The organism is Ezakiella coagulans (assembly GCF_003096635.1).
Classification (GTDB): domain Bacteria; phylum Bacillota; class Clostridia; order Tissierellales; family Peptoniphilaceae; genus Ezakiella; species Ezakiella coagulans.
This window is the reverse complement of sequence record NZ_QEKV01000011.1, coordinates 1-50,455: the sequence shown is the minus strand read 5'-3', so window position 1 is coordinate 50,455 and position 50,455 is coordinate 1. Positions and strand designations below refer to the sequence as shown.

Sequence of the window (50,455 nt, the reverse complement as noted above, 5' to 3'; positions counted from 1 at the left end):
GTAGAAGACGTCTTCACAATCACAGGACGTGGAACAGTAGCAACAGGAAGAGTTGAAAGAGGCCAAGTAAAAGTTGGAGACACAGTAGAAATCGTTGGACTTCAAGAAAAACCAAGAAGCGTAGTTGTAACAGGCGTAGAAATGTTCAAAAAACTCCTTGACGTCGCTGAAGCAGGAGACAACATCGGAGTACTACTAAGAGGTGTACAAAGAGAAGAAATCGAAAGAGGACAAGTACTTGCAGCACCAGGAACAATACACCCACACACAAAATTCAAAGCAGAAGTATACGTACTAACCAAAGAAGAAGGCGGAAGACACACCCCATTCTTCAACGGATATAGACCACAATTCTACTTCAGAACAACAGACGTAACAGGAAACATCGAACTTGAAGAAGGCGTAGAAATGGTAATGCCGGGAGATAACGCAAGATTCACAATCGAACTTATCACACCGATTGCTATAGAAAAAGGACTTAAATTCGCTATTCGTGAAGGTGGCCGTACTGTAGGCGCTGGAGTTGTAACTGAAATTATCGAATAATAAACAATCAAAGCAATTGCAAAGGCAATTGCTTTTCTTGTATTTTTCTATGGCCGACAGATTCTGCTAATCGGCGTTCGTTAACACTCCGCCTCTTAGGAATCTTTGGCACAAGACCTGCCGCTGCATTCACTTCGCTTTCAGCTCGTGACTTGCAGGGCTAGGGCTTCGAAAAAGGACTTAAATTCGCTATCAGAGAAGGCGGAAGAACAGTTGGCGCTGGAGTTGTAACAGAAATTATCGAATAATTTTAATTTTTGTCTAAATCGCGTCTAACGCTTGTTTCGTTTTATTCGCTCGTTGCGGTGTGCACTAGCACACCTCATTCGCGAAAAAACTGTACTGCGCGTTATACATCGATTTATCCTAAAAATTAAGAAGTATAGAGGGGAGGTTCTACCTCCTCTTTTTTGTTTAAAATACAAATTTTTGCTAAAATTGCGACTAACACTCGTTCGAATTTTTCAACCCTCGACGTACTTGCCAGTACGCCTCGGGCAGTAAAAATTCTGCACTTCGTGTTATTCATCAATTTTATCGAAAAATTAAAAATATAGGGAAGTTATAAATATAGAGGAGTTATAAATATCTCCTCTTTTTTGTTCAAAATACAAACTTTTGGTAATATTATAAATATAGAGGAGGTATAAATATCTCCTCTTTTTTATATGGTAATATATTTTTATGATTCGAGTATTTTTACAATATTAATAACAAGAATATTAACCGCTAATTTTTATATTATTCATACTTTAATCTAATAATTATTTCCAACGCTCTTCAATTTTTTCTTTTTATAAGTTATAATATTTATTGAGGTGGAATATGGATTACGAAAGAGTTATTTTTAATATAAAGCTCCAACTTCATAAGGAAAGCGACAAGCTTGCCAATTTGTGTAACTCCATAGCTTTTATAAAGGAGCTTCCCGATGTAAGTTGGGCCGGAGTTTATTTAGAAAAAGATGGAGAACTTGTTTTGGGACCGTTTCAAGGTAAGGCAGCATGTAATAGGATAAAAGTTGGAAGCGGAGTTTGCGGAACTGCATTTAAAGAGGGAAGGACCTTTGTGGTTTCGGATGTAGAAAAGTTTCCGGGGCATATTGCGTGCGATTCAATGTCTCGGTCTGAAATTGTAGTTCCAATAATATGTAATGACAAAAAAATAGGAGTGCTTGATTTGGACTCCTATAGTTTAAATCGTTTTAATGAATTTGACAAAGAAAATTTGGAAGAGATAGTTAGACTTTTAATAGAATCAAATGTATTTTAAAAGACCCCATAAGGGGCCTTTTTTAGTCGTTCAATACTATGTCTTCCAACATTTCGTATGATTTTTCAAGTTTATCATATTCAGGAATGTAGCAGACAGCAATAAGTTCGTCAGGTTGGTATCTTTCCTTCATTTCTCTCCATTGTCTGGAAGCTTCATCCTTATCTCCACCTATGTGAAGTCCGCGCATTGTTCTCAGTGCAAATTTTTGCATTGATGTCAGTTCAGGAGCTTCGTCAGGATTGATTTTTTCGAATTCCTTTCTATTCTTCACGTCGAGTATTTGTAGGAATACTTGAATTGCGTGGAATTCCAGTTCGTCGGCGTCGGTTTTATTATCAGCAATATTTGCTGAAAGTCCAAGCATTGTGTATGGTTTATCAAGATATTTGCTTGGCTTAAAGTTTCTTCTATATAGTCTAAAAGCTGCTTCAACTGTGTTAGGGGCAAAGTGACCTGCGAATGAATAAGGTAGTCCTAGTTCTGCGGCAACTGTTGCTGAGTCAAGTGAGCTTCCTAAAATTGTAACAGGAACATTTGTACCGACTCCAGGATATGGTGCAACTTTGAAATCGCGTGCTTCTTTTGAAAAGTAGTCGAGTAGTTCTTCAATTGCTTTTTGGAAACTTTCTAATTGGTAGGTATTTCTATAAATAAGTTTTGCGGTTTCTATGTCGGTTCCAGGAGCTCTTCCGACTCCAAGGTCAATTCTTCCCGGAAATAATGCTTCAAGAGTACCGTATTTTTCAGCAACTTGAAAAACTGTGTGGTTTGGAAGCATTACTCCACCTGCTCCTATTCTAATTCTATTTGTATGATCGGCAATATGTGCGAGAATAATTTCAGTTGCGGAGCTGAGCACCCCTGGGCTGTTGTGATGTTCTGCAACCCAGTATCTTAAGAAATCGTGTTTGTCTGCAAATTCTGCCAATGCGACTGCTCTTTTGAAAGCATCTGTCATAGTCTCGTCGTTGTATTTTGGCACCAAATTAAGCACAGATATTTTTGTCATATAATCACCTCTTTATAATGATATACCCAATTATAAGAATTATTAACACTATTGACTTTTAAAGCTATTTAAACATATAATTAGATGGGGGTGTTTACATGACTGATATTCTTATTGGAAAGGGTGAAAGTCAAGTTTTTCTTAAAACGGAGATGTTAAACAGACATGGACTTATTGCAGGAGCAACAGGAACCGGTAAAACAACAACTTTAAAAGTTATAGCGGAAAGAGCATCTATGCTCGGTATTCCGGTTTTTATTCCGGATGTAAAGGGCGATTTGTATGGACTACATATTGCCGGAGAAGAAAATGAAAAGATAAATGAAAGATTAAATTTTATAGGCGATAATAGTTTTAATTTTCAAAGTTTTCCGGTTCAATCTTGGGATATTTTGGAGGATTTAGGCGTTCCAATAAGAGCGACTGTTTCTGATTTAGGACCTATTCTTCTATCGAATTTACTAGAACTTAACGATGTCCAAATGGGAATTTTAAATATTGCATTTAAAGTTGCAGATGAAAGAGGACTTTTAATTTTGGATTTTAAGGATTTGAAATCAGTTTTGAATTATATTTCTGAAAACAGCAATGAACTTCGTGCAGAATATGGGAATATTTCTCCGCAATCTGTCGGGGCAATCAACAGAGCACTTTTAGTTCTGGAAAATGAAGGTGCAGAAAAATTCTTTGGTGAGCCTGCTCTTGATGTGAACGATTTGATAAAGAAAACTACTGATGGGAAAGGCGTTATAAATATATTAAATTCAAAAGTTTTATTCCAACGTCCAAAACTTTATACCACATTTCTTCTTTGGTTTTTGTCGGAGATTTATGAAATTCTTCCGGAAGTTGGAGATTTGGAAATTCCTAAGATGTTATTTTTCTTTGATGAAGCGCACCTGATTTTCAGCCAAGGAAGTAAAGTATTAAAAGATAAACTTCTTCAAGTCATTAAACTTATTCGCTCAAAAGGAGTGGGCGTGTTTTTCGTTACGCAAAGTCCTGGGGATATACCGGAGGACGTGCTTTCTCAACTTGGAAATAAAATTCAACACGCATTAAGGGCATTCACCCCGAAGGATAGAAAGATGATAAAGGATACGGCGATGAATTTCAGAGAAAATCCGAATCTTGATATAGAATCTGCCCTCACAAATATGAAGAGCGGGGAGGCACTTGTTTCATGTCTTGATGAAAAGGGACTTCCTCAAGTAACTGAAAAGGCTCTTATTATGCCGCCAATGAGTTCGTTTGGAACTATGAGTGAAGAAGATATAAGGGATTTTTCGAATTCTTCAATTTTGATGTCCAAGTACAAGGATGTGATTGATAGAGAGTCCGCATACGAGGTGCTTCTTGCAGAAAAGAAGAGAATAGATGCTGAAAAGGAAAAACTCGAACAGGAAAAAGAAAGAATAAAAGCAGAAGAACTTTCTAGAAAAGAACAGGAGAGATTAAAAAAAGAAGAAGAACGTCTTGAAAGAGAGAGGAAAAAGAATAGAAGCGAGCTTGAGAAATTTGGCGGCAGAGTTATCAATTCGATGATAGGAACAGCAAGCCGAAAGATTGGAAATGAGCTTGTAAGAGGTATTTTTGGGACTCTTCTCGGGAAAAAATAAATTTGTTTAAATTGTTTTTTTGGGGGTATATATATTAATGGAATGGTTGTTATAACCATAATTAATATTAAGGAGGAAAAAATGTTATCAGATTTATTTATTGAAAATATGATTGGGCAAGAAATTGGTGATTTCACCGTTACTGCATATAAAGATGGTGAGTTCTTTGAAGTTTCAAAGGATGATTTAAAAGGAAAATGGAGTGTATTTTTCTTCTATCCAGGAGATTTTACATTCGTTTGCCCTACAGAACTTGAAGACTTGGCTGAAAACTATGAAAAATTCCAAAAGATTGGATGCGACATTTACTCAGTTTCAACAGACTCTGAATTTGTTCACAAAGCATGGGCAGATGCAAGTCCTTCAATCGGTAAAATCAAGTACACAATGCTTTCAGACAGAACAAGACAACTCGGCGAAATGTTCGGAGTTTATGTTCCTGAAGAAGGACAAAATTTAAGAGGAACATTCATTATTAATCCTGATTTAAAGGTTTCCGCATATGAAATTCATGACATGGGAATTGGCCGTGATGCTTTAAGCCTTTTGAGAAAGGTTGAAGCTAGCCAATTTGTTTTCGAACATGGCGATAAGGTTTGCCCTGCAAAATGGCAACCAGGCGATGATACCTTAACACCGGGCATTGATTTGGTTGGAAAACTATAGGTTTTAATTTTTAAGCGTCCCTTATGGGACGCTTTTATTTTTTAAGGAGGGGAAATATGAAAAACAAAGAAATTGAAAAGGAACAAGAACTTGATTTCACTGATATTGAAAAAGACGATTGCATAGTTAATGTAATGGATATGGACAACAAGACCAGAAGATACATACCGAGCGTGGAAACAAATTTGAGACGTCATGTACAAATGATGCCGGAAGCGGCTTATAGATGTTCCGGTATAAATATTATGGGCAGAAGGATAAAGAGTCTGATGTTTACTACAGATGTAGCAATTATTAGAAACAACAATGCAGAGGCTGTTATGGCGGTTTATCCTTTTACGCCTGAACTTTCGATAACGAAAGCGATTCTTGATGTCGCACCGGTTCCGGTTTTTGTTGGAGTCGGTGGAGGCATCACGTCAGGGCCGCGAGCTATAGAAATTGCATTTCAGGCGGAACTTCATGGGGCTTTCGGTGTTGTTGTAAATGCACCGATGCAAAATGAGGTTATAAAAGCTATGGCTGAATATGTGGATATTCCAATTGTCACAACTATTGCAAGCATAAATGATGATATATTGGGTAAAATTGAGGCAGGTGCTAGAATTTTAAATGTAGCCGGTGGGAAGAACACTCCTGAGCTTGTGATGGAAGTGAGGAAGATAGTTGGAAATGAGTTTCCAATAATTGCAACGAGCGGACATACAGATGAACATATTATGGCAACGATAAATGCCGGAGCAAACGCCCTATCATACACTCCGAAGACCAGTCCTGAAATTTTGGAAGAGATTATGGCGGGTTATAGGAAAAAATAAGAGGGAAGACAAAAAAATATTAAAAAACGCCATAAACTTGCTTGACAAAGTGATTTTTTTATGATATCATAAGAAGATGAATATAAAAGTGGATTATTCTCACTATTTTTTAAGATTCCGCTATGTATTGAAAGGAGCCGACAAAAGATAAATTTTGCTGTAGCACTTGACCGGAGCGGTTTTTTGGCGACTTGTCAGTTATGACGGTTAAGCAATTATTTCGGTCTTTTGGTTGGTTTCATATATTTTTGTGAGGGGTGAATATAATACATGGTACATCCTGTACAGTATGGTAAAAGAACAAGAATGAGTTATTCCAGAATCGACGAAGCTCTAGATATGCCAAATCTTTTGGAAGTCCAAACAGAGTCCTACGAATGGTTCATAAAATATGGAATAAAGGAAGTTTTTGACGATGTTAGTCCGGTTGAAGATTACGCAGGAAATCTTATACTGGAATTTGTCGATTATAAACTTGATGACAAGCTTAAGTATACCGAATCTGAAGCAAGAATGCGTGATGCAAACTATTCCGCAGGGCTTCGTGCTAAGGTTAGACTTATAAATAAGGAAACGGGTGAAGTCAAGGAACAAGAAGTTTTCATGGGAGATTTACCTCTTATGACAAAGACGGGGACTTTTATTATTAATGGTGCTGAAAGAGTTATTGTCAGCCAACTTGTAAGAAGTCCTGGTGCTTACTACACTTCAAGTTATGATAAAAACGGTAATTTGCAAGTCAATGCACAAGTTATTCCTAATAGAGGGGCATGGCTTGAATATGAAACGGATACAACGGGAAGCTTGAGTGTTCGTGTCGACAGAACCAGAAAGGTTCCATTGACGACGCTTCTTCGTGCTTTTGAAATAGAATCGAATGAGGATATTATAGAAGCGGTTGGAGATTTTGAAGTTCTACAAAAAACATTTGAAAAGGATCCTTCAAAGAACAAGAGCGAAGCTGTTATTGAAATTTATAAAAGACTGAGACCTGGAGAACCTGCAACAGAGGAATCAGCAACAAGTCTTTTGTACAATATGTTTTTTGACTACAAAAGATATGATTTAGCAAAAGTCGGAAGATATAAGCTCAATAAAAAGTTGGGCTTAGCAAATAGAATAAAAAATTTAACCCTTGCAGAAGATGTTGTCGATCCGAATACAGGAGAAGTTTTGTATGAGGAAGGACAAGTTTTGACACCGGAAGATGCGAAGAGAATTGAAGACGCAGGAATAAATTCTGTGTTTATTTTGCATGCCGGAAAAAAACTTAAAGTTGTCGGAAACTGGTGTGTTGACACAGCAGTATTTAAAGACAAAATAGATCTTGAAAAATACGGAATAAAAGAAAAAGTATATTATCCTGCAATGATGGATATTTTGGAAGAAGAAGATTTGGAAAAAGCTGTAGTACAAAATTATAGAAAGCTTTACCCAAAACATATTCTTATTTCAGATGTTGTGGCAAGTGTAAACTACGAACTGTTATTGTTTGATGGAGTGGGAAATACTGATGATATTGACCATTTGGCAAATCGTAGAATCAGATGCGTCGGGGAACTTTTACAAAACCAATTCAGAATTGGACTTTCAAGAATGGAGAGAGTTGTAAGAGAAAGAATGACGATTCAAGATATGGACTACGCAACTCCTCAAGCGCTTATTAACATCAGACCTCTAGTTGCAAGCATTAAGGAATTTTTCGGTTCATCGCAACTTTCACAATTCATGGACCAAACAAATCCTTTGTCAGAACTTACTCACAAAAGAAAGATGTCAGCTCTTGGACCTGGCGGACTTTCAAGAGATAGAGCAGGCTTTGAAGTAAGAGACGTTCACAACTCTCACTACGGCAGAATGTGTCCTATTGAAACGCCTGAAGGCCCGAACATCGGTCTTATGACTTCGCTTACAACATATGCAAGGATAAATGAATATGGTTTTATTGAAGCACCATACAGAAAGGTTAGAAAGCCGGAAGGCCTTGTAACCGATGAAATAGATTATTTGATGGCGGATGAAGAAGACGAAATGGTCATCGCACAATCAAATGAAAAACTTGATGAAAATGGCAGATTTATTGAAGATAGAGTTGTTGCACGTGGACACAAGGGGATAATCGACGTATTTAAGAGAGAAGATGTCGATTATATGGACGTTTCACCTAAACAAATCGTATCGGTTGGTACAGCTCTTATACCGTTCCTTGAAAAAGACGACGCAAAACGTGCACTTATGGGTGCAAACATGCAACGTCAAGCGGTTCCTCTTATCACAACAGAGGCACCTATTGTTGGAACGGGTATTGAATACAAAGCTGCAGTTGACTCGGGTGTGGTTATTATTGCGAAAAACGCCGGAGTTGTCGAATCTGTTGACTCAACAGGAATTGTTATTGCAACAGACGACGGAAAGAAAGATTCATATTCTATAAGCAAGTTTATCCGTTCAAACCAAGGTACAACTTTGAATCAACGTCCTATCGTTCATGAGGGTGAAAGAGTTGAAAAGGGAGATGTTATTGCCGACGGTCCGTCAACAAACGGCGGAGAAATGGCAATCGGTAAAAACGTGCTTATCGGATTTATGACTTGGGAAGGCTACAACTACGAAGACGCTATTTTGATTAATGAAAAGCTTGTAGTTGACGACGTTCTCACCTCAGTTCATATTGAAGAATACGAACTCGATTCGAGAGATACAAAACTAGGACCTGAAGAAATTACGAGAGACATTCCGAATGTCGGCGAAGATATGCTCAAAGATTTGGATGAAGAAGGCATTATTAGAATCGGTGCCGAAGTAACATCCGGAGATTTCCTTGTTGGAAAGGTTACGCCTAAGGGCGAAACAGAACTTGCACCTGAAGAAAGACTTTTAAGAGCAATTTTCGGTGAAAAAGCAAGAGAAGTAAGAGACACTTCTTTAAAAGTTCCACACGGCGAAACAGGAATTGTTGTCGATGTTAGAAATTATACAAGAGAAGCCGGAGACGAATTGCCACCGGGAGTAAATAGAAGTGTAAGAGTTTATGTTGCAACAAAGAGAAAGATTATGGTCGGAGACAAGATGTGCGGACGCCACGGAAACAAGGGTGTTATTTCAAGGATTCTTCCTGAAGAAGATATGCCATATTTACCGGACGGCACACCACTTCAAATTTGCTTGAATCCTCAAGGTATTCCGTCACGTATGAACCTTGGACAAGTTTTGGAAGTTCACTTGGGACTTGCTGCAAAGAAACTCGGCATCTATGTTGAAACACCTGTTTTTGACGGGGCAAATGAAAATGACATAATCGAATCGCTCGAAGAAGCGGGCTATCCGAAGACGGGTATGATTGAAGTTAGAGATGGAAGGACAGGTCTTCCTTTTGACAGACCTGCAACGGTCGGATACATGTATATGGTTAAACTCCACCACATGGTCGACGAAAAGATTCACGCTCGTTCAACAGGACCATACTCACTTGTTACACAACAACCACTCGGAGGTAAAGCGCAATTCGGTGGTCAAAGATTCGGGGAAATGGAAGTTTGGGCTCTTGAAGGTTACGGTGCAAGCCACGTGCTTCAAGAAATGTTAACTGTAAAATCCGACGATATTGTTGGACGTGTTAAGACTTATGAAGCAATTGTAAAGGGTGAAAATATTCCTGAACCGGGAATTCCTGAAAGTTTCAAGGTTTTAATCAAAGAACTTCAATCCCTCGCACTTGATGTTAAAGTTTTGGATGAAAATAAAAATGAAATAGAATTAAAAGAGTATTTGGACGATGAACCGACTGACTTAAATGAAATTACAAATGAAATGAGTTCAATTAGCTCTTATTCAGATTACGGACTTGAAGATTCCGATGAAGATGAAAAAGAAGTAAGTCTAGATGATTTGAAGGAACAAGAAGACGATAGCGACGAAAGCTATGACTACGAAGTCGATGATGACTTGGAATATTTTGATGAAGATGAATCAGAATAAAAGGGAGGGCATAATTTGTTCGAAACAGAAAATTTTGAATCAATAAAAATTGGACTCGCATCTCCGGAAAAAATCCGTTCATGGTCTTATGGCGAGGTAAAAAAGCCGGAGACCATAAATTACAGGACACTTAAACCTGAAAAAGAGGGCCTTTTCTGCGAAAGAATTTTCGGACCTACTAAAGACTGGGAATGTCATTGTGGTAAGTATAAGAGAATTCGTTACAAGGGGGTAGTCTGCGATAGATGCGGAGTGGAAGTAACAAAGGCAAAAGTTCGTCGTGAAAGAATGGGACACATAGAACTTGCTTCTCCGTGTTCACATATATGGTATTTCAAAGGTATTCCTTCAAGAATGGGACTTATTTTGGATATGAGTCCGAGAAATCTTGAGAAGGTTCTATATTTTGCGAACTATGTCGTACTTGATCCAGGCGAAACAAATCTTGTAAAACAAGAGCTTTTGACAGAACAGGAATATGACGAATATTCAAAGAAGTTCCCGGGAGGATTCAGAGCCGGAATGGGCGCTGAAGCAATCAAAGAACTTTTGATGGAAGTTGACCCTGAAAAAATATCAAAGGAATTAAAAGAAGAACTTGTCGGAGCAACCGGACAAAAGAGAGTAAGAATTACAAGACGTCTTGAAGTTGTTGAAGCATTCAGATTAAGTGGAAACAGACCGGAATGGATGATACTTGACGCACTTCCTGTTATACCGCCTGATTTAAGACCTATGGTAGAACTTGACGGGGGACGTTTTGCAACTTCGGACTTAAATGATTTATATAGACGTGTAATTAATAGAAATAATAGATTAAAAAGACTCTTGGAACTTGGAGCACCTGAAATTATCGTAAGGAACGAAAAGAGAATGCTACAAGAAGCTGTTGACGCTTTGATAGACAACGGTAGACGCGGAAGACCTGTCACAGGTCCTGGAAACAGACCGCTTAAGAGTTTGAATGATATGTTAAAGGGTAAACAAGGACGTTTCCGTCAAAACCTTCTTGGAAAACGTGTAGACTATTCAGGACGTTCCGTAATTGTTGTAGGACCTGAACTCAAGTTCTATCAATGCGGACTTCCGAAGACAATGGCACTTGAACTCTTCAAACCTTTTGTAATGCATGAACTTGTGAAGTCTAAGAAGGCTCACAATATTAAAAATGCAAAACGTATGATTGAAAGAATGGACAGTGAAGTTTGGGATGAACTTGAAAAGGTTATCAAGGATCACCCGGTACTATTGAACCGTGCCCCGACACTTCACAGACTTGGTATTCAAGCATTTGAACCGGTGCTCGTTGAAGGAAAGGCTATAAAGCTTCATCCGCTCGTATGTACACCGTTTAACGCTGACTTCGACGGAGACCAAATGGCTGTTCACCTTCCGCTTTCTGTTGAAGCACAAGCGGAAGCAAGACTTATGATGCTTTCAACAAACAATATTTTAGCACCGAAGGACGGTAAGCCGATCACAGCTCCATCACAAGACATGGTTCTTGGCTGCTTCTATCTCACAATGGATAGATTTACACCACAAGATGAAATTCACTCATTCAAAGACTACGATGAAATGATTGTCGCTCTATTTAATAGAAAGATAACGCTTCAAGACAGAGTTAGAGTTAGAGTTTATCTTGAAGATGGCAGATTTAAAACGGTCGAATCAACATGCGGAAGATTTATTTTCAACCAAAGAATTCCGCAAGACTTAGGATTTGTCGACAGAGAAAAAGATCCGTTCAGTTTGGAAGTAGACAAGGTTGTAAATAAGAAAGGTCTTGTTTCAATCATTGATGCATGCTTCAATAAACATGGAAACAATATAACTGCTGAAGTTCTTGACTATATCAAGGCTACAGGTTATAAATATTCAACACTATCAGCTATATCGGTTTCTATGAGTGACGTTACAGTTCCTGAAACAAAGCAAAGCATTATAGATGAAGCACAAAAAGAAGTTGATAAAGTTCAAAAATTATATAGACGTGGTAGAATGTCTGAAGAAGAAAGATATTCTCAAGTAATCGATATTTGGAACGATGCAACTGATAAGGTTACAGACGAACTTATGAATGTTTTGCCACACGACAACAACATCTATTTGATGGCAACATCCGGAGCTCGTGGTTCTAAGAACCAAATCAGACAGCTCGGAGGTATGCGTGGACTTATGGCATCTTCAACAGGTAAGACTGTTGAAATCCCAATCAAGTCAAACTTCCGTGAAGGACTTTCGGTTATGGAATTCTTTATTTCATCACACGGTACTAGAAAAGGACTTTCCGATACGGCTCTAAAGACTGCTGACGCAGGATATTTGACACGTCGTTTGGTAGACGTTTCTCAAGATGTTATCGTTCGTGAAGACGACTGTCACACAGACGGTTATATCGAAATCACAACCTTTAAAGACGGAAATGAAGTCATTGAAGAATTGAAAGACAGACTTGAAGGAAGATATCCTTTTGAAGATATTGTGGACCCTAATACCGGTGAAGTCATCTGTACAACAGATGAACTAATAACTGAAAAAATGGCAAAACATATCCAAGATATTGGAATCGAAAGCGTTAAAGTCAGATCTGTTCTTCAATGTAATGCAAAACATGGTGTATGTTCTAAATGTTATGGTAAAAACCTTGCAAATGGAAACAGAGTTGACATCGGAGAAGCAGTCGGTATTGTTGCAGCACAATCAATCGGGGAACCTGGAACTCAGCTTACTATGAGAACTATTCACTCCGGCGGTGTTGCTAAGGCTGACGACATCACTCAAGGTTTGCCGAGAGTTGAAGAACTTTTCGAAGCAAGAAAACCTAAAGGGGTTGCTGTTATAACTGAAATCTCAGGAAAAGTTACACTTGCGGGCGACGAAAAGAAACGTGAAGTTATAGTTGAAAATGAAGAAGAATCCAAAGTATATCAAATTGCTTTCGGTTCGACTCTAAAGGTTCACGAAGGTGACGTTGTGAATGCGGGAGATCCGCTCACAGAAGGTTCTATTAACCCGCACGATATATTTAAAATCGAAGGCGTCAAAGGCGTTGAAAGATATATTGTTAAGGAAGTTCAAAGAACATATAGAATGTCAGGGGTTGATATCAACGACAAGCACGTTGAAATCATCATTAGACAAATGCTATCACGTGTGAGAATTGATGATGCCGGAGACAGCACATTCATTCCGGGCACACTTGTTTCGCTCTATGAATTCAGAGAACAAAACAAGGAACTTCAAGCTGAAGGAAAGATTCCTGCAACAGGTGAAAGAGCACTCCTCGGAATTACAAAAGCATCTCTTGCAACTGACTCGTTCTTATCCGCAGCATCATTCCAAGAAACTACAAGAATCTTGGCGGATGCAGCAATAAAAGGTAAGGAAGACCACCTCGTAGGACTCAAGGAAAATGTTATTATCGGTATGACAATCCCTGCAGGAACAGGTATGAAGAGATATATGAATGTAAAAGTTCCACTTGCGGAAGATGATCCTCTATATATAAAAGAACATGAAGAACCTGAAGAAAGAATCGAAGAACCTGAAATTTTAGGTGACCTTTCAATGACTGAAATATTGAGAGAACTAAGAAGACAGGACAAAGAAGATAAAGGTATGTAGTAAAAAAGACTCTTTTAATTGATTTTAAAAGAGTCTTTTTTTTAAGTTTTTAAGAAAATAAAATTAGAATGATGTAAATTTGATTATATATTTTTAGTGGAGTATAATAAAGTTAAATAGATTTTACATATGGAGGGGGAAAAATGTTTAAATACGAATTTGTAGAAGTACCTATAAAAGGTGGCTTGAGAGCCGGTCGAACAGATACTTTTGAAGAATGCAAGAAAATCATCGCAGAAAAAGCTGAAGAAGGTTATGAATTGGTTCAAATAGTTCCGGTCGGAAATGAGAAAACTGGAATTGGAACTCTTCTTAATTATACGATTGTTTTTAAGATAAATAAGTAATTTAAAAACATTTAGATAGGTCTTTTATTTTTTAAGAAAAGAATAGTTGCAGTTATGTTAACAACAATTAATATAGTGGAGGATGTTTATTATGAAAAAGAATAATTTACTTTTAATGCTTATTATCGTGAGTCTTATTATAACGTCGTGCGGAAAATCAGACGGTATATTTGGAAAAGAGACGGAGCTTTCAGTGGATAATTTTGAAAACAATCCGCATTTTGCGGTAGTTGATTTTGATTTAAACACAGGGTTTAGATTGCTTGGCGAAAACGAAAAGTATTTCGTTGAAACAAAAGAAGGATATGTATTTTTAAAAAGTCCGCACGAGTTTGTGAAAAGTTTGAAACTAAATTCCGGAGATGAATTTTGGTGGAAGCCGGAAGTTGATATTTCTGACACTTGTTATATAGAGATATATAAAGGGGAAGAGAAGAGTGTCAAGAGCATTGCACTCGTAAAAATCAGTAAAGATAAGGATGGTTCCTACAAGGTAGAAGACATAAAAGAAAGAGAAGCACTAAAATCAAATGTATCGATTGACGAAATACAGTCACGTGAAAAAAATATATATTCAAAATTCTTTGGTGATAAGTAGAAAATTTTTGATATATATAAAGGCGGAAATTGTAACTTGTGGAACATAGTTAGGAGTAATTTTCGTAATGAGTAAAAAATAAAAGCATGATGATTTACATTTTGTAAATTCAATCATGCTTTTTGTTATTCTATAGGTCTAAAGCCTTCTCCGTGAACTTCAGATGAATTCTTTATCCATGTAAATATTTTTTGGTCGGAGGACTTTAAGAAATCTTTTAGTTGTACATAACTTCTTCTATCCAGTATAGTCACTATAACTTGTTTCGGTTTGCCGCTATAAGCACCGTGAGCATCGTAAAGTGTACAAGTTTTAATTAATTCGTTGTGTATGAAATGAACAATTGGAGTAGGATCATCAGCAACAATAGTTACTTCTTTCGCTATATTCATGCCGTCAATTACATAGTCAATAATTAGACCGTTTATAACTACGCCGAATAGGGAATAAAGTCCGGTTTTTGGTCCGTATGCCAAGGTTGCTCCAAGTGTAATTAAAAAGTCGCAATATAGAACGGCTTTACCGATGTCGATTCCGGTAAATTTGTTTACAATTTTACCGAGAATATCTGTTCCACCGGTTGAAGCGCCTTGATTAAAGACTATTCCAATTCCGATTGCGGACAAAATTACACCACAAATCAAATCAAGCATTATATCGCCGGATAAACTTTGCGGATTTGGAGCGATAAATTCCAATACTTTAACTATACCGGAAGTACCAAGACTTGCTAGTATAGTTTTTATACCGAATGATGCGCCGATAAGTAAAAATGCGAGAACAAATAAAACACCATTTACAATTAGCATTATGTCTCCCGGTTGGAGACCGGTAAATTCAGAAAATACAATACCAATACCATATGCTCCGCCGACTGCCAAGTGAAACGGTGAGTGGAAGAAATGGACGCCACAAGCAACCATTGTAATACCGATTAAAATAAGTAGATAACTCTTTATTGAGTCTTTTGTCATATATTTCTTCAAATGAATCACCTCTTCAACTATTATAGCATAAAAAAGTAGTATTTGGAATATATTTTTTATCTAAAATTTTATGCTTTGTGCTAAAACGTGTGAAAATTAATGTCAATAGGGTATATATAAATGAGAGGAAGATTCTGATGATAGATAGAATTTATTTTTTTGGAAATAAATATGTTAATGAGAATGATATAGAAATAATTAATGAAGAAGCGGTTTTATATACGCCTCACGAAGGTGGCAGTATTATGCTTAAGGACGCTTCTACTTTAGTTGGAAAAGAGATTTTGAAATTATTTGAATTTTATGATATAGTATATTTGGATGTGAGATTTCTTAATATAACTGATGTAGGAATGGGATTTCTTTCGGAGTTCGGATTCAAATTTTTAGACAATAATGGTAATGAATTGAAACCGTTGGGCTTAAATGTTTATTATATCGACAAAGTTGAGGTCCCGGAAATCGTAAGCGATAAAAAGAAAAAGTTAAGGTTGATTTTGGATAGGCCTTTAAACAATCCCTACAAAGCCAAAAAATGTGCAAGATGCAAGGTAGGGGCTTTCGAGTATGAGCTTATGAAAAGAAGTTTTCTGAATTTGCAAAATAGACTTAAAAATTCCGGATTAAATGTTAAAGCTGATTTGGAAGCGGCCGACGGAGGAGGATTTTCTACGATAATTTCAACACTTCTCGCAACTCGTAAAATAGAATATTTTACGATACTCGATGAAGATTATGAGGAATTTTACACACAAAATATAAATGTAAATAGAGTTTCTATTGAGGAGGTTTTTGAGAGAATGAGCGAAACACATGATTACAAGGAAAAGGCACTAAAGTTACACGAAGATTATAAGGGCAAAATTGAGGTTGAATCCAAATATCCGCTAACTAAAAAAGACGATTTAGCACTATTATACACACCGGGTGTAGCTGAACCGTGTAAAAAGATTGCGGAAAACAAAGAAGATGTATACAAATACACCGCAAAGGGTAATCTCGTTGCTGTTGTTACAGACGGCTCCGCAGTTTTGGGTCTTGGAAATATAGGTCCTGAAGCCGGCATGCCTGTTATGGAAGGTAAAGCAATTTTGTTCAAACATTTTGGAAATGTAGACGCTTTTCCTATTTTGGTGGATTCGCAAGACACCGAAAAAATCATTGAAACTGTTAAAATGATTGCACCGACATTTGGAGGTATAAATCTTGAAGATATTGCTGCTCCGAGATGTTTTGAAATCGAAAGAAGACTTGTTGAAGAACTTGACATTCCTGTTTTCCACGATGACCAACACGGAACGGCTATCGTTGTTACCGCAGGTATTATAAATGCACTTAAAGTTGTAGGCAAAAAAGCCGAAGATGTAAAAGTTGTCATAAACGGATGCGGTGCAGCGGGTGTTGCAATTCTTAAAATGATGAGAGATTTGGGTGTAAAGCACATTTTAATTCTCGATTCAAAGGGAATTGTTTACAGAGGAAACGAAAGAAACAACTGGATTAAAAATGAAGTTGCAGAAATTACAAATGAAAACAACGAAAAAGGAACTCTTGAAGATGCAATGAAAGGCGCCGATATATTTATCGGTGTAAGCGTTGCGGGCGCTGTAACAAAGGAAATGGTGAAGAGCATGAACAAGGATGCAATCATTTTCGCAATGGCAAACCCTGTTCCTGAAATTTATCCTGACGAAGCAAAAGAAGCGGGCGCAAAGGTTGTTGGAACCGGTCGTTCCGATTTCCCTAACCAAATCAACAATGTATTGTGTTTCCCGGGACTCTTTAGAGGGGCTCTCGATGCACGTGCAAAGAGAATTACTCCTGAAATGAATATGGCAGCTGCACACGCAATTGCAGACATCGTTGGAGACGAACTCGACGCCGACCACGTTATTCCGGATCCGATGGATATGACAATCCCTGAAAAAGTTGCAGAAGCAGTAAAGAAAATTGCAAATAAAAACAAATAAAATATAAATGGTGTAATTAATACAACAACACGAAAACTCTTATTGGGGCGACTCCGATAAGAGTTTTTTGAATTATATATTTATTTTAGAAGACGTTTGGATTTCATTATTAAATAATGTATAATAAAAATAGATGAATATTTTATAGATTGAAAGTGATCGCTCATTGACAAGTAATGTTACATAAATGACCTAAGCGGGATATTTCGTTTGGTTTTATCATAATAAGTTATATAATAATATCATTTAAAAAAGTTTTAGAAATTTGTTATACTGCATGTTTTTGGAGAAAGTTATGAACTATGTTGAATTAAAAAATGTTTCGAAGATTTATAAAGGCGGAGATGGAGTCAGAGATATTAGTTTTTCGATATCTAAAGGAAAGATTGCTGGACTTATCGGACCGAACGGTGCAGGGAAAAGCACAATAATTAAGATGATTGCCGGAATTTTATTGCCGGACAGCGGAGAAATAAATGTCATAGGCTTTAATCCGGGCAAGGATATAAAAACAATTTCGAAGAAATATGGAATAATGTTTGGAAATCGTTCCTCGCTTTGGTACAATCTTGCCGCAAAGGAATCTCTTTTGTTGATGAAAGATATTTATAATATTTCGGATGAAGATTACGAGAAAACTATAAACAAATATGCGAAGATTATAGATGCCACAAATCTTGTCGACAAAAAGGTGAGAAATATGAGTTTGGGCGAAAGAATAAAAATTGAGATATTGGTAAGTCTTATAAATGAGCCGGAACTCTTGATTTACGATGAGCCGACTTTGGGACTCGACATAACTTCAAAATTGGCATTCAGAAAAATTCTAAACGATATTAGAGCTGAGGGGAAGACTATTCTAATCACGACACATGATTTGGTAGATGTCGAAAAGTTGTGTGACAACATCATTTTGATTAACAAAGGGCGGAAGCTTCTCGATATAACGCACGAAGATTTTAGAAAAATGCAGGATGAAAATTTGGTTTTAATTTCAAAAATGGATTTAGAAATTGATACAAAGTTTTTTGTGGAAGAAAATCACGGAGAGTATAAATATATTATTCCTCAAAAAGAAGCTATAATGATTAAAAGTCAAAGTTTAGACAAAATACCGCCGAATGAATTCTATTTCAGAAGTCCGAATCTTGAGGAGCTGTTATATGTATTCTATAAGTAAAAATTTCAAATTGCTCAAAAGATATTTGACACTTTATACAAAAAACAAGCTTGAATTCAAGTTTGAATCTTTTTCTACAGTTTTTGGAGTGCTCATAACAATTTTTAATAATTTTATATTTTGGATTGCTTTGAAAAACGTCGGAGTGAAATTTCAAAACTGGGATTTTAATAAAATATTATTGCTGATCGGTTTTAATTTTTTGTTCATTTCAATAAACTCAATATTTTTCGGATTTCGCGATTTGGAGTATAAGATAATAAGCGGTGAATTTGATATGTTTATGGTGCGCGGACAAAATCCATTCAAACTTGTATTGCTTGAGAGAATGAATTTTTTGTATATTTTTTTGAATTTAATATTTTTTATTGTTTGCATATTTATATCACAAAATAGTTTTAAATTTGAGATTATAAATGTTCTCCTTGCGGTAATTGTGTCAATATTTGCAAGTTTAAATTTCAGCTTGCTTTACGGAATATTCAGCTTGCTTGCGTTTTGTTTCGGCAAAATATTTTATGTACGGGAATTGTTTTTTTCGATTAAGGATTCAAAAAATTATCCTATGGATATCTTTCCGAAAGTTATCTATAATCTTTTTGTTTACACGATACCAATAACTCTTATTAGTACAGTTCCGACGAAAATTGCGTTCGGTGAAAATCGTGCCGGCAAGTATATCTTGATATCAATAGCCGGATTTATATTACTTTGTACTATTTTTAAATTATTCTCAAAGAAAGCACTGAAACACTATGTTTCGACGGGAAATTAAGATGAAAAAATATATAAGACTTTTTAAAACCGGAATTCTAAACAGCAGTGCATTCAAAATGGACTTTTATTTCGGATTCATAACCATACCGATACAAGTTATCATAAGTTGGTACTTTTGGAAATATGCAAATCTGGAAAATGTCGGTAGAGGATTTACGCTAAACTCGATTGTACTTTATTTTTTGATAGTAAATATTTTATCGATAATCTATTCACCCGCAATGTATGTGTGCTATGAAAGCATGGAGCTTATAAACAGCGGAAACATAATAACTTGGATGACAAGACCGATAGACATCAGACTTTTAAAATTATTCGAAAAGGTCGGTAATTTTTTTGTGATTTCAATTGTGCCAATCGCTCTATATATAGTTTTGGCAATTTTTACAAAAAGTATAAGTTTGTCTGTGGCACTTCTCGGAATAGTATCCACATTTTTAGGGTTTACAATTTTATTTTTTGTGCAACTTATAATTGGATTTCTAAGCTTTTGGTTCAATCAGGTGCTCACTTTCAGAGATATGATTTTTGACATAATGTGGATGCTCGGAGGGATTGTTTTACCGATTGATTTCTTCCCGGAACTTTTAAGAAATATTTCACTTTGGTCACCGCTTTCGTATTCATATTATATTCCTGCGAAAATTATGGCTGGAATAATGCCGACAGAGGATATATTAAAGTTTCTGATTTTGCAAATTGTTTGGATTTTAGGACTTTATTTGCTATCCGGTTTGATTTATAAGAAAGGAAAAAATAAAACGGTGCAGGGAGGATAGAAATAATACACAATAAATAATAGATTTTAAAAAATAGCTATAGAAAAATTCTATAGCTATTTTTTTGTGATTTAAATCTCTGTTAGATACAGGCTTACAGGACTTTTTTGACTAAAAATAGCCGTTTATAGACTGTTGCAATATACAATATATTGGGGTATAATGATAAATGAAACGAGATTATATACTAAATACCTGAGTTTGGTATCTAGATTTAGATAAGAGGAGGATTTATGGACGTTATTAAGAGAGATGGAAGGAGAGTTCCATTTGACAAGTCGAAGATTTCAATTGCGATTTTAAAAGCTATGAATTCTTCGTCGGGAATTTATGAAGAAGGTCTTGCGGAAAAGATTGCAGATGAGATCGAGTCGTTTGCAAAAGTTGTGAGCGAGCCGATGACAATTCACGGCATTGAAGAACAGGTGTATTATAAACTTATAACATACGGAAATGTTCAAACGGCAAAGGCATATGAAAGCTACAGGTCAGTTCAGGAGTACAAGAGACAAATAAACACGATTGACGAAGATGTTGTCGGAATTTTGAATCGTTCAAACACAAATGTTCTAAATGAAAATTCAAACAAGGATGCAAAGATTGTTTCAACGCAACGCGATTTGATTGCAGGCGAAGTTTCAAAGGATATCGCAAGAAGAATTTTGATGCCGACGGATATCGTTATGGCGCACGACAGCGGCGCAATTCATTTCCACGATATGGACTATATAATGCAACCGATGTTTAACTGCTGCCTTATAAATCTTGAAGATATGCTTAAAAACGGCACATGTATCAACGGCAAAAAGATTGATTCGCCAAAGAGTTTTCAAGTTGCTTGCACAGTTACCACACAAATTATTGCACAAGTTGCATCCGGACAATATGGTGGGCAATCAATAAATGGAATTGATAGAATTTTGGCTCCTTATGTAAGGAAGAGTTTTGACAAGTATTTTAAAGATGCACTCGATGATCAAAAGAATATCTACAAGATTGAACCTAACGAAGAAATGGCACGAGAAGTGGCATTAAAAAGGACCAAAAAAGAGGTTAAAGACGGCATTCAAACAATGCAATATCAAATAAATACTCTCATGACTACAAACGGTCAAGCACCTTTTGTAACGCTTTTCATGTATTTTAAGCCGGGCTATGAATACGAAAAAGAAGCGGCAATGATTACTGAAGAGATTTTAAAACAAAGACTCGAAGGTATTAAAAATGAAGCCGATGTTTATGTTACTCCGGCGTTCCCGAAACTTATTTATGTTTTGGATGAGCACAATGTGCACAAGGATGGCAAGTATTATTATTTGACCGAGCTTGCAGCAAAGTGTACAGCAAAGAGAATGTATCCTGATTATATTTCAGCTAAAAAAATGAGAGAAATTTATGACGGTAATGTTTTTGCACCGATGGGCTGCAGAAGTTTTCTTTCGCCTTGGAAAAATGAAAACGGAGACTTTGTGTTTGACGGAAGATTTAACATGGGCGTTGTCAGTTTAAATCTACCGCAAATCGGTATTATTTCAGGTCGAGATGAAAAGAAATATTTTGAAATCTTGGAAAAGAGGCTTGAACTTGCAAAGAAAGCACTAATGTTTAGATATGAGCTTTTGGAAAATATCACGAGCGATGTTTCGCCGATTCACTGGCAATACGGTGCAATCGCACGTTTAAAACCGCATGAAAAGGTGACGAAACTTCTCAAAGGCGGATATGCTACAATTTCACTAGGGTATATAGGTCTCTATGAAGCGTCGATTTTAGTGACCGGAGAAACGCATACAAAGGGCGGTCATGATTTCGCTGTAAAAGTTATTAGAAGACTAAGACAAGCGGTTGATGATTGGAAGAAAGAAACAAATATAGGATTTGCTCTCTACGGTACTCCGGCGGAAAGTCTTACTAATAGATTTGCAAAGATTGACCTCGCAAGGTTTGGCTCAATTAAAGATGTCACCGACAAGGGTTATTACACAAACAGCTATCACGTAGATGTTAGAGAAAATATAAATGTTTTCGACAAGTTTGATTTTGAAAGCGAATTCCAAGATCAATCCACAGGCGGTATGATTTCATATGCTGAAATTCCAAATATGACAAATAATATTGATGCTGTTCTTACTATGGTCAAATACATTTATGACCATATAACATATGCTGAATTTAACACAAAGAGCGATTATTGTCATGAATGCGGATTTGACGGAGAAATTGTTGTTAACGACGACAATGAATGGGAATGTCCGCAATGTCACAACAAGGACAAGTCGAGACTCACCGTTATAAGACGTACTTGTGGATATCTCGGTGAAAACTTTTGGAATGAAGGAAGAACAAAAGAAATTAAATCGAGGGTTCTTCATATATAATGAATTATGCTCAAATAAGAAAATATGATGTTGCAAACGGCACGGGTATTCGAACAGTAATATTCGTGACCGGTTGCACACACAATTGCAGGAATTGTTTCAATAAGGATTACCAAGATTTTAAATACGGAGAGATTTGGACAGATGATGAAACCGAAAAGGTGATTGAATATTTAAAAGACGACAATGTATCAGGGCTCACACTTCTTGGCGGAGAACCGATGCAAAATTTGGATTTGATTGAAGTTTTAAAATCTGTTAAAGCGAGTGTCAATAAACCGATTTGGATTTATTCGGGCTATACTTATGAAGAAATCTTAGAAAATGAAAAAAGAACAGAGCTATTGAAACTATGTGATGTACTTGTCGACGGAAGATTTGTCGAGGAGCTCAAAGATTTAAAATTAAGATTTAGGGGTAGTTCGAACCAAAGAATTATAGATATAAAAAAGAGCATGGAACAAGAAAAAGTTATTTTATTTATGGAATAGAAAGAAACGGCCGATTCATTTGTCAGTCGTTTATTTTAGTAGAAAGTTCGATATAATAGATTTTAATACTAAAGAATAATAGAATTTGCAAAATAAATAGATGATATAATTTGCTTGTCATTTTTTTTAAATTTTCATTTATAGAAAAATTACAATAAATAAAAAATTTCAGAAAAAGATGACAAATGGCTACCGTTTGTAGTATAATGTAGTTGAGGTGAGCTCATGGATAAAAAAGAGTTAAGAAAAAATATTTTAAAAATGAGAGACTCTATGGACGAAGCTGATAGATTTAGTGCTGACGAAACTGTTCTTTTAAAGCTGCTTGCATTGAAAGAATATAGAGATGCAAATACTATATTTACATTTGTTAGCTACAGAAGCGAAGTCGATACAAAACAACTCATTTCCGAGTCTTTAAGACGCGGTAAAAGAGTATTGGTTCCTGTTGTCGATAATGACAAAAAGGAAATGATTCTTTCGGAGCTTAAGAGCGCTGAAGAATTGCAAACTTCAGACATGGGAATTTTGGAGCCGAGTGGAGAAAACATAAGACCGGTAGAACCGAAAATTGTAGACATTTGTATTACACCGGGTGCTGTTTTTGACAGAAGAGGTTACAGAATCGGATATGGCGGAGGTTTTTATGACAAAATGATGCCTAGATTTAGAAGCGATGCAAAAAAAATAGGTGTCGGCTACGACTTTCAATTGGTTGATGAAGTTCCAAAAGAAGAACACGATCAAAAAATTGATATGTTGATTACAGATAAGGAAATTTATAAATTTTAATGGAGGGAATATGTCAAGATTTATTGGAACTGTTTCACGCGGAATTAGAACAAAAATTATTAAAAAAGGCGACAACCTTGCTGAGATTGTTGTAAACTCAGTAATGGATGCTGTTGCAAGTGAAAATATACCTATACATGATAGAGACGTTATCGGTGTTACAGAAGCTGTACTTGCAAGAAGTCAAGGTAACTATGCAAACACTGATGAAATCGGTGAGGATATTAGAAAGAAATTCGGCGGAGACCACATTGGACTTATCTTCCCGATTTTAAGTAGAAATAGATTTTCTGTTTGTCTAAAAGGTATTGCAAAAGGAGCCAAGAAAATAACTCTTATGCTCTCATATCCTGCTGACGAAGTTGGAAACCATCTTTTAACTTTGGAACAATTAGACGAAGCCGGAATGAAAGATTTAAGTCAACTTATGACAGAAAAAGAATACAGAGATAAGTTTGGAAAGAATTATCACCCGTTTACACATGTAGATTATGTTGAATTTTACAGAGATTTGATTGAATCTGAAGGTGCTGAATGCGAAATTATTTTCTCAAACGATCCTCTTCATATTTTAAAATACACAAATAAGGTTTTAACAGCTGACATCCACTCAAGAAAGCGTACTAAAAAGATTTTGAAAGATGCAGGAGCACTTGTTTATAACATAGAAGATGTTTTAAACGAACCTGTTGGAGAAAGCGGATACAACAAAGAATATGGTATTCTTGGTGCAAACAAATCAACAGAGGATAGTGTAAAATTGTTCCCGCGTGATTCATTTAAATTTGCAAATGATTTACAAAGTAGATTTAAAGAAGCAACAGGAAAAAATATTGAAGTACTTGTTTATGGTGACGGTGCGTTCAAAGACTCTGTAGGACAAATTTGGGAACTTGCAGACCCTGTAGTAAGCCCTGGCTATACAAAAGGTTTGGAAGGTGTTCCAAATGAACTTAAATTAAAATACTTGGCTGATAATGATTTCAAGGATTTAAAAGGTGAAGAATTGAACAACGCAATCCTCGAAAAGATTAAACATAAGTATGATGAGGATGTGGTCCACAATGAAAATGAAAAGCTTGGAACAACTCCAAGAAAATTGACCGACTTGATTGGAAGCTTGTGCGACCTTACAAGTGGTTCAGGGGACAAAGGAACACCAATCATTTTGATTCAAGGATACTTTGACAACCTTGCAACTGAATAAAAATTTAAACGGAAGATTTATCTTCCGTTTTTTTGTATTATAAATTATGGAATATGAGAGAATATTATGAATACATACGCTAAAAATTTTTTTTAAACTTATTAGATAAGATTTAGTTTATATAAAATAAAAATTAAAAAGGCAATTATAAAATATTGGGTTAAAACTTTTTATATTGATATAAATAAATTGAGGATATAATTAAAAGACTCTTTTTATAAACTTTATTTAGAAATGAGATAGAAAGAAATTTATATATAAAGTCAATAAGCGATTCTTAAATATTTTTTTTATTATATTATATATAGATATGTGAATGGAAAAGTTTAAATTAATAAAAATACATAAGTATTAAGAAATACTTTATAGTAGATTTTAAAATTTGAATATTATTAAAATATAAAAAAATATTATGGATTACTATTACATTAAAAATAAGAATAGTATAATTATATGTATTAAAAACAGATGCATATGAAATGAACAAATTATATATTATATTTTATGGTAAAAAATAAAATTTAATTATATGATAAAAAATTTCTAAAAAACTTATTGCTAGCTTGTTTATAGAAAACAAAATAAGTATATTGAAAGAATGAAAAATAAGAAATTAAAATTTATGTAAAAAAACTTTGCTATTAAGAATAAATCTAGAACAGGAAAAATAGATATTATAATTAAGTAAAAAAACAGAATCAATATATTTTTTAGTAAAGTATATAATGTTATTATATTTAATAAAGTATTTTAGGCATATTATAATATAAGTATACAAAAAACATATTTTTAATAAGAATAAAAAAGTGAAAGCTTTAAATAATAAAGAATAATTAAATAATATTCCTTATTATTTAATATAAAAAGCTCTTTATATAAATAAAAAAGATGCACAGTGAACAGTCTGTGCATCTTTTTTATTTATATAAATTTACTAACGAAAGGAGAATGCTATAAGTTTTTTAGTGCGTAGCTCTTATTACTGAATCCGGCAATAGATGTTTGTGGGTATAAGTTTTGATCCCACTTATGATTTTTTGCAATTTCAGTTGCACCGATCATCAAGTAACCGTAATTTCCGTTGTTTGCTACGTCGTTCCATGTGGTGTCAACGTGGTACCATTCGTCATTTACTTTAACGATGTTCCATGCGTGTGAACCCCAATTGTTATATGAGTATGAAGTTCCAACAACGACTTTCGATTCCAATCCGGATTCTTTTGCCATCATTTGGAATAGTGCGGAATATGCTCCGCATACGCCCTTACCGCTTTCGAGGATTGCATATGGCGAGTTGATGTCGAGGCCGTTTGCAAGAGTATTAACTCCGGCATTTACTTCGTTATATGCATATTGGGCATGCTCAACGATATATTTATTTATCAATTCTACTTTTTTATCATCTGTAATATTTTTGGGGAAAGTAGAAACTATATTCTTAACAAGTTGTTTGTAGTGGTTTTCTTTTTCGAGACTTACAGTATAGTCGAAGTTAAATTTAACTTTTACATTTCTATAGTATCCGCTTTGAAGTGGACCTTCTGCTGTAACCGTTCTAAAAATAATGCTTTTTGGAACGGCTTCGTCTGATCTTAACGCACTCCAAATTTCATTTATAAATGAACTATAATATTCTTTTTTTATTTCCGATAATTGGAAAATATAACTTTTTTCGTGTCTTTGTGTTGCTTTAACAAGTTCCTTATATTGAGATAAGTATTTTGGATTAATCTTATTCTCTGTGTTTGTAGTTTTTGTACTATTAATTTTAATCCCATTATATGTGTCACTAAAAATTCCATTTATTTGAATTTCTGGCTTATTTGTATCGTTGGCTATGTAATCAAATTTGCGAGGGTTTTGATTTAAATCATAGCTACCGAGGGGTGGTCCTATAATATCATACATTATATTTGTATGAGTATTTTTAAAACTGTCTTTGGTATTAGATTTAGCAACTATAATCGCCTGCATAGTTGGCATTATTAGCAACGCTGTTAATATTATCATTATGTTTTTTAAAAAATTATTCCTGTATAACATATTTCTTTCCTTTCTTTGGTATTTATCAAACAAATACTATAAAATATAGTTATCATATTTATTAAAATTACAAGAAACTGAAATATTTTTATGTATTTCTTTATCTGTATTTATTATATACCCACAAATTTATAAATTAATTACAAAATATTAAATTTAATACAATGAATATTTCTGATTTAATTATAAAATCTAAAGAAAATAAAAATAATTAACTACAATATATAATAAAAATTTTATTATGACTATCAAAATACAAATAAAAGAAAATAATTAATATGAATATATAAAAACATACGAGAAAAGTAATAATTAAAAAAATAAAATGATTAAGAATAATTAAGATATTACTAAAAATTAACAAATAATTTTGCTTAAGAATTTTTTAAGATGAAAGTGTTTAAAATGGCATAATACGGGTATATATTTGATAGGTCAAAGATGGTCAAACAAATTGGACGAAAAAATAAATTTTTTATTTTGAGGTGGATTTATGCAATATAAAGATTATTATAAAATTTTAGGCGTTGAAAAAGGCGCGACAAAAGAAGAAATAAAGAAAAAATTTCGACAATTGGCGAAACAATATCACCCGGATTTGCATCCGGGTGATGAGGAAGCTGAAAAGAAATTTAAAGAGATTAATGAAGCTTATGAAGTTTTGAGTGATGATAAAAAGAGAAGCACATACGATAACTTCGGCTCCAACTACAATTTCCAAGGTGGGCAAAACTTCGATCCTAATTCATACGGGTTCAGTCATTTCAGTAGTGGCGGTGCCGGCGACTTTTCAGATTTCTTCAATTTGATTTTCGGAGGCAATTTTAATGGCAGCAACTTTAGTGCTGAAAGCAGTAGTAGTTCAAACTCAGGTTTTGGTGGATTCTCGGATTTGTTCGGAAGCAGAAGACGCACACAAAGAAGAGAACCATATGAGTCAAATTTGGATTTATCTATAGAAGAACTTCAAAATGGTACCACAAAAAAACTTACTCTTAATATAAATGGAACAAATCATAATATAGATGTAAAAGTTCCTAGAGGTATGACACCGAACAAAAGAATTAAGGTGAGAGGTTCCAAATGGGGACTTGACAGAGATATTTTGTTTTCAATAAATGTTATTGGAAATGGTGAAAAACTAGAGGGTCTTGATATTATTCGTGATCTTGAAGTGTATCCTTGGGAAGCTTATTTTGGTGGTGAAAAAGTTGCTGAAGTTGAAGGCAAAAAGATTAAATTAAAACTACCGAAAAATATTGAGTCAGGAAAGAAGATAAGGATAAAATCAAAAGGATTCCAAGATATGAAAGGCAACAAAGGAGATTTATTTTTCAAAGTGAAACTAAAAAATCCGGATACCTTAAATGAAGAGCAGGAGAACTTGTATAAGTCTTTATATGAAAGTTTTAATAAATAGTTTTTTAAAGGGAGTGATTTAAATGAGTGATAAAAATTATACTGTTAAAACAGCGGAAGCATTAAACGGTGCGGTACGCTTGAGAGAAGAGTACAGAAATGCGACAGTAACACCGGTGCATCTTTTTTGTTCTGCACTTAGTATAGAAAGTGTTATGAGTCTGTTGATTTCAAAAATGGGAATCAGCGTGCCAGAGATTTTAGGCGATGCTAAGTCGTTATTAGAAAATATGCCTAAAACTTCAGGTGGACAAAATTATATGTCCCGTGATTTAGAAGATATTATTAATTTGGCTGACAAGAAGCGCGCGGATATGAAAGATGAGTACCTTTCATTGGAACATGTGCTCCTTGCTATGCTAGACAATCCGGGAGATTTAAAAAATATTTTTAATAAGTATGGTATAGAAAAAAATAAAGTTATGGAGGTGCTTATGAATATTAGAGGTAATCAAAATATAAATACGGATAATCCTGAATCAACCCTTGATGCTTTAAACCGTTTCGGTAGAGATTTGGTTGGACTTGCAAAAGAGGGCAAGATGGATCCGGTCATTGGTAGAGATGAAGAAATTAGAGATGTAATAAGAATATTATCAAGACGTACAAAGAACAATCCGGTTCTAATAGGTGAGCCGGGTGTCGGAAAGACGGCAATTGTTGAGGGGCTTGCACAAAGAATAGTAAAAAATGATGTGCCGACCGGGCTTAGAGATAAGATTATTTATGAACTTGATATGGGTGCACTTATTGCCGGTGCAAAGTATAGAGGAGAATTTGAAGAAAGACTCAAGAGTGTTTTGAATGAAGTGCAAAAGTCGAACGGAGAGATTATCCTCTTTATAGATGAGATTCACAATATTGTCGGTGCCGGTAAAACGGAAGGTGCTATGGACGCAGGAAATCTTTTGAAACCTATGCTTGCAAGGGGAGATATACATTGTATAGGTGCAACGACGCTAGATGAATATCGCCAATATATCGAAAAGGACGCTGCACTTGAGAGAAGATTCCAAAAAGTTTATGTAGGAGAACCTTCTGTTGAAGATACTATTTCTATATTGCGTGGGCTCAAGGAAAAATATGAAGTTCATCATGGAATAAGAATTTCTGATAGTGCAGTTATAGCGGCTGCCACAATGAGCGACAGATATATCACTGATAGATTTTTACCGGATAAGGCTATTGACTTGATGGACGAAGCTTCGGCACTTGTTAGAACGCAAATTGATTCAAGTCCGGTTGAGATTGATGAATACGAAAGAAAAATTCTTCAACTTGAAATCGAACGCGAGGCATTAAAAAAAGAAACGGACGATGCATCTAAAAAGAGACTTGAAAATATTGAAACTGAGATAGCTGAATTAAAGAAAAAATATGAAGTTTTGAGAGAAAAGTGGGAAGAAGAAAAAAGTAGTATTGAAAAGATAAAAAATCTTAAAAAAGAAATAGATGATGTCAAGACAGAGATTGAACTTTCAGAAAGAAACTACGATCTTGAAAAAACTTCGGAGCTAAAGTTCGGCAAGTTGCCTAAACTTATGGAAGAGCTTAAGAATTTAAATGAAGAATCAGGAGAAGACAAAATTTTAACAACGGAAGTAACTGAAGAGACAATCGCACAAGTTGTTAACGGTTGGACAGGTATTCCTGTTGCAAAATTAACTTCTACAGACAGAGAAAAGTTGCTAGGTCTTGACGATGAACTTCATAAGAGGGTTGTGGGACAAGACAAAGCGGTCGAAGAAATTGTTGATGCAATTTTAAGGAGCCGCGCTGGTCTACAAAACAAAAACCGTCCGATTGGTAGCTTTATTTTCCTCGGCCCTACAGGGGTAGGTAAAACAGAGCTTTCCAAAGCTCTTTCAGAATATCTTTTTGATGACGAAAAAAATATGGTTCGAATTGATATGAGCGAGTATATGGAAAAGTTCTCAGTATCTCGTTTAATCGGTGCTCCTCCGGGATATGTAGGCTATGAAGAAGGTGGACAACTCACTGAAGCTGTAAGGAGAAGACCTTATTCAGTAGTACTTTTCGACGAAATTGAAAAAGCTCATCCAGATGTTTTCAATCTGCTATTACAAGTACTTGATGACGGGCGTTTGACGGATAACCGTGGTCGTGTGGTTGATTTCACAAATACAATATTGATTATGACTTCAAATATAGGTTCTCCTATATTACTTGACGGAATTGATGATAAAGGAGAGATTGTTCCTGAAGCGGAAAAAAATGTTATGGAAAGTTTGAGGAATTCATTCAGGCCAGAATTTTTAAACAGAGTAGATGGAATTGTTATGTTTAAACCGCTTACAAAGGAAAATATGAAGAAGATTATTGACATATCAGTCGCTTCGTTAAATGAAAGACTCGAGGAAAGAGGAATCACGGTTGTATTTACAGATGAAGCAAAAGAATATGTTATTGACAGAAGTTATACTCCTGAATATGGAGCAAGACCTCTTAAGAGATACATTTCTTCATCGGTTGAAACAGCACTCGCTAAACAAATAATAAAAGGAAAAATTTCAGAAGGAGACGAAGTTGTTGTTCGGGTGAAAGATGATGAGCTTTCTTATGAAGTAGAAAAATAGATAACAAAAGGGTTACTTGAGTGACCCTTTTGTTTTTTTTATTGAATTTTGGGTAAAAATGAAACGAGGTGGTAAATTTGAATATTAAATTGACAGAAAATGCAAAAGAACGTTTTAACGAACTTGATGCAAATAATGTTAGAATATATATACAAAGCTATTCATGATGTGGAGTGAGTCTTGGCGTGCTCCCGGACATAGAAAGAGAGAACGATGAAAAAATTGCTATTGGACAATTGACATTTTTAGTTGAAAAAAGTCTTTTGGAAATCGTGAAAGGTGAAGTTAAGGTTGACTTTATTAAAAGTGGTTTGAAACGAGGTTTTAAAGTTTATCAATAAGGAGGTTATATGGCTACATTTAATCTAAATAAAGACGATACATTATTTTTGTTTATAGATTTTCAGGAAAAACTTATGCCTGCTATGTTTGAAAATTCAAGAGTTATCGATATTTCGAGAAAGGCGTATGACTTTTCAAAAATTGTAGATGTTGAAAAGCTCTTTACAACACAGTATAGGAAGGGGTTAGGAGGGCTTATTGAAGAATTTAGAGATGAAGATCATGATGCGCTCGATAAATCTGAGTTTTCGTGCTATTTAAATCCCGAAATAAAAGAGAAGATAGACAAACTGAATAAGAAAAATATTGTTTTATTTGGACAGGAAGCACATATCTGCGCATTTCAAACAGGACGCGATTTGCTTGAAGCGGGTTATAATGTTTTTGTAGTTGAAGAGGCGATGACATCAAGGACTTTGGAAAACAAAAAAAACGGCATAGAGCTTTTGCGAAATATTGGTGCATATATTATAAATTTTGAACTTTTGATATTTGACATTCTTAAGAGTGCAAAGAATCCTTCTTTTAAAGAGGCACAAGCACTTATAAAATAATTGATAGGACGGACCTTTTATGGTCCGTATTTTTATGCGACAATTTTAACTCCATCAAACAATTTAAATAAAGCGTTTTCGGATGAAAATTTGCCGCATTTATGTTATAATTAATATTAATGGAGGCGGGATTAATGCAAAGCGATGAACGTAATTTAACACTGCTTGCTGATTTTTATGAATTCACAATGTCAAATGGATATGTAAAACTCGGACGCGGTGACAAAATTGGATATTTTGATTATTTTTTCAGGTCTGTACCGGACGATGGAGGTTATGCCCTTTTCGCCGGACTGACTCAGTTGATAGAGTATTTGGAAAATCTAAGATTTAGCGATGATGATATAGAATTTTTTAGAAGGAAAGGAATATTTTCAGAAGAGTTCTTAGAAAAACTCAAAGAATTTAAATTTGAATGCGACGTTTGGGCAATCGAAGAAGGCTCTGTAATTTTTCCACACGAACCGATTGTAACTGTAAGAGGTCCGCTTTACCAAGTTCAAATGATTGAAACAATGCTTCTTTTAATTTTGAACCATCAATCTCTTGTTGCAACAAAAACTTCTAGAATGGTTAGAGTTGCAAAGGGAAGGGCAATAAGCGAATTTGGAAGCAGACGTGCTCACGGTGCTGATGCTGCAAACTATGGGGCGAGAGCTGCGTATATTGGCGGAGCTGCCGGCAGTGCGAACACATATACCGATAGACACTTAGGAATCCCTGCAACGGGAACAATGGCACATTCATGGGTTCAAAGTTTTGACAGCGAACTTGAGAGCTTCAGAGCATATGCGGAAGTTTATCCGAGTGCATGCCTTCTTTTGGTAGACACATATGATGTTTTAAGGTCTGGTATTCCGAATGCTATAAAAGTATTTAATGAACTAAAGGGAAAAGGATATAAGCCGCTTGGAATAAGAATTGACTCCGGTGACATTGCATATTTAACAAAAGAAACGAGAAAAATGCTTGATGCAGCAGGGTTTGAGGATGCGAAAATTGTTGTATCCAATAGCATGGACGAGTTTAAGATTAGAGATCTTTTAAACCAAGGTGCACAAATCGATAGCTTTGGAGTTGGTGAAAGGCTAATAACTGCAAAAAGTGACCCGGTTTTTGGAGGGGTTTATAAACTAGTTGCGATGGAAGAAGATGGGAAAATCATTCCAAAGATAAAAGTATCAGAAGATGTTGTAAAGATTACAACTCCGGGTTTCAAACAAATTTATAGAATTTATAATAAAGACACAGGATTTATGGAAGCGGATTTGGTTTGTCTTCACGATGAACCGGCTCCAAATGGGGAACCGCTTGAAATTTTTCACCCGCTATATACATGGAAAAGAACGATTCTTGAAAATTATTACACAGAACCTTTGATGAAAAAGATTTTTGAAGGTGGAAAATTGATTTATAAGAAGCCTGATATAGAAGAGATAAGAAATAAAGCAAAATCCGAACAGGCAAAACTTTGGGATGAAATTAAAAGGCTTGACGATCCACATTCATATTATGTGGACCTTTCACCTAAACTCTATCAAATTAGATATGACTTGTTGAAAGAAGGAAAAAGATTATGACAAAGGCCCTTTATCGGGTGCTTCGTCCTAAAAAATGGAGTGAAGTAGTCGACAAAGATTTAATTGTTGAGGTTTTAAGAAATCAGGTTAAAAATGATTCCGTTTCGCATGGTTATCTTTTTTGTGGACTAAGAGGAACGGGTAAGACGAGCTGTGCAAAGATTTTGGCAAGGGCGGTAAATTGTTTAAATCCTCACGATGGTGAGCCTTGTAACGAGTGTGAAAATTGCAAGGCGATTCTTGAGGACAGAGCAGTGGATGTTTTGGAGCTTGACGCGGCTTCGAACAACGGAGTTGACAATATAAGAGAGTTAAAAGAGCTTGGTGTTTATCCGCCTACAACTTTAAAAAAGAAGGTTTATATTATAGATGAAGCACACATGCTTTCAAACTCGGCGTTTAATGCTCTTCTAAAAATTTTGGAAGAACCTCCAAAGCATCTCATATTTATACTTGCAACGACAGAGCCTGAAAAATTGCCGGATACTGTAAAATCACGGCTTCAACGTTTTGATTTTCACGGGATTTCAAAAGATAAACTTGAGGAGTCTTTAAAAACGGCAGCTAATGGATTGAACGAGGAAGTTTCGGAAGAAGTTTTTGGAATTATTGCCGACAATGCTGGCGGTTCAATGAGAGATGCTTTGTCGATGCTCGATCAACTTTTGTCGATTCCAATAAGACCTATAACTCCGGAAATTATCTCTACTCTTCTTGGTTTTACGGGGATAGATGAAATAGCTCCGCTTCTTACGGATATTTTGAATCATGATGTTTTGGGAGTTATGAGCGAAACAACTTATATAATGAAAAGGGGCAGATCAGGAGAGAAGACCTTATATGCGCTAATGAAAGCGTGCCGCGATTTGTATCTTGTGAAGATGGGGGAATCGGACGGGCTGTCGACTAAAAGAAAAGATATCCTTTCTAAGATTAGTGATTATGTAGATGAAAACAGGATACTTGATTTGATTGAATCATTCAGAAAACTTATTGACGGCATAAATTATGCATACGATGAGGCGCTTATGTTTCAAATGGGCCTTGTTGAGATTGCAAGAAACAGAGTCGTCACGACTTCGGTTTCAAATGCGAAAGATGTAAAAATTCCAAAATTTGTAAAAGATAAAAAAGAGACGGATTTCAATGAGCTTTTTTCTAAAAATCTCGCAAAAAAACAAGATAAAGATGAAATAAAAAAAGAAACTGTCGAGTCTTTAGATGTGGAGCAAAAAAAATCTGAAGAGGCAAGCAAAACGGAAAATATAAGCGAATATAAGACAGAGGTACCAATAGGTGAGGATACAAGCAATATAAAAAAAGAAGTACCTCAATCGGGTTCGGATTTTGAAGAAAGACCTTTTTTTGAACCAGAAGAGTCGGATTATATGAATATAGATGAAGAATTTTCACCTGATGTTTCGGGATTGAAAAGTAAAACAGATCCAACTCCTAAAAAAAGCACCAAAGAAGACAAAATTAAAACAGTGGAAAAGCACGACGAATATATAGAAGAAAAGAAAGATTTAAAAGGACCCATCGAAGCAGAGAAATCGGAATCGAAAGAACAAGACAAGGTTGAAAAAAATGAACCGGTTGATGACGGTACACTTCAAAATGAAGAGGGTGAAAAGATGTTTGATAAAATTGTCGAAGGGAATCCTCTTTTGCAATTCTCAAAAGACAATTTTTATATAAAATTTATAAATAAGAAAATGATTTTTACTCCGAAAAATTCGGAAGAAGATTTTATCTTTAACAGTTCAAAAAAAGAACTTACAGAAAAATTGAACGAAATCGTTGGTGGTGGAGCATCTATTGAGATAAGGTCATCAAACGAAGGAATGCAAAAAGTAATTGATTTATTCGGCGATAAGCTCGAAATTAGAGAATAAAAAAGAAAGGAAGTTAATTAATTATGAGAAATTTTAATGGCGGCGGAAATATGAAAAATATGATGAAGCAAGTTCAAAAGCTTCAAAAGGATATGGAAGCAAAGAGAGAAGAAGTTGCAAATCAAGAGTTTGAGGTTTCAAGCGGTGGGGGAGTTTGCACAGTTACAATTAATGGAAATAAGGAAATCACAAAAATCGTTCTCGACCCTGAAGTTGTTGATCCGGATGACGTAGAAACACTTTGTGACCTTATTATGGCAGCTGCAAATGAAGCAATCAAAAAAGCTGACGATGAAATGGAAAATGCAATGGGACAATTTACTAAAGGTCTCAATATGCCGGGATTGTTTTAATGAGTCTTAACGCACTTGAAAATTTGGTAGACAGACTTGCGGCACTTCCGGGAATTGGAAGGAAAAGTGCAAAAAGGCTTGCATATTATATTATAAATATGCCGCAAGCGGATTCTGACAATTTGATTTATGCGATAAGTCTTGCAAAAAAATCCATTCAAAAGTGCAAAATTTGCGGAAATTATTCTGAGAAAGAAGTTTGTAATATATGTTCTTCGGAGATGAGGGACCATTCAAAACTTATGATTGTTCAAAATCCTAAGGATGTAGACTCTTTTGAAAATTCGAACTGTTATGATGGACTTTATTTTGTGCTCGACGAAGAACACTTAGATCCGTTAAAGGGAATCGGCCCTGAAGAAATGGGGTTTGGAAGATTGAAGAACAGACTCGTTCAAGATGATGGAATCAATGAAGTTATTCTTGCACTAAACAGCAATGTTGAGAGTGAACAGACGGGACTTCTTTTGAAAGCACTTGTCGAAGAATCGGGCAAGAAAGTTACTAAGATTTCGCAGGGCATCCCTGCGGGTGGAGTTTTGGAATATTTTGACTCCGCAACCATAAGACAAGCTTTTGAAAATAGACGAGAAGCATAAACCACAAAATAAAAGGAGAATATATGGATAAATTTAAACTAATAAAAAAAGAACATATCAACGAACTTAACAGCGATGCATTTTTATATGAACACGAAAAAACAAAGGCGAGAGTTTTAAAAGTCGAAAATAACGATGAAAACAAAGCTTTTGGAATCGGTTTTAGAACAGTTCAAAATGACGACACCGGAGTTTGCCACATTTTGGAACACTCGGTTCTTTCAGGTTCCAGAAAATACAAGACCAAGGAACCATTTATGGACCTTGTTAAATCGAGTCTTCAAACATTTTTGAATGCGATGACATTTGACGACAAGACAATCTATCCGATAAGCTCGAGAAATGAAAAAGACTTTTTTAATCTCATGGATGTGTACATGGATGCTGTTCTTTTCCCAGATATTTACAACAACGAAAAGATTTTTATGCAAGAAGGTTGGCACTATGAACTTGAAAACAAAGATGCACCGCTCACAATAAACGGCGTTGTTTATAATGAAATGAAGGGTGCCATGAGCTCCGATATTTCGCAAGTCATGGACAAGATTGCAAGATATTTGTATCCGAATTCAACATACAACACAAATTCAGGCGGTGACCCGGAGTTCATTCCGACTCTCTCAAGAGAGGCGCTTTTGGATTATCACAGAGAAAAATATCATCCGTCAAACTCATATATTTTCTTGTATGGAAACGGTGACACAAATAAGGAACTCGAATTTTTGGACGGTTATTTGAGCGAGTTTGAATTTAAGGATGTTAAAAATCCTATGAAATATATAAAACCACTCGAAAAGAATATCGATGTTGAAACCACATATTTCGGGGAAGCAAAGCCGAAAAACGATTTCTTTGTTGTCTCATATCTTGCGGGCGATTCGACCGACAACTTGAACAATTTGTGCCACGAAGTGATAACACGTGCACTTGTTACGGAAGACGGTGCGCCGATTAAGGACAGAATTCTTTCGGAAGGTCTCGCAACCGACGTTGAAACTATGTACAGCGTTGGAACTGTAAACAATTTATCTATTATCGCTAAAGGCATGAACGCCGAAGATAAGGATAAAATTTTAAAGATTATAGACGAAGAAATTGGAAGCCTAATAAAGTCCGGACTCGATGAAAAATTATTTAAATCGATTCTTCATCAACTTAAATATGAAATAAAGACATACGGCGACACGCCGCATCTTGGAATTATGACATATATAAGAGCATTCCAAACGTGGTTATATGACAAGGACCCGATTGATGCGCTAAAATTTGACGATGCGTTTGAAAAGCTTGAAAACGATTCTGAGCTCGTACAAAAATACGCAAAAGATTATTTTGACGGCTACAGAATGACCATGCTCGTAAAGCCGGATCCGGAGCTTGGAAAGAAAAGAGAAGAAGAACTCAAAAAGAAACTTGCAGAACACAAGAAGAGCTTGAGCGATGAAGAACTCGAAGAAATTATCAAAAAAACAAAGGAACTTCATGAATTCCAATTGAGCGAAGACAGCGAAGAAGCAAAGAAAACTCTTCCAAGGCTCAATGTTAAAGATTTGAGCGACAAGCTGCAAAAAGAAAATGAAAAAATTGATGGAAACATTTCTTCGTGCGAAGCTTTTACGGGCGGAGTGACATATATGGATGCTCTCGTTCCAATTGATGATATGGACGATGAAAAGCTCCAAGCAATCACGCTTTTGTCGGACTTGATTGATAGAATCGACACCGAAAAGTACAACTACAAAGATTTAAATACAGAAATAAATCTCATTTCATATGATTTTAACGTCAATATTATGACGAGCAAATATTATGAAAAGAACGAAGCTTCAATCTTTTTATCAAAGAAGCTGAGCTCGGACGGTTACGATTTTGAAAAGGCATATGATCTTTTTGAAGAAGTTCATAAGACTACTGTTTTTGACAACACAAAGAAAATCAAAGAAATTTTAAATACAATGATTTCCGATTTGAAACTCAAAGCAGTTATGACAGGTATTGCCATAACGAGAACTGAAGCGATGAAAAATGTGAACAGAAGATTTGCAATCGATGCAAAAATTTCTGGAGCAGATTATATCAAATATATTGAAAAAGTCGCATCGATGGATGATGTTGAGATGAAAAAATATCTCGAAGATATGTATGAAATTTATAAAAACATTTTCGATGAAAAGGGATTCTATCACATCACATCGGACAGCGAAGGCATCAAAAAGGCGGTAGCGGTTCTTGAGAAAAAGGGTTTAAAAGTTGACGGAGAAATCGACAAAAAGAAATTTGCTCTTAAAAACAACCCGGGAACAACCACTGCACTTGTTGCAATAACAGATGTAAACTACTGCATCGACGCAGGAATTTTACCGAAAACTTCAGGAAGCGATTCAGTTGTGAGAAATATGCTTTCAAACAGTTTCCTACACGACAATATTCGCGCAAAGGGTGGAGCATACGGCGATGGAATAAATCAAAGCGATGATTGTGTTGTATTCTATTCATACAGAGACCCGAACCTTCAAAACACATTTGACGTTTTTGAAAAGTCGATGGATTGGCTTAGAGGACGCGACCTTAAAAAAGAACAAATTGATGACCTTATTATTGGCTCGTACAACTCGTTTGACCCGAACCTCACACCGAGAATGAGATCGCTTAGAGATTTCTCATACAGAATAAACGAAACTTCTGTTGAAGATTTGGAAAAGAAATTAAAAGAAGCGCTTGAAACAAAGAAGGAAGACTTCGCAGATTTTGCAGACAGACTTGAAGCTGCAATGAAAAATAAAGGAAGAACCGTTTTTACAAATGAAGACGGATACGAAAAATCAAAAGATATGTGGCAAGAAAAGAAGGATTTGAAATAAAAAAATAAATGGATGCGGACCTATATGAAGTAGGTGGCATCCATTTTTTGTATTAATATATTTATAAACTGTGAGCACACAAATTTAATTGATAATTTATTAAATGAGTAAAAATATCTAAATTCAAGTGGGTTAAATATTATTGCATGAAGTTTTACTGTAATTTTGATTAAAAAACTCCCTCTTTTATCGACTTGCACGACAAGAGGGCGCAAAATTAATAATCTATTTTTTCTTTTATAAAATCGCCGTTTCTAAGGTCGATATATGCTTGCTGAATTTCTTTCGGGGTGTTCATTACAATAGGACCCGCCCATGCAACCGGCTCATTGAGCTTTTTCGAACTTATATACAAGACTTGTGCTCCGTCGGTTAAACTTTTTATACGAATGCTGTCGCCTTCGCTCAGTTTTGCGGCTGTTTTTTCTTTTACAACTTCGCCTGCAACTTCGATGTCACCAACAAGAGTAAAGAGCATTATCGACTCGTCGTTTGCCGTACTATTTTCAAACACAGCTCCTTTATCAAGGTGTATATCGTAGTAATTAAATGGCAAGTGCTCGCCCTTGTAGCCGTGGTGTTCACCATATTGACCGGCAAGAAGCCGAAGCTTTCCTCCTTCAATATCAAGTTCTTTTATATCCTCAAAATTAATTCTGTGATAACTCGGCTTGCTCATCTTCTCAGAACTTGGGAGGTTTAGCCAAAGTTGCACTCCGAGAAGTCTGTCGGACGAAGGAATCATCTCTTCGTGTTCAATCCCCGAGCCGGAATTCATCCACTGAACTTCGCCCGATGTGATTGCATCTTCATTTCCGAGAGTGTCCCTGTGAATCATCTTGCCTTTGTATAAATAACTGATAGTTTCTATACCTCTGTGCGGATGCATTGGAAAACCTTTAATGTAATCTTCGGGATTAGTGCTGTCAAACGAATCAAGCATTAAAATCGGGTCGAAATCCTCGATAGTGTCCTTCCCGAGCACACGCACCAGGCTGACACCTGCACCGTCTCTTGTTCTATAACCTTGAACCATTTTTATGATTTTTCTTTCCATATATACCTCCGTTTTATTTAAATATTTTGATTATATCTATTCATACCCGAACATTTTCCAAAAATTCTATAATAAGTTTTTGGGAATAGTTTCCTCGCTGTATGCTAAATATTGTTGATTTATAATTCTTAGCTGAAAACAAATATGTATATTATTGCTATTTTATAAAAGTTATGTTATAATTACTTTGTTATTCGTTTGGGGCATTGGCGCAGTTGGGAGCGCGCCACACTGGCAGTGTGGAGGTCAGGAGTTCGAGCCTCCTATGCTCCACCAAACAAAAAAACCTGCAAGTGCAGGCTTTTTTTATTTTAAAATCTTAGATTTCTTCAGTTGTTTCAGTTTCCGATGTACTTTCGGATTCAACTTGTGAATTAATCAATTCATTGTAAACTTTGTATATTGCTGTTTCAATTTTTGTTCTCATATCGTTGTTGATAGGGTGACAGATGTCTTTGAATTCTCCGTCTTTAGCACGTCTTGAAGGCATTGCAATGAAAAGACCATTTACACCTTCAACAATTTTCAAATCGTGTACAACAAATTCGTCGTCAAACGACACACTTGCTACAGCTTTGAGCTTACCGCTATCGTTTAAGAGTCTAACTCTAACATCAGTAATTTGCATGATTTTCACCTCGTGTTTTAAATACTTTTCTTTTTGAAAAGATTACCTTATTATACACCATATGATAAAGAAAGTCAACTATGTAAACTTATCATGTTAGAGATTAAAAAATGAACATTTATTGTATGCGTCACGAAAAAACTCTGACTTGATATTTATAATAAAAATTGATATAATAATTAATAATGATTTTATGAAATTAGAATAAAAAGGATAAATTATGAGTATAAATTTTAAAAATATAAAAGAAATACATTTCATCGGCATCGGCGGAATCGGAATGAGTGCGATTGCTGAAGTTCTTTTGTCGAGGGGCTATAAAGTTACAGGCTCCGACAGAAAGATTACCCCTATGTGCGAAAAGCTTATTTCTAAAGGTTCAGAAGTTTTTGCTCCGCAAAAAAGAGAAAATATAAAAAAACCGGATCTTGTTGTTTATACAGATGCAATAAGCGAAGACAATGAGGAGCTTCAAAGAGCTCGAGAAATTGGAGTTCCGGTTCTTGACAGAGCGACGGTTCTCGGGGAACTTATGAAACTTTATAAAAAATCGATTGCAATTACGGGTACGCATGGGAAGACTACAACTACATCGATGCTTGCAACAATTTTTCACCATACAACCCTTAAACCGACAATATTGGTTGGAGGAAATTTGGATGAAATTGGTGGCAACGTTTTGGTTGGCGAACATGATATAATGTTGTCGGAGTCATGTGAATACAAGGGCAATATTTTAAAATATTTTCCGACAACAGCGGTTGTTTTAAATATAGACGAGGACCATCTCGATTACTATAAGTCTATTTATGAAATCGAACAAACTTTTATTAAATTTATGGGAAACTTGAAAAGTGATTCAACCCTTATTATTAATGCTGATGAGCCGAATTTGATTCAAATTAAAAACTCGGCTCCGGGCAAAGTTATCACTTTCGGAGTATATCAAGACGCTGACTTTAGAGGGGGCGACGTAACTTATGATGAATCCGGTTTTGCTCACTACAAAGTTCAATACAATGGTGAGAGCTATCCGGTCAACCTTCCGGTTATGGGCCTTCACAATGTATTAAATTCACTCGCAGCGATTGCTACAAGTGTTAATGCGGGACTCGATATAAAAGAAGTAGTTTCAGCTATTGAGCACTATAGACCCGTTCATCAAAGACTTGAAATGCTCGGCCAAAGAGAAGGCGTAACAGTTATGGATGACTATGCTCACCACCCGACAGAAATTATGGCAAGTTTAAATGCACTTAAAAATGCACATTATAAAAGAATTTTCTGTGTATTTCAACCACATACTTACACGAGGACAAAAATTTTGTTAAATGGATTTGCAGATTCATTTAAATTGGCAGATGAAGTTGTCGTCATAGATATTTATGCGGCAAGAGAAGTTGACAGAAAAGAAGTTCACTCGAAGGATTTGGTGAAAGCTATGCAGGAAAGGGGAATTCATTGTAAATATTTCCCGGGTTTCGACGATGCACTAGTATTTTTAAATGAAAATCTAAAGTCGGGAGATCTTTTTATAACTATGGGTGCGGGCGACGTAAATACGCTAGCTCATATGTATCTGGAACAATAAAAGTGATTTAAATCATAAATTTTTTGTAAAAAGCATTGCAATATTATTCACTTTGTGGTAAAATATAGTTAGTGAATAATTGTGAAGGAGATTTTTATGAAAAAACATGATATTCACAATAGAATCAAAGAATTTTAACCGTGGTCTAGGCCACGGTTGTTTTTTTGACTTTAGCACGATGAAATATAAACTATATCAAGGAGGTAAAAATGGACAAGATTGTATTAAACGGCAGTGATTTGACATTGGACCAATTGGTTGCAGTAACAAGATGTGGAGCAACAGTTGAGTTGAGCGATGACGCAAAAGAAAGAATCAAAGCATCAAGAAGAATTGTAGACAAATTTGTCGAAGAAGAAAGGGTTGTATATGGTGTTACAACAGGATTTGGAAAGTTTGCGGAAGTAATGATTCCGGAAGACGAAACGAAGGAACTCCAAAAGAACCTTATCATGAGCCACTCATGTGGTGTTGGCAATCCGCTTCCTGAAGATATTGCAAGAGGAATTATGGTTCTTCGTGCAAACAACCTTGCAAAAGGTTTCTCAGGAATCAGACTCGAAACAACAGAAACAATTTTAAAAATGTTAAATGCAGGAATCACACCTATTATTCCTGAAAAAGGTTCACTCGGAGCTTCAGGCGACTTGGCACCACTTTCACACATGGTTCAACCGATGCTTGGACTTGGTGAATGTTATTACAAGGGCGAAGTCAGAAAATCTGTTGACGCTATGAAAGAAGCAGGCATTGAAACTATCGACCTCACAAGTAAAGAAGGTCTCGCTTTAATAAACGGAACACAAGTTATGACATCAGTCGGCGCTCTCACACTTTACGACGGAATGAACATTTCAAAAGTAAGTGACATTGCAGCTGCGATGACAATGGAAGCACTCGGCGGAATTATTGACGCATACGACCAAAGAATTGCTGATGTTCGTAAACACAACGGACTTGCAGCAACGTCAAAGAATGTTAGAACGCTCCTTGAAGGTTCAAAGAACACAACAAGACAAGGCGAAGTTCGTGTTCAAGACGCATACAGCTTACGTTGCGTTCCACAAGTACACGCAGGATGTAAGGATGCTATAAATTATGTAAAACAAAAAGTTGATATTGAAATGAACTCGGTTACAGACAACCCGATTATTTTCCCGGACGATGAAATGTCAATTTCAGCAGGAAACTTCCACGGCGAACCGATGGCACTTCCATTCGACTTTTTAGGAATTGCACTTTCAGAACTTGCAAATATTTCTGAAAGACGTCTTGAAAAGATGGTAAACCCGGCTCTAAGCCACGGACTACCGGCATTCTTATGTGTAAAAGGTGGAGTTAACTCCGGATTTATGATTGTCCAATACAGTGCAGCTTCACTTGTAAGTGAAAATAAAGTTTTAGCTCATCCGGCAAGTGTTGACTCAATTCCATCATCTGCTAACCAAGAAGACCATGTTTCAATGGGAACAATTGCAGCTAGAAAAGCAAGAGATATTGCATTTAATACAAGAAAAGTTTTAGCTATGGAAATTCTTGCAGCATGTCAAGCAATTGATTTGAACAAATCAAGCGATAAACTTGCAAAAGCTACAAAAGCTGTCTACGATGAAGTAAGAAAAGTTGTTACATTCAATGAAAAAGACAGAATTATGAGTGTTGATATAGAAGCTGTTGACAAATTGATTGTTGACGGAAATATTATAAAAGCAGCTGAATCAGCTGTCGGAACATTAGAAGTATAAGGAGGATATTATGGATATCAGAAACATTGACATTTCAGAAGCTATGACAATTAAGCTTCCTGAAACTTTACCGCCGAAGCTCGAATTTGACCCTAAAATCAGAAGAGCGCCAAAGCGTGAACTAACTCTTTCAGAACATGAAATGAAGCTTGCTTTAAAGAATGCTTTGAGATATATTCCTGAAAGTCTTCACGAAACTCTTGCACCTGAATTTATGGAAGAACTCATGACAAGAGGAAGAATTTACGGTTACAGATACAGACCGGCAGGAAACATCAAGGCTAAACCTATCGATGAATACGAAGGAAAGACAATGGAAGGCAAGGCTTTCCAACTCATGATGGATAACAACCTCGACTTCGACGTTGCACTCTATCCATATGAACTCGTAACATACGGTGAAACCGGACAAGTTGTTCAAAACTGGATGCAATACAGATTGACACAAGAATATTTAAAGGTTATGACCGACGAACAAACTCTTGTAATGATGTCAGGCCACCCGATGGGACTCTTTAAATCAAACAAACAAGCTCCGAGAGTAATTATCACGAATGCTCTTATGGTAGGTATGTTTGACGACCAAGACCACTGGACAAAAGCAATCGCAATGGGCAACGCAAACTATGGACAAATGACTGCAGGCGGATGGATGTACATCGGACCTCAAGGAATTGTTCACGGAACATTCAATACAATTTTGAATGCGGGAAGATTAAAACTCGGTGTTCCTGAACACGGCGATTTGGCTGGACACATGTTCATTTCATCAGGTCTCGGCGGAATGAGCGGTGCACAAGGAAAAGCTGCAAAGATTGCTAAAGCTGTTGGACTTATCGCTGAAGTTGACTTGTCAAGAATTGAAACAAGACTTGAACAAGGTTGGATTGATGAGTACAGCGACAGTTGTGAAGAAGTATTCAAGATGGCTCAAAAAGCTGTTGACAATAAAGAAGCAAGATCAATTGCATACTATGGAAATATTGTAGACTTGCTCGAATATGCTGTGGACAACGACATTCATATAGAACTTCTTTCCGACCAAACCTCATGTCACGTTCCATATGACGGAGGATATTGTCCACAAGGCATGACTTTCGAAGAAAGAACAAGGATGCTTGCAACAGACCACGAAGGATTCAAGAGAGAAGTAGATAAATCTCTTCGCCATCACTATGAATTGATTAAAGCGTTGGTTGCAAAGGGAACTTATTTCTTCGACTATGGCAACTCATTTATGAAGGCTGTATTTGATGCAGGTGCAAAGGATATTGCTAAAAATGGAGTTGACGAAAGTGAAGGATTTGTATTCCCGTCATATGTTGAAGATATTATGGGACCTATGCTATTTGACTACGGTTACGGACCTTTCAGATGGGTATGTCTCTCAGGTAAACACGAAGACTTGGTAAAAACAGACCATGCTGCAATGGAATGTATTGACCCGGACAGACGTGGACAAGACAGAGACAATTATATTTGGATTAAAGATGCTGAAAAGAATCAACTCGTTGTCGGTTCTCAAGCAAGAATTTTATATCAAGATGCAGGCGGAAGACTCAAAATTGCTCTTAAGTTCAACGAACTTGTAAGAAATGGAGAAATCGGACCTGTTATGCTCGGACGTGACCACCACGACACAGGTGGAACAGACTCACCATTTAGAGAAACATCAAATATCAAAGACGGTTCAAACATTATGGCTGACATGGCTACACAATGTTTCGCAGGAAACTGTGCAAGAGGAATGAGCTTGGTTGCACTTCACAATGGTGGCGGTGTTGGAATCGGTAAATCCATCAATGGTGGATTTGGTATGGTTCTTGACGGATCTGAAAGAGTTGACAACATTTTGAAGAGTGCAATGCTCTGGGATACAATGGTCGGAGTTTCAAGAAGAAGTTGGGCAAGAAATGAACACTCAATTGAAACAACAATTGCATACAACAAAGATAAAAACAACAATTCACACATCACAATTCCATACATTGCTGATGATGAATTGGTAAACAGATTGGTTGAAGAAAATTTGAAAAAATGTTAATTTGGTGGCAGATGGGCTCACCTGTCTATCATTAAGGCCGCTATATAATGCGGCCTTATTTTTCACTTTAGTCAAAATTTTGTTCTTAATCAATGATTAATGGGTAAAATATAAATGCAAAAATATGATTTATAATTGAAAGGAGAATTATAATGGCAAGAATTTTGGAATGCGTTCCTAACTTTTCGGAAGGCAGAGACAAGGAAAAAGTCGAACAAATAGTTGAAGAAGTTAGAAAGGTTAAGGGAGTAACACTACTTGACTATTCATCAGATGAAACACACAACAGAAGCGTTGTAACATTTGTTGGAGAACCTGAAGCTGTAATCGAAGCTGCATTTAATGCTGCAAAAAAAGCTTCTGAAGTAATCGATATGACTACACATCAAGGTGGACACCCGAGAATGGGAGCAATGGATGTTTGTCCTTTAATTCCTATTAAAGAAGTCACAATGGAAGAAGCTATTGAACTTTCTAAAAAACTTGGAAAGAGAATTGGAGACGAACTTGGAATAAGTGTATATCTTTATGAAAAGAGCGCTTCAAAACCAGAACGTGAAAATTTGGCTGTAGTAAGAAAAGGCCAATACGAAGGAATGGAAGAAAAACTTAAATCAGAAGGTTGGGAACCTGACTTCGGACCGATTGAACTCAACAAAAAATCAGGCGTTTCAGCTGTTGGAGCAAGAATGCCGCTTGTAGCATTTAACGTAAATTTAAGTACAGATAATGTTGAAATTGCAAAAGCTATTGCGAAAAAAATTCGTGCAAAAGGCGGTGGATTCGCATACTGTAAAGCTATGGGTCTTCTACTTGAAGACAAGAATCTTGCACAAGTATCAATGAACTTGGTTGACTATACTCACACAAGTGTATATCACGCATTTGAATTTATAAAACGTGAAGCTTTAAGATACGGTGTAAACGTTGTAAACTCAGAAGTTATAGGACTTGTTCCTATGGATGCACTTTTGGATGCTGCAAAATGGTACTTGCAAATTGATGAATTCGATCATTCGCAAGTATTGGAGACGAGACTCCATGACTAAGGTAACTCTAGCGATTGAAAACATTTCAGAGCTTATTACCGTTGCGGGCGAAAATGCTCCAAGAATGGGAAAAGCTCAAGGAGAAATTGAAAAGATAAAAGACGGAGTAGTACTTGTTTCGGGCGATAAAATTTTATATGCGGGAAACAAGGAAAATGCACCGAAATACGAAAAAAGTGATGATTTTGTATTGATTGACGGAACAGGAAAAACTGTAACTCCGGGTCTTATAGATTCACATACTCACTTGGTTCACGGCGGCTCAAGAGAAAATGAACTCGATATGAAACTTAACGGAGTGACATATCTTGAAATTCTCGAAAGAGGCGGCGGAATTATGTCGACACTTAGACAAACAAAGGAAATGAGCGAAGATGAATTATTCGAACAAGCAAAAAAATCTGTTGAAAGATTGATTTCCTACGGTGTAACGACAATCGAAGCAAAAACAGGATACGGAATTGACGACTTCGACACGGAAATGAAGCAATTAAATGTTGCCGACAGACTCGGAAAAGAACTTCCTGTAGAGATTGTAAAAACATTTATGGCAGCTCATGCAATTCCTGAAAAATATAAATCAAATCCGGGAGAATTCATTGACATCGTTATAAATGACTATCTTCCGAAAATAGAAGCGGACGGAAGATGCAAGTTCTGCGACGTGTTTTGTGAAAAAGGCGTATTTAATGCAGAAGACAGCAAAAGACTTTTGGAAGCTGCAAAAAAACACGGACTAACTCCGAAAATTCACGCAGATGAAATCGAAGAAATCGGCGGGACAAAAACTGCTGCTGACGTTCGTGCAATAAGTGCAGAACACCTTATTAAATGTTCAGAAAAAGGTGTGGATGAACTAAAAGAAGGTGGAGTAATCGCAAATCTTCTTCCGGGAACAAGCTTTAACATGGGAGATGGAATTTTTGCACCGGCAAGACTCATGATTGAAAAGGGAGTGCCTGTTGCAATTTCAACAGACTACAATCCTGGAAGCTGCCCTACGGAAAATATTCAACTTTGTATGTATCTTGCATGCCTTAATATGAAAATGACACCCGCTGAAGCGTTGGTCGGAGTTACTATAAATGCAGCATGTGCTATAGACGAACAAGATAAAAAGGGAAGTCTAATGGAAGGCAAACTTGCAGATATAACAATTTTCGATGCACCGAACATTAACTATGTTCTATATCACTTTGGTGTAAATCACACTGATAAGGTGATAAAAAATGGAAAAGCCGTTTACGAATCGAAATAGTAAAAAAGCTATTGTCGTAACGAATGCAAACCTAATACTTGACGGTATAAAAAACATTCTTATTCAAACGGGTTATAATGCAATCGAGAAGGAAATTAAAAGCATAAATAAAAGAGATTTTAAATCAAGGCTCATAATAATAATTTCTTATGATTTAAGGAAAGAAGAGCTTGAACTAATAAAATCTATTAAAGAAAATTCATTTTACGCAAATATAATTCTTGTGACGGGAGTTGACGAAAGTATAATAAATCGTTCTGTTTTCAGAATTGGTGTTGATGCCGTCGTCAATGCCTTTGATTCAAAACAAATCTTAATTAAAGCAATTCAAGAAATTGAAAATGATAATAAATACATTTCACCATTTTATGTAAAAGCCAAAGAAGAAAATGAAGAAAAGCTGGATAACCTTACAAAAAGGCAGTACCAAATATATGTTTTGGCAAAAGACGGGAAAAATAAAGATGAAATAGCAAAAATTCTTGGAATTGCTCCAAAAACGGTTGGAAACCACCTAAGTAAAATAAGAAATACAATAAAATAGAGGGTCTTGATGACCCTCTTTACATATAAAATTCAATTAAACTAAAAAATCGTAAAAAGCTTCAGCACCTGGCGAGAGCTTTTTATTTTTGTGTCTAACAAGATAGAAAGAACGCTTGATAGGAGTTCCCTTTAAACGAAGCTTCAAAATATCATTTTTATTATCGGTAAACCATGAGCTAATAAAAGAACCTCCATAGCCTTTTTTGACCAAATTTATAATCAACTCATTACTGTCAAACACAGAATAATTATTTTTGATAATATCAGGATATGACTTTGTAACAGCATTAGCAAACGTTTTGAAAGTTCCACTACCGGGTTCTCTTAACATAAGAGGAATATCTTTGATATCATCATAATCAATGGAATCAAAATTTGAATAACCCGGAAATTTGTCCTTTTTAATCACATAGCAAATTTCATCGGAAAAAATATTTGTATATAATAATGTAGGGTCAGGAAATTTAAAACCCACAATTCCGAAATCGCATTTGCCATTCTTTACATTATTTACAACATTCATAGAATCCAAACCGGAAATATTAAAAGTAATTCCAGGATGAGTATCCGCAAATTTTGAAATCTTATCAGGTAAATAGAAGAGCTTAGGCACACTTGAAGAAAGAATACTAACATTACCTTCAATATTAGAATTAGAAACAGAGATTTCAAGTTTAGCACTTCCAAGTGTATAAACGACATCTTTAGCATATCTATAGAAAATTTCACCAGCATTAGTCAAAGTAACAGTGTGTCCAAGTCTATTTAATAAAGCACAGTCAAGTTCCTTTTCAAGATTTTGAATATGCGCAGTAATAGTAGGTTGTGAAACAAAAAGCTTATCAGCAGCTTTTGAAAAGCTGTGTAAATCAGCTACATATATAAATGATTCTAAATGTTTTAAGTCCATAATAACCTCCTATAAAGATTATAGCAAAATTAAATATAAAAATCAAATAAAATATTTGCAAAAAATATAAAAATGTTATATAATAACAATACAACAATTATGTATAAAATACAAGAAAATGCAAAGAAAAAGTTTTTTAAAAAATTTTAAAAAAACTTAAAAAAATGCTTGACAAACCAAAATGTATTTGATATACTAATTATTGTCAGCTCGAGAGAGCGAAGAACCTAAACAAAAAAATATGTGAAAAGTAGACAAGAATCTAACTACAAAGTTAATTCAAAAGTGGAAGCAAAAACCACTAAAAAAAGCAAATAATAAAGAGCTTGGCTCAAACTTTC

Annotated in this window: 38 protein-coding genes, 1 tRNA gene and 1 pseudogene; 34 read left to right on the top strand and 6 right to left on the bottom strand. The window is 35.7% G+C overall.

Translation table 11 applies throughout. The features are described 5' to 3' along the window. From C7381_RS07760 to C7381_RS07750, 3 genes and pseudogenes are all read left to right on the top strand, one after another. Positions 1-546, top strand: a 546-nt coding sequence (locus C7381_RS07760) for an EF-Tu C-terminal domain-related protein (protein WP_245893823.1), incomplete at its 5' end; no start/stop codon positions are given. 176 nt (positions 547-722) lie between these two features. Then, a pseudogene (locus C7381_RS08875) lies at positions 723-794 on the top strand (EF-Tu C-terminal domain-related protein); the annotation flags it as partial. Positions 795-1,371: 577 nt separating this feature from the next. Beyond that, entirely contained in the window at positions 1,372-1,818 is a 447-nt protein-coding gene (locus tag C7381_RS07750; RefSeq protein ID WP_116480528.1) for a GAF domain-containing protein, read from the top strand. Positions 1,819-1,840: 22 nt separating this feature from the next. Here the strand turns inward: C7381_RS07750 and C7381_RS07745 are convergent, their stop codons facing one another. Continuing rightward, complete coding sequence (locus C7381_RS07745) at positions 1,841-2,830, bottom strand: LLM class flavin-dependent oxidoreductase (protein WP_116480527.1); 990 nt, start codon at positions 2,828-2,830, stop codon at positions 1,841-1,843. A gap of 98 nt (positions 2,831-2,928) precedes the next feature. Between C7381_RS07745 and C7381_RS07740 the strand changes: the two genes are divergently transcribed. From C7381_RS07740 to C7381_RS07710, 7 genes are all read left to right on the top strand, one after another. Further along, a complete protein-coding gene (locus C7381_RS07740) occupies positions 2,929-4,449 on the top strand; it encodes a helicase HerA-like domain-containing protein (protein ID WP_116480526.1) in 1,521 nt (506 codons plus the stop codon). An 81-nt stretch (positions 4,450-4,530) separates the two neighbouring features. After that, the gene (gene ahpC, locus C7381_RS07735) at positions 4,531-5,115 is read left to right on the top strand and encodes an alkyl hydroperoxide reductase subunit C (RefSeq protein WP_034547596.1); all 585 of its coding nucleotides are present in this window, start codon (positions 4,531-4,533) and stop codon (positions 5,113-5,115) included. 134 nt (positions 5,116-5,249) lie between these two features. Beyond that, complete coding sequence (locus C7381_RS07730; protein ID WP_116480531.1) at positions 5,250-5,933, top strand: beta/alpha barrel domain-containing protein; 684 nt, start codon at positions 5,250-5,252, stop codon at positions 5,931-5,933. Positions 5,934-6,203: 270 nt separating this feature from the next. After that, positions 6,204-9,911 (top strand): DNA-directed RNA polymerase subunit beta, encoded by a 3,708-nt coding sequence (gene rpoB / locus C7381_RS07725; protein WP_116480525.1) that lies wholly within the window; start codon positions 6,204-6,206, stop codon positions 9,909-9,911. 15 nt (positions 9,912-9,926) lie between these two features. Further along, entirely contained in the window at positions 9,927-13,538 is a 3,612-nt protein-coding gene (gene rpoC, locus C7381_RS07720; protein ID WP_116480524.1) for a DNA-directed RNA polymerase subunit beta', read from the top strand. Positions 13,539-13,681: 143 nt separating this feature from the next. Next, positions 13,682-13,885, top strand: coding sequence for a DUF4177 domain-containing protein (locus C7381_RS07715; protein WP_116480523.1), 204 nt, complete (start codon positions 13,682-13,684; stop codon positions 13,883-13,885). 91 nt (positions 13,886-13,976) lie between these two features. Continuing rightward, a complete protein-coding gene (locus C7381_RS07710; protein WP_116480522.1) occupies positions 13,977-14,483 on the top strand; it encodes a hypothetical protein in 507 nt (168 codons plus the stop codon). Positions 14,484-14,608: 125 nt separating this feature from the next. Here the strand turns inward: C7381_RS07710 and C7381_RS07705 are convergent, their stop codons facing one another. Beyond that, positions 14,609-15,478, bottom strand: a complete 870-nt coding sequence (locus tag C7381_RS07705) for a YitT family protein (RefSeq protein ID WP_245893820.1) — start codon at positions 15,476-15,478, stop codon at positions 14,609-14,611. A 791-nt stretch (positions 15,479-16,269) separates the two neighbouring features. On the opposite strand from C7381_RS07705, the gene C7381_RS07700 reads away from it, so the two are divergent. The 8 genes from C7381_RS07700 to C7381_RS07665 all read left to right on the top strand — a co-directional run bounded on the left by C7381_RS07700 (position 16,270) and on the right by C7381_RS07665 (position 25,043). Further along, the gene (locus C7381_RS07700; RefSeq protein ID WP_116480529.1) at positions 16,270-17,439 is read left to right on the top strand and encodes an NAD(P)-dependent malic enzyme; all 1,170 of its coding nucleotides are present in this window, start codon (positions 16,270-16,272) and stop codon (positions 17,437-17,439) included. Positions 17,440-17,734: 295 nt separating this feature from the next. Beyond that, entirely contained in the window at positions 17,735-18,619 is an 885-nt protein-coding gene (locus C7381_RS07695; RefSeq protein WP_165803641.1) for an ATP-binding cassette domain-containing protein, read from the top strand. Further along, positions 18,603-19,394 (top strand): ABC-2 family transporter protein, encoded by a 792-nt coding sequence (locus tag C7381_RS07690; protein ID WP_165803640.1) that lies wholly within the window; start codon positions 18,603-18,605, stop codon positions 19,392-19,394. The genes C7381_RS07695 and C7381_RS07690 overlap by 17 nt, the downstream gene beginning before the upstream one ends. 1 nt (position 19,395) lies before the next feature. After that, positions 19,396-20,175, top strand: a complete 780-nt coding sequence (locus C7381_RS07685; RefSeq protein ID WP_165803639.1) for an ABC transporter permease — start codon at positions 19,396-19,398, stop codon at positions 20,173-20,175. A 233-nt stretch (positions 20,176-20,408) separates the two neighbouring features. Beyond that, entirely contained in the window at positions 20,409-22,553 is a 2,145-nt protein-coding gene (nrdD, locus tag C7381_RS07680) for an anaerobic ribonucleoside-triphosphate reductase (RefSeq protein ID WP_116480518.1), read from the top strand. Beyond that, the gene (gene nrdG / locus C7381_RS07675; RefSeq protein WP_116480517.1) at positions 22,553-23,044 is read left to right on the top strand and encodes an anaerobic ribonucleoside-triphosphate reductase activating protein; all 492 of its coding nucleotides are present in this window, start codon (positions 22,553-22,555) and stop codon (positions 23,042-23,044) included. Before nrdD ends, nrdG begins: the two co-directional genes overlap by 1 nt. A gap of 225 nt (positions 23,045-23,269) precedes the next feature. Continuing rightward, positions 23,270-23,836 carry a 5-formyltetrahydrofolate cyclo-ligase gene (locus C7381_RS07670; RefSeq protein ID WP_034547580.1) on the top strand — a complete coding sequence of 189 codons (567 nt, stop codon included), beginning with the start codon at positions 23,270-23,272 and terminating at the stop codon, positions 23,834-23,836. Positions 23,837-23,846: 10 nt separating this feature from the next. Further along, positions 23,847-25,043: a coenzyme F420-0:L-glutamate ligase gene (locus tag C7381_RS07665; RefSeq protein ID WP_116480516.1), complete on the top strand. Its 1,197-nt coding sequence runs from the start codon at positions 23,847-23,849 to the stop codon at positions 25,041-25,043. 951 nt (positions 25,044-25,994) lie between these two features. On the opposite strand, the gene C7381_RS07660 is transcribed toward C7381_RS07665, so the two are convergent. Next, on the bottom strand, positions 25,995-27,053 hold the full coding sequence (locus C7381_RS07660) for a transglutaminase domain-containing protein (RefSeq protein ID WP_165803638.1): 1,059 nt from the start codon (positions 27,051-27,053) through the stop codon (positions 25,995-25,997). 526 nt (positions 27,054-27,579) lie between these two features. On the opposite strand from C7381_RS07660, the gene C7381_RS07655 reads away from it, so the two are divergent. The 9 genes from C7381_RS07655 (at position 27,580) to C7381_RS07620 (ending at position 39,286) form a co-directional block, all read left to right on the top strand. After that, entirely contained in the window at positions 27,580-28,506 is a 927-nt protein-coding gene (locus C7381_RS07655) for a DnaJ domain-containing protein (protein ID WP_034547574.1), read from the top strand. Between the two features lie 22 nt (positions 28,507-28,528). Then, positions 28,529-31,102, top strand: coding sequence for an ATP-dependent chaperone ClpB (gene clpB / locus C7381_RS07650; RefSeq protein ID WP_116480514.1), 2,574 nt, complete (start codon positions 28,529-28,531; stop codon positions 31,100-31,102). A gap of 173 nt (positions 31,103-31,275) precedes the next feature. Next, positions 31,276-31,443: a hypothetical protein gene (locus C7381_RS08615; RefSeq protein ID WP_156095630.1), complete on the top strand. Its 168-nt coding sequence runs from the start codon at positions 31,276-31,278 to the stop codon at positions 31,441-31,443. A gap of 9 nt (positions 31,444-31,452) precedes the next feature. Next, the gene (locus C7381_RS07645) at positions 31,453-31,998 is read left to right on the top strand and encodes an isochorismatase family protein (RefSeq protein ID WP_034547570.1); all 546 of its coding nucleotides are present in this window, start codon (positions 31,453-31,455) and stop codon (positions 31,996-31,998) included. Between the two features lie 134 nt (positions 31,999-32,132). Continuing rightward, entirely contained in the window at positions 32,133-33,578 is a 1,446-nt protein-coding gene (locus C7381_RS07640; RefSeq protein ID WP_116480513.1) for a nicotinate phosphoribosyltransferase, read from the top strand. Next, the gene (gene dnaX, locus C7381_RS07635) at positions 33,575-35,473 is read left to right on the top strand and encodes a DNA polymerase III subunit gamma/tau (protein ID WP_116480512.1); all 1,899 of its coding nucleotides are present in this window, start codon (positions 33,575-33,577) and stop codon (positions 35,471-35,473) included. The genes C7381_RS07640 and dnaX overlap by 4 nt, the downstream gene beginning before the upstream one ends. A gap of 23 nt (positions 35,474-35,496) precedes the next feature. Further along, complete coding sequence (locus tag C7381_RS07630; protein ID WP_034547566.1) at positions 35,497-35,826, top strand: YbaB/EbfC family nucleoid-associated protein; 330 nt, start codon at positions 35,497-35,499, stop codon at positions 35,824-35,826. After that, positions 35,826-36,425: a recombination mediator RecR gene (gene recR, locus C7381_RS07625; RefSeq protein ID WP_034547564.1), complete on the top strand. Its 600-nt coding sequence runs from the start codon at positions 35,826-35,828 to the stop codon at positions 36,423-36,425. Before C7381_RS07630 ends, recR begins: the two co-directional genes overlap by 1 nt. A 23-nt stretch (positions 36,426-36,448) precedes the next feature. Next, the gene (locus tag C7381_RS07620) at positions 36,449-39,286 is read left to right on the top strand and encodes an insulinase family protein (RefSeq protein WP_116480511.1); all 2,838 of its coding nucleotides are present in this window, start codon (positions 36,449-36,451) and stop codon (positions 39,284-39,286) included. Positions 39,287-39,503: 217 nt separating this feature from the next. Here the strand turns inward: C7381_RS07620 and C7381_RS07615 are convergent, their stop codons facing one another. Continuing rightward, the gene (locus C7381_RS07615) at positions 39,504-40,343 is read right to left on the bottom strand and encodes a pirin family protein (protein WP_116480510.1); all 840 of its coding nucleotides are present in this window, start codon (positions 40,341-40,343) and stop codon (positions 39,504-39,506) included. A gap of 200 nt (positions 40,344-40,543) precedes the next feature. Here C7381_RS07615 and C7381_RS07610 point away from each other — a divergent pair. After that, positions 40,544-40,619, top strand: a tRNA-Ala gene (locus C7381_RS07610). A gap of 43 nt (positions 40,620-40,662) precedes the next feature. On the opposite strand, the gene spoVG is transcribed toward C7381_RS07610, so the two are convergent. Continuing rightward, positions 40,663-40,971: a septation regulator SpoVG gene (gene spoVG, locus C7381_RS07605; RefSeq protein ID WP_034547558.1), complete on the bottom strand. Its 309-nt coding sequence runs from the start codon at positions 40,969-40,971 to the stop codon at positions 40,663-40,665. A 220-nt stretch (positions 40,972-41,191) separates the two neighbouring features. On the opposite strand from spoVG, the gene murC reads away from it, so the two are divergent. The 6 genes from murC (at position 41,192) to C7381_RS07575 (ending at position 49,202) form a co-directional block, all read left to right on the top strand. Beyond that, positions 41,192-42,562, top strand: a complete 1,371-nt coding sequence (gene murC / locus C7381_RS07600; protein WP_116480509.1) for a UDP-N-acetylmuramate--L-alanine ligase — start codon at positions 41,192-41,194, stop codon at positions 42,560-42,562. Positions 42,563-42,771: 209 nt separating this feature from the next. After that, on the top strand, positions 42,772-44,307 hold the full coding sequence (hutH, locus tag C7381_RS07595; RefSeq protein WP_034547554.1) for a histidine ammonia-lyase: 1,536 nt from the start codon (positions 42,772-42,774) through the stop codon (positions 44,305-44,307). A 10-nt stretch (positions 44,308-44,317) separates the two neighbouring features. After that, the gene (locus C7381_RS07590) at positions 44,318-46,351 is read left to right on the top strand and encodes a urocanate hydratase (RefSeq protein ID WP_116480508.1); all 2,034 of its coding nucleotides are present in this window, start codon (positions 44,318-44,320) and stop codon (positions 46,349-46,351) included. 152 nt (positions 46,352-46,503) lie between these two features. Further along, complete coding sequence (gene ftcD / locus C7381_RS07585; RefSeq protein ID WP_116480507.1) at positions 46,504-47,400, top strand: glutamate formimidoyltransferase; 897 nt, start codon at positions 46,504-46,506, stop codon at positions 47,398-47,400. Continuing rightward, complete coding sequence (gene hutI / locus C7381_RS07580) at positions 47,393-48,658, top strand: imidazolonepropionase (protein WP_116480506.1); 1,266 nt, start codon at positions 47,393-47,395, stop codon at positions 48,656-48,658. Before ftcD ends, hutI begins: the two co-directional genes overlap by 8 nt. After that, positions 48,630-49,202: a LuxR C-terminal-related transcriptional regulator gene (locus C7381_RS07575; RefSeq protein WP_116480505.1), complete on the top strand. Its 573-nt coding sequence runs from the start codon at positions 48,630-48,632 to the stop codon at positions 49,200-49,202. Before hutI ends, C7381_RS07575 begins: the two co-directional genes overlap by 29 nt. Positions 49,203-49,238: 36 nt before the next feature. On the opposite strand, the gene C7381_RS07570 is transcribed toward C7381_RS07575, so the two are convergent. Continuing rightward, positions 49,239-50,114 (bottom strand): LysR family transcriptional regulator, encoded by an 876-nt coding sequence (locus C7381_RS07570; protein ID WP_034547545.1) that lies wholly within the window; start codon positions 50,112-50,114, stop codon positions 49,239-49,241. Positions 50,115-50,455 lie beyond the last annotated feature (341 nt).

Coding starts and splice junctions, on each gene's coding strand:
- C7381_RS07640 (WP_116480513.1), top strand. CDS start 32,133: ATGCAAAGCGATGAACGTAATTTAACACTGCTTGCTGATTTTTATGAA.
- C7381_RS07575 (WP_116480505.1), top strand. CDS start 48,630: ATGGAAAAGCCGTTTACGAATCGAAATAGTAAAAAAGCTATTGTCGTA.
- dnaX (WP_116480512.1), top strand. CDS start 33,575: ATGACAAAGGCCCTTTATCGGGTGCTTCGTCCTAAAAAATGGAGTGAA.
- murC (WP_116480509.1), top strand. CDS start 41,192: ATGAGTATAAATTTTAAAAATATAAAAGAAATACATTTCATCGGCATC.
- C7381_RS07740 (WP_116480526.1), top strand. CDS start 2,929: ATGACTGATATTCTTATTGGAAAGGGTGAAAGTCAAGTTTTTCTTAAA.
- C7381_RS07695 (WP_165803641.1), top strand. CDS start 17,735: ATGAACTATGTTGAATTAAAAAATGTTTCGAAGATTTATAAAGGCGGA.
- C7381_RS07660 (WP_165803638.1), bottom strand. CDS start 27,053: ATGATAATATTAACAGCGTTGCTAATAATGCCAACTATGCAGGCGATT.
- C7381_RS07750 (WP_116480528.1), top strand. CDS start 1,372: ATGGATTACGAAAGAGTTATTTTTAATATAAAGCTCCAACTTCATAAG.
- ftcD (WP_116480507.1), top strand. CDS start 46,504: ATGGCAAGAATTTTGGAATGCGTTCCTAACTTTTCGGAAGGCAGAGAC.
- recR (WP_034547564.1), top strand. CDS start 35,826: ATGAGTCTTAACGCACTTGAAAATTTGGTAGACAGACTTGCGGCACTT.
- hutH (WP_034547554.1), top strand. CDS start 42,772: ATGGACAAGATTGTATTAAACGGCAGTGATTTGACATTGGACCAATTG.
- C7381_RS07710 (WP_116480522.1), top strand. CDS start 13,977: ATGAAAAAGAATAATTTACTTTTAATGCTTATTATCGTGAGTCTTATT.
- C7381_RS07690 (WP_165803640.1), top strand. CDS start 18,603: ATGTATTCTATAAGTAAAAATTTCAAATTGCTCAAAAGATATTTGACA.
- C7381_RS07570 (WP_034547545.1), bottom strand. CDS start 50,114: ATGGACTTAAAACATTTAGAATCATTTATATATGTAGCTGATTTACAC.
- C7381_RS07655 (WP_034547574.1), top strand. CDS start 27,580: ATGCAATATAAAGATTATTATAAAATTTTAGGCGTTGAAAAAGGCGCG.
- C7381_RS07745 (WP_116480527.1), bottom strand. CDS start 2,830: ATGACAAAAATATCTGTGCTTAATTTGGTGCCAAAATACAACGACGAG.
- C7381_RS07645 (WP_034547570.1), top strand. CDS start 31,453: ATGGCTACATTTAATCTAAATAAAGACGATACATTATTTTTGTTTATA.
- C7381_RS07590 (WP_116480508.1), top strand. CDS start 44,318: ATGGATATCAGAAACATTGACATTTCAGAAGCTATGACAATTAAGCTT.
- nrdG (WP_116480517.1), top strand. CDS start 22,553: ATGAATTATGCTCAAATAAGAAAATATGATGTTGCAAACGGCACGGGT.
- hutI (WP_116480506.1), top strand. CDS start 47,393: ATGACTAAGGTAACTCTAGCGATTGAAAACATTTCAGAGCTTATTACC.
- C7381_RS07700 (WP_116480529.1), top strand. CDS start 16,270: ATGAGCGAAACACATGATTACAAGGAAAAGGCACTAAAGTTACACGAA.
- C7381_RS07665 (WP_116480516.1), top strand. CDS start 23,847: ATGTCAAGATTTATTGGAACTGTTTCACGCGGAATTAGAACAAAAATT.
- C7381_RS07620 (WP_116480511.1), top strand. CDS start 36,449: ATGGATAAATTTAAACTAATAAAAAAAGAACATATCAACGAACTTAAC.
- C7381_RS07670 (WP_034547580.1), top strand. CDS start 23,270: ATGGATAAAAAAGAGTTAAGAAAAAATATTTTAAAAATGAGAGACTCT.
- rpoB (WP_116480525.1), top strand. CDS start 6,204: ATGGTACATCCTGTACAGTATGGTAAAAGAACAAGAATGAGTTATTCC.
- nrdD (WP_116480518.1), top strand. CDS start 20,409: ATGGACGTTATTAAGAGAGATGGAAGGAGAGTTCCATTTGACAAGTCG.
- C7381_RS07685 (WP_165803639.1), top strand. CDS start 19,396: ATGAAAAAATATATAAGACTTTTTAAAACCGGAATTCTAAACAGCAGT.
- ahpC (WP_034547596.1), top strand. CDS start 4,531: ATGTTATCAGATTTATTTATTGAAAATATGATTGGGCAAGAAATTGGT.
- clpB (WP_116480514.1), top strand. CDS start 28,529: ATGAGTGATAAAAATTATACTGTTAAAACAGCGGAAGCATTAAACGGT.
- C7381_RS07630 (WP_034547566.1), top strand. CDS start 35,497: ATGAGAAATTTTAATGGCGGCGGAAATATGAAAAATATGATGAAGCAA.
- C7381_RS07615 (WP_116480510.1), bottom strand. CDS start 40,343: ATGGAAAGAAAAATCATAAAAATGGTTCAAGGTTATAGAACAAGAGAC.
- C7381_RS07715 (WP_116480523.1), top strand. CDS start 13,682: ATGTTTAAATACGAATTTGTAGAAGTACCTATAAAAGGTGGCTTGAGA.
- spoVG (WP_034547558.1), bottom strand. CDS start 40,971: ATGCAAATTACTGATGTTAGAGTTAGACTCTTAAACGATAGCGGTAAG.
- C7381_RS07730 (WP_116480531.1), top strand. CDS start 5,250: ATGGATATGGACAACAAGACCAGAAGATACATACCGAGCGTGGAAACA.